Source organism: Sporomusa acidovorans, assembly GCF_900101845.1.
GTDB lineage: Bacteria > Bacillota > Negativicutes > Sporomusales > Sporomusaceae > Sporomusa > Sporomusa acidovorans.
In genome coordinates this window covers 115,344-169,961 of sequence record NZ_FNAM01000004.1, presented here as the reverse complement: position 1 = coordinate 169,961, position 54,618 = coordinate 115,344, and the positions used below count along the sequence as shown (strand labels likewise).

Here is a 54,618-nt window from a genome sequence, read left to right as displayed (position 1 = left end):
CGGGCCAGGAAAATTCAAAGATTCCTCAGCCAGCCGTTCTTCGTAGCCGAAGCCTTCACCGGCACCCCCGGCAAATACGTACCGCTCAAAGAAACCATCCGCGGCTTCAAAGAAATCCTGAGCGGCAAATACGACGAACTGCCGGAAACGGCTTTCTATATGGTAGGAACAATTGAGGAAGCAGTGGAAAAGGCCCAGCAGATGAAGGGGGAATAAACCATGGCCACTACAATTCGGCTGGATATTGTTACTCCTGACCGGATGGTCTATTCCGCCGACGTCAACATGGTCATAGCCAGAGCGACCGACGGCGACCTGGGCATCCTGCCAGGGCATGCCCCGCTCATCGCCGGACTTGACATCTGGCCCCTCAGGATTCAAACCGACGAGGGTGAGCAGCAGTTTGCCCTGTGCGGCGGCTTTATTGAAGTGCGGCCGCAAAAAATAACCATCCTGGCAAGCTGCGCTGAACTACCGGCAGAAATCGATATTGAACGCGCTGAGTCCGCCAAAGAACGGGCCGAGAATCGCTTGCGGAGTCCTTTGCCCGACACCGATGTCCGGCGGGCGGAAGTAGCTTTGAAACGGGCTATGATGCGCCTTAAGGTTGCTGAAAGAAAATAAGGGTAGCAACTAATTAAAATTGCTGCGGCCTTCGTTCGCAATGATAAGGATTAGAGAAACTAATTTCAGTCATTGCGGCGAGGCGTGGCAGTTTTTTATTTGGAGATTTATTTTTTGGTGACCATAATTTACATGGAATAACGTGCCTAAATACTGGCAAAACTGAAGATAAAGGCTTTATTTTATATTATTATTAGACTTAGGGCTCTTGCTTTAGCTACCACGGTAATGATAAACTAGTCTAGGGAATTTACCATTGTACTTACCGCTGTGGTGGGAGGAAATTTTGTGGAAAAATTAATTGTTCACGGGGGAAACCGGCTCTATGGCACAGTAAAAGTCAGCGGAGCTAAAAACGCCGTGCTGCCGGTTATTGCGGCAACATTATTGGGTACAACCCCCAGCACTTTAGAAGAAATACCAGATCTTGAAGATGTCCGCACAATTGCCGAGGTGTTGTCGCACCTGGGAGCGGCGGTTAAAATTGAACCAGGCACACTTTATGTTGATAGCAGCAAGATTGCGGCTTGTGAAGCGCCTTATGATCTTGTCCGCAAAATGCGAGCATCCTTTTTGGTTATGGGCCCGCTGTTGGCCAGGGAAGGCTGTGCCAAAATATCACTGCCCGGAGGCTGTGCAATTGGTACCAGACCAATTGATTTGCACCTTAAGGGGTTTGAAGCACTTGGTGCTGAAATCGTTATGGGCCACGGCTTTATTGAAGCCAGAGCTCCTCAAGGCTTAAAGGCAGCAAGAATTTATCTGGACTTTCCCAGTGTTGGTGCCACTGAAAATATTATGATGGCGGCAAGCATGGCCAAAGGTCAGACCATTATTGAGAATCCGGCGGAAGAACCGGAGATTGTGGATCTGGCCAATATGCTCAATCATATGGGAGCCAATATCCGTGGTGCCGGCACCAAAATGATTCGGATTGAAGGTGTTAGCGAGTTAAAAGGTGCCTGTCATTGTGTTATTCCCGACAGAATTGAGGCGGGAACCTATATGGTAGCGGCTGCTATGACCGGCGGCGACGTCTATGTAGAGAATGCGTTAACGGAACATTTAAAGCCGGTTATTGCCAAACTTAAAGAAGCAGGTATTTTCATTGAAGAAGATGTGAATGGAGTGAGAGTTCGCAGTGACGGCACGGTTCGCGCTGTTGATATTAAAACCTTGCCTTATCCTGGCTTCCCGACAGATATGCAAGCCCAGTTCATGGCACTGATGACCATGGCGCAAGGAACTAGTATTGTAACCGAAACTGTTTTTGAAAATCGCTTCATGCATGTTGATGAGTTAAAACGGATGGGTGCGTCGATAAAAATAGATGGCCGCAGCGCTGTGGTCGAAGGGGTAGCGAAACTTACCGGTTGTCCGGTGAAGGCCACCGATCTTAGAGCCGGGGCGGCACTTGTGCTGGCAGGCCTGGTTGCCGACGGCCAAACCGAAATCGGCTATATTCATCATATAGACCGGGGGTATGACCACCTAGTAGAAAAATTCCGCAGTATTGGTGCGGATATCAAGCGGGTTCAACAGTAGGGCTTTGTTAGAACTAATAATTATAATAGGATAATAAAGAGCGAGATTGCTTTACGGGGGACCGACAAGCAGTCTCGTTTTATGCTTTTTACCTAAGTTCATTTTCTGCATATTGGATGGCTTGTTTGCATAGTATGAATATAGGAGCCTTATCATGATGCGAGGGCTAAAGAAGGTGAGTAAGTGCGGCATATGGCCATCTATAGTATTCTTTTGGTAATAGGTGCAGTTATTGTTATTCCAGCAATAGTTGTCCTGGGGCTATCAGACCGGAACAGAGAATCGACCATAAATCAGCCTGCCGCTTACCGGGGTGAGGATATTACGATTAAAGTCTATAGGCATGAAATGAATCAGATTGTATCCATGAATTTAGAGGATTACGTAAAGGGCGTTGTCGCTGCAGAAATGCCGGCTGAGTTTGAACTGGAAGCTCTTAAGGCCCAGGCGGTTGCAGCAAGAACCTATGCAGTTAAGCATATGGCGGCTTTTGGTGGTGCCGGATCAGCCGAACATCCTGGCGCCGATGTATCTACCGATCACAAAGACAGTCAGGCCTGGTATGATGAAACCAAACTAAAAGAAAAATGGCAAGGTAATTACGGTAAATACTGGCGCAAAGTCAGCCAAGCCGTCGACCAGACGCGAGGGCTGATCATTACCTATAACGGGGAACCGATCAATGCGGTATTTCATTCCACCAGCGGGGAGCGTACCGCCAGTGCCCAGGAGGTTTGGGGCTTTGACTACCCTTATTTGCAAAGCGTCGCCTGCAGCTGGGATCAGGCTTCCCCCCGTTACCAGGATACTAAGGTACTATCGCTTGCCGAACTGGAAATGAGTTTAGGGCCGGATGCCGGTATTATGGCCGCTGCTCAGAGTAATGGCAGCGGCAATGTAGCCGGCATTATTGATCTTACAGCTTCAGGCCGGGTAAATAAAGTACGCATTGGCTCTAAAGTCCTGTCTGGGCAGGAGGTTCGCCAAAAGCTGGATTTGCGTTCGACAAAGTTTTCTGTCGAAGCAATGGGCGACAAATTTGTATTTCGCACAACCGGTTATGGCCATGGTGTTGGCTTATGCCAATATGGGGCCAACGGACAGGCAAAAGAGAATCGTAATTTTCGACAAATTTTGACATATTATTATACAGGTGTTGCTATTAAGAATATTTTCGGATCCTAAATCTATAGGGTTCGTTAGTGTTTCAACGGCTGGGTAACTGGGCATACTATCCGTGAGGTGATTTTATGCCTGGAAAAATTATTACGAAGGTGACACGTTTCAGCCAATTAGGACCTATCGTGACAGCCGCCATATTACTATCGCTGGCATCACTGCTATTGTTTATTATTTTGAGTACAATGAATCCTTCTATAAATCCGCCGGCAAGTAAAAGCTCGCCGGTAGCGGAAGAAGTTGTGCCGTCGCCTTTAGCGCCGGCGACCGATATACCGCCGGCAGCTTCAGGGGCCACCGCGGAAGTTTCGCCCGCAATCGATGATCAAATACAGCAAAAAGCAAATTCAGACGACAGTGGCTATGACGGCCAAACCATTAATGATCTTAAAGATGGTACCATACTCTATAATTTTGGCTGGCAATTTCAGCCGGTATATCAGGATTGGCGCTATCATAATGGTGTTGACATCGGGGGAGAGGAAGGGCAAATTGTACCGGTGCTGGCCAACGGCGAAGTGCTTAGCATTTATACAGATGCGCAATATGGGCTTACCGTAGTGGTAAAGAGCGGTCAATACGCCATTTACTACAGTTCTCTCGCCAGTGTTGCCATACAGGAAAAGACAGCGGTAAAGGTTGGCAGGCCGATAGGAGCGATGGGAATTAGTTTGGCTGAGCCTGAGCCGCATTTGCATTTGGCTGTTCAGCTTGAGGAAAGCCGGGAATATATTGATCCTCAGGAACTATTCCCCGCTATTCTTAAGGCCGAGTAAAAGCAAATCACAAAGAGGTTGTGGAGCGACTTAGCAATAAGTTTACCACAGCCTCTTTTTTCATGAAACCAACACACCACCCGCCTGCGAAATTCTTTAGCACGTTGTATGTAGCAGGTATTGTAAAAATATTTAAAAATCAGAGATTCTGCTTCACCCCGCTGGCGCATATACATGGTAGCAAAGAGCTAAAAGGACGGGCGCGAGGGGGAAGAGAATGAATGAAAGAATACATTCGCAAGCGGGTTCTGGATATATGCAATCACATCTTGGAAACCAAGCATACAGTACGCCAGACAGCTGCTGTTTTTGGTGTGAGCAAGAGCACGGTTCATAAAGATATGATTGAGCGTCTTCCGGAAATCAATAAGCGGTTAGCGGCCAAAGTTAAAAATATCCTGGAACTTAATAAGGCGGAACGTCATATTCGCGGCGGCGAAGCTACCAGAAAAAAATACAAAGAAGAAAAAGAGGATTAAGTCAAAAGTTAAACGATATATGTTAGAATCATAGCGAAAAATAGAGGACTTTTAAATTATTTGTAGAATTATTTATTCACTTATGATTAACTGATTGCTGCTTCTTTTTTTTTTCAACTGCTAAGAAATGGCAAGTTTGGCAACATGTACTGGCCGCCGAATAGAAAAATTTAAGGCTTTGCTGCTGTCTCCGAGGACTTGGCATAAGCCAAGTTTTTCTTACGTATAAGGTGGACAGGCTTGGAGGCATAAAATTATATTACGCATTAAAAGTGTTGCCGATACAGACGAGGACGCTTTGCAAGAATCTTTAGTGCGTAGTATATAAATTGAAGGGGGATTGGATTTTTACATGTTTGGAACAATGGATATTGGCGTCGATCTAGGAACAGCCAACGTTTTAGTATACATAAAGGGAAAAGGAATTGTATTGAGAGAACCATCGGTAGTTGCCATTGACCGCGACTCTAACCGCATTTTGGCCATAGGTGAAGAAGCACGACGGATGTTAGGGCGGACACCGGGCAATATTATTGCTATTCGTCCGCTGCGCGAGGGAGTTATTGCCGATTATGACACAACGGAAAGCATGCTCAGACATTTTATTCAAAAAGTGGCAGGCAAAAATATCTTTTTTAAGCCCAGAATTATGGTTTGTATTCCCTCAGGCGTGACAACTGTAGAAAAACGGGCTGTACTGGAAGCCGCTATGCAAGCCGGTGCTCGGAAAACTTATCTTATTGAAGAGCCGTTGGCGGCTGCTCTTGGCGCTGGTCTTGAAATTTCTGAACCGTGTGGGGCAATGGTTGTTGATATTGGCGGTGGGACTACTGATGTTGCCGTCCTCAGCCTTGGCGGCATCGTTGTGAGTGAATCCCTCAGAATTGGCGGCGATAAGTTTGATGAGGCGCTAATTCGCCATGTTAAAAAGGAATATAATATTCTTATTGGTGAGCGTACCGCCGAGGAAATAAAAGTTGCTATTGCGACGGCTTACCCGAATGGTCGTAATGAAACAATGGAGATTCGCGGCAGGGATTTAGTATCCGGCTTACCCAAAACCATTCGTATGAGCTCGAGCGAAACGCGCGAGGCCTTGTCAGAACCGGTATTGTTGATTGTGGAATGCGTTAAGTCGGTACTTGAAAAAACACCGCCGGAATTAGCCGCTGATATTGTCGATCGCGGGATTGTCATGACGGGCGGGGGTTCATTGATTCATGGTCTGGACAAGTTAATCAATCAGGAAACCGGTATACCTACCTATTTGGCGGAAGACCCCTTGTCCTGCGTAGCCCTGGGTACCGGTAAGGCACTCGATACGCTTGAAAGTTTGCAGGATACGCTGACAACCCTCAAAAAAGGGAATTTGGCTGGGTAATGGTAAGCCTTTTTATAGATACTATTGAGAATGACCAAATCTTGGTATTAAGAAAATGGACTAAAATTTCGATAATATTTAGAGAGGTGATACCATGATTCGGGGAATTTATACAGCGGCATCCGGTATGCTTGCTGAAACCACACGGGCTGATACGATTGCCAATAATTTGGCAAACGGCAGTACGACCGGTTATAAAAAGGATGTGGCTATATCCAAGGATTTTGCCAATATATTAATTCGGCGCATTAACGATGGTGGCGATGCACCGGTTATTGGCAGCATGGGAGTTGGTACCTTGATTGATGAGGTAGCTACCATACATACTACCGGCAGTGTGCGGACGACAGGCAACCCCCTCGACTTTGCCATTGAGGGCAGGGGCTTTTTTGCTATTCAGACACAAGCCGGCATACGTTATACCCGGAATGGCTCCTTTACCCGGAATTCCCGGGGACAGTTGGTAAACAGTGACGGTCAACTGGTACTTGGTCAAAACGGTGGCCCTATTCAACTGCCTGAAGGCACGGTTACAGTCAACGGCTCAGGTATAGTAACTGTCGATGGCACTAATGTCGGGCAGCTGCAAGTGGTTGAGTTTGACAATGAACGTCAATTAGTAAAAGAAGGCGCCAGCCTGTTCCGGGCAGCCAATAACGGCCGGCCGGCAACCGGAACAGTCGAGCAGGGGTGTCTGGAACAATCCAATGTAAACGTTGTTTCGGAAATGGTTAATTTAATTAGTGGGTACCGGGCCTATGAAGTAAATGCCAAGACCGTGCAAACCCATGACGAACTGCTTGATAAGGCCGTTAATGAAGTAGGCAAGGTTTAAACTGGCGAGATAGTAATTAATTTTTTGCGAAAATAACCGATAATTAGTATGATAGGGCTGGACCGGGACGGAGGCCCTCACACTGCTGATCGACAGAGGCAGGCTGGTAAAATAATATTTGGGGGTAATACTAATGATTCGAGCATTATGGACGGCTGCGACAGGCATGACTGCCCAACAGGCTAATCTTGATGTCATTTCCAACAATCTGGCTAACGTAAACACGACCGGCTTCAAAAAAACTCGCAATAACTTTCAGGATTTGATGTACCAGACTTTGCGCCAGGCCGGTGCTTCCACCGGTGCTGACACCGAAGTGCCGACAGGCATCCAGATTGGACACGGCGTGCGGCAAGTGGCCACTGAAAAAATCTATACTTCGGGTAACCCCCAGAGTACAGGCAAAGACCTAGATGTTGCCATTGAAGGGAATGGCTTTTTCCAAATTACCATGGCGGACGGGACGCTGGCTTATACCCGCGACGGTTCCTTTACAACGGACGGACAGGGAAGGATTGTAACGGCTGACGGTTATTTGCTGGAACCGGCAATGACAGTTCCTGATGGTACGACTCAAATCACTATTTCGGCAGAAGGAATTGTTACAGCTACTCTATCTGACACAACGGAAGAACTGGGGCAAATTACTCTGGCGCGGTTTATTAATCCTGCCGGCTTATCCAGTGTTGGCCATAATTTACTCAAGGAAACGGTTGCTTCCGGCGCACCGGTTGTCGGCAATCCGGGCGAAGACGGCGCCGGTAAACTGCTACAACAATACCTTGAATCGTCCAATGTGCAGGTAGTGGAAGAAATGGTTAACATGATTGTGGCACAGCGGGCTTATGAGATTAATTCCAAAGCGATTACCACCGCTGACGATATGCTCGAAAAAGCTGCTGCCCTTAAACGGTAGGATATAAAGCATGAACTATAACCTATGCCGGCTTACCATGGTCATCCTATGTATTGCCGGTATATTCTTTACCGGCCAGCAAGTAGAGGCGCAGGAACTGGCAGTGAGGCTTGACAGTGAGGTGCAGGTAGCCGGACCATATTTTACTCTGGGGGATATTGCCGGTATTTCCGGCGAAAACAGTAACCGTATCGTTGAAATGGGGCAGATTAAGCTGGGCCGTTCCCCCCAACCGGGTCAGAGTTTTGTACTTTCCCGTGAGATTATCATGGCGCGACTGAATAGGGCCAGGGTCGATTTGGCGGATATTGACTGGAGCATTCCGGCTACTGTCAAAGTAACGGCATTATCACAACCGGTGACTGGCAGTCAGTTTGTTAGTCAGGCTGAACAGTATCTGAAAGCCAATGTGGCCGGGGAGGCAACGATTACCGCAAGTGGTCAGCCACGGGATATTTTGGTGCCGCCGGGCAATATCAGCTTTGCCGTTAAGGCGCCCTATGGGATTCGTTATAATGCGCCAACCAGTGTCGGCGTTACTGTCCAAGTCGACGGTCAGCCGGTTTCAACGGTAACGCTTCGGTTTGACATTAAAAAATACGCTCCGGTTGCTGTTACCAGCCGCGTTCTGCCGGCTGGTGAGATAATAACGCCTGACAGCATCACGTTTGAACAGCGTGATATCGGCCGGCTGCCACCGGGATATTTTTCCGACAGTAGTAAAATACTAGGAAAGTCGGTCAAGCGTCAGCTGACTGCCGGACTGATTATAACGGAAAGCATGTTGGACAAGCCAGTGCTGATCACTACCGGCAAACCCGTCAACATTGTTGCTAAAACCGGCAACATTGAAGTAACAATGCCTGGTATCGCGTTGAAAAACGGTAGCGAGGGCGAGTATATCCAAGTGAAAAATTCTAGTTCTAGAAAAGTAATTACCGGTCAGGTAATGGATGAAACAACTGTCCGGATAATGCTATAAAAAAGTAAGGTGAGAAATTGTGCGCAAGATTGTAGGGTTTTTATTGGTACTTACGCTTGTTATGGGTTCCGTAGTGTATGCGGAAGCTAATTCCCTGTGGGTAGATAACGCACCGGCCGCCAATCTGTTTTTCGACCACCGGGCGCATGGTGTGGGCGATGTGATTACCATTGTGATCAATGAGTCTACCAGCGCCAATCGTACCGGCAACGCGGCCAACTCGAAAAGCGCGAGCGCGAACCTGGGCGCCGGCACAGGCCTGTTTACTTTTATTAACCCTGTAAGCGGCTCTGCTTCCGACAGCTTTAAATCCCAGGGCTCCATCTCCAACACGAATAAAGTGACCGGGCGTGTTACCGTTAAGGTAACAGAAGTCAAGCCAAACGGATTGTTGTTTGTGACTGGTACCCAGACAATCAAACAAAACGCCGATGAGCAGAAGATAACGATCACCGGACTCGTCAGACCGGAAGATGTTACTGTCGATAATACGGTATTATCAAGCAATGTCGCGGATGCGCAGCTTAAGATTGAAGGCAAAGGTCCGCTTGCCAGCAAGCAGCGGCAAGGGATACTGACTCAAATCTTCAATTTCCTGTTCTAAAAATTATAATCGGTATACTGGAGGACATATGCGTAGATTAACAGCAATCCTTCTGGCCGTGGCACTGGCTGTAAGTATGATCATTCCGGCAGTGGCTGCCGCCCAGGTCAGCACGCGGATTAAAGATGTGGCCAAGGTACAGGGTGTGAGGGATAACCAGTTAGTAGGGTATGGCCTGGTGGTAGGCTTAGCCGGTACCGGTGATTCGGATAAAGTTACCTATACCAATCAGTCGCTTGTTAATATGCTAAAATCATTTGGGGTTATGATCAGTGCGTCAAATCTCAAACCCAAAAATGTGGCTGCCGTTATGGTAACGGCGAATTTACCCCCGTTTGCCAAACCGGGAGACGCGATTGATATTACGGTATCCTCAATGGGCGATGCCAAAAATCTGCAGGGAGGTACGTTGCTGCAGACGCCGCTAAGGGCGGCAAATGGTCAGATATACGCTGTCGGCCAGGGGGCAGTGTCAACAGGGGGCTATGTGGCCGGCGGCAGTGGTGCCAGCCAGCGAAAAAATTTCCCGACGGTAGGCAGTGTTCCTAATGGCGCTTTCGTGGAAAAAGAAGTGCCGATGCCAATTACTGACCAGGAAAAGATTACGTTGTCGCTTAGCCAGCCTGATTTCACCACTGCCAGTCGGATCAGCGAAGCAATCGATCAGCGTTTTGGGCAGATAACAGATGCCCGGGATCCGGGAACAATCGATATTGTCATACCCCGGTATTATCGGCAAAATTTAGTTGGTTTTATCGCTGCCATTGAAGAATTGGCCATTATGCCTGACAATGCGGCGAAAGTAGTAATTAATGAGCGAACAGGCACCGTGGTGGTCGGCAGTAATGTTACGATCGATCAGGTCGCCGTCGCCCAAGGCGGTCTTACCGTAAAAATCGGCCAGACAATTGATGTTTCGCAGCCGCCGCCTTTTTCAGAGGGAAGCACGGTTATAACCGCCAATCCGACTGTGAATGCCAAGGAGCAGCAGGCCGGTCTTGTTGAATTGCCTGAATCAGCCAGTGTTGGTGATGTAGTTACAGCCCTGAATGCAGTAGGAGCGACACCGCGTGATATTATCGCTATTTTACAGGCTATCAAAGCAGCGGGAGCATTACATGCGGATCTCCAAATCATGTAGTGAATAACGATATGGAAGTTGCCTTATTGTGTTCAACGTTTATTGTTTCGTAGTGAACCCAGGTACTTTTCTCTAGGTGGTGATTGAGTGCGAATCGATGCAAATTCCTTTATGCCAACAACTACTGTTCCTGCAGGTAATAGTGAGATCATAGCCGGGCAGGGAACTGCTTTTGCCGATAGGCTGGAAAAAGCTATCCAGAATTCCGGACGGGCGAAGACCGCCGACGCGGCAAAAACTTCTGCCGAAGATGCTAAGCTTAGAACTGCTTGTCGGGATATGGAAGCTGTTTTTCTGAATTTAATGTTGACCCAAATGCGGGAAACGGTGCCAAAAGGCAATTTGCTGGGCAACAGCAGAGAAGAGCAGATGCTTACATCCATGCTGGATACCGAGTTGACCAAAAATATGGCACAAGCAGGTGGCATGGGGCTGGCCGATATGCTGTACCGCCAGTTAAGTAAAACTACCATTCAAGGCCAGGCTAAAAAATAGCCTGGCCTTCTTTTCCAATTCATTTTATGCCTCCTAAGGAGTGTTTTGTCATGGTTAAGCAGTTAAAACAGAAAATTTCATTACTTATAGCCGTAACAGCTATTGTTGTTTTTGCTTTGCAGAGCGTGGCCTGGGCCGCGACAGGTACTGTTTTGAATAAAATCCGCTCAAGTCAGACAGCAGATACGGTTCGCATTGTATTTGACGTAACCGCTTTGCCGGAGTACACAGTAACAACGCAGGAAAATCCGTTGCAGCTGGTTATTGATTTACCGGGCGTCGTTAATAAGGCTGCCGCCCAGTATGTTTTTAATGATTCTACCGTGGATAAACTGCGGCTAATGACGGGGGAAGCAGGTAAATTAAGTGCCGTCATTGATCTAAAAAACACGTACCAATACAAAGTATTTACCCTGAAAAATCCTAACCGTGTAGTCGTAGATATTATCAAAACTGACCAGAAGCTTGTCACCAATGTCGCTCCCGGGTTAACCTACACATCATGGCGGAAGACCACAGCCAACGGGCCGATATGGGCCCATATTCTTGATCTGGATTCCCAAGCGGGCTTTGCCTTGAAGCCGGTTCTTTCTAATGGCGCCATACAGGGGCTGGAAACACTTACACCGATGGTTGAACATGCTGCGGCACTCGCCGGTGTGAATGGTTCCTATTTCGGTCTTGATGGTACGATTATCGGTTTGTTGAAAATGGACGGGGAAATTATCAGCACGCCGGAACTTCCCCGGACGGCGCTGGGAATTATGCCTGACGGAAAATTATTTATTGATCAGGTTCAATATGAGGGAAAAGTGGAGCTGCCTGACGGAAGAACGGTGCCGATTAACGCTGTTAACCGGGAACGCGGTGAAAATGAGCTTATTTTATATAATGGAGCCTATGCTCCCTCGACCGGCAGTAATAATTACGGAACAGAATATGTTGCTGTCAACGGCAACATAACGGCCATTCGTGCCAGTAACTCGCCGATACCGTCTGACGGTGTGGTCTTGTCGGCTCACGGCGCGGCGGCTAACTTACTGTCTTGTCTCAAAGTAGGTGATATTGTTAAAATACAACAAACACTGGGGACGGAATGGGATAAGACCGAGCATGTACTCGGGGCCGGCCCGATGCTGGTAAAAGACGGCAGTGTGTTTTTATCAACTAAAGTCGAACAATTTGGCTCCGACGTGGCAGGTGGGCGCGCTCCGCGGACAGCCATTGGCCTGAAAGCGGACGGACACATTTTGATAGTTGTTGTCGATGGACGGCAGGATAACAGCATTGGCATGTCACTTTTGGAATTAGCCCTATTTATGCAGGAACTGGGAGCCCGGGATGCAATGAATCTTGATGGCGGCGGCTCGAGTGAAATGGTGGTAAAAGGTAAAATTGTCAACCATCCTTCCGATGGCCACGAAAGACGGGTTGGTGATGCGCTGGTAATTGTATCTTCCCGTGTTGCTAATTAAGAAAAATACGTTATAATAAAAGTAGGTAAGGCCTTTCAATCAAATTAAGGACAGGTGTTGTGTATGGCACATAAAAAAGGGATTATTGCTATTACCCTATTACTAACCATCGGTTTAATGACCTGGGTTTTAGCTGCCGGGCAAGCGGTTGAGCAGCGTGGCGTATTGAGCGGCAGCGTTTTGGCAAACGGCCTTGTTGCGCCTGGTGCCACAGCCAGGGAAGGCGACATTTTGGTTTATGTTCAAACCATTGCCGGGCCGGCGGCTGCAGTGCGGGCCAACGTGGATGGTGTTGTGCGTGACGTATTGGTTAGACCTGGTGATAAAGTTAAAACAGGTGACGTATTAGTTAAAATTGAACCATTCAAGAAGTAGTTTCGGGAAGGATGAATGTATTGTCTACACTTATAAGGCGCTGCTTGACAGCGCTACTGGCTGTGCTGTTAGTGTTGCCGATTACCTATGTGCAGGCAGCGCCGGAGTTTATGCCTGTTGACCAAATTTCCAAAGGAATGCATGGCATTGCCAAAACGGTTGTTGCAGGCAATAAGATCGAAGATTTCGACGTAGAAGTCCTGGATGTCATGAAACAAAAGGGGCCGTCAGGCGACCTCATTCTGGTTCGCACCTCTGGCGATGTGATCGAGCGGACCGGCGGAATTGCCCAGGGGATGAGTGGCAGTCCGGTTTACATTAACGGTAAACTAGTAGGGGCCATTGCCTACGGCTGGTCGTTAACTGACCACAAAATCGGTATGGTCACACCGATTGCCGATATGCTCAAATTATGGGAGCTTAATGGTGGACAGGCTGAATTGGCAACGCCGGGATTGGAAGCAAACAAGGTTTCAACGCCACTCATGGCGTCCGGTTTTGGGGAACAGGCTTTGCGTATGCTTGCTGATAAACTAAAACCGTATAATCTTATTCCTTATGACGTAGGCGCCAGTACATCTGATGATAATAACGGGATTGCTTACAAGACAGTAGAACCGGGCAGTACGATCGGTGTCCAGTTGGTTCGCGGCGACTTCAGCTTAGGGGCCTTAGGAACCGTTACTTATGTGGAAGGCGATAAAATTTTAGCCTTTGGCCATCCTTTCTTAAAACGCGGGCAGGCAAACTATTTCCTGACAGACGCGGATGTTTATACAACGGTGGCCGGACTGGAAAATTCCTTCAAAGTAGGGACAGCAACAGAAGCTATTGGCATGATTAATCAGGACAGAGGAGCCGGTGTTGCCGGTAAATTTGGCCAATTTCCCAGTATTGTTCCGCTTAGAATCACTGTTACGGACAAATCATTAGGACGTACCAATGATTACTGGGCTCAGGTGATCCAGGACGAAGAATTGGCACCGACTCTCTCAGCCGTCAGTGTTTTTAATTCTATTGAGAAAACGACGGACCGTGCGGGTTCCGGCACGGCGACAGTGAACTTTGAAATCAGTGCGAACGGAATTCCCGGCGGCTTGTTTAAACGTGAAAATATGTTTTATACCCAGGGAAATATTGGTGAACTGGCAATTGCTGAGCTGCATGAAGCCCTGGCGCTTTTGGCCGGCAACCAATTTGTTCCTGTCAATATTATGGATGTGAAAGTAAACGTTGTTATGGATACGGAGCGCCGGACAGCTACGATCGTTGAGGCTAAGGCCAATACCGATGCGGTTAAGTCCGGCGACACAGTGGATATTGCTGTAAAAATTAAGCCTTTCCGCAGTGAACCGGTGATTCGGCACATTGCTTATTCTGTCCCCAAAGACAGGCAGCCGGGGCCACTCAACCTGTCGGTACGCGGCGGCGGAGTGGTATCGGTAGCGCAGCTTATCGGTAAACGGGCAACTGGCGAAGACGATCTCAGCAAATTGTTTATTGCCAAGGCGCGTCCCAAATCGCTGGACGAGTCTGTCAACGAACTGGTTAACCGTGACCGCAATAATGATATTGTGGTAGAAGTTCTGGAAGCAAGCGGTCCGGACGCTGTACAGGCGGGCGAGGGAAAAGCGCCCAAGACAATCGATAAATTTGAAACCGCGCCCAGTCCGGCTTTGCCTAGTGCTGCAGTTCAAAAAGACGGAGATGCCCGGCATATCAGCGCTGCGTCCAATAAACCCGCGGCGGCAGCCAAAAAAGATGACAGTAAACGCAAAGTATGTATTACTACTGACTACATCATCGATGGTGATACGCAGCTTGTTCTTAATGTAAAAAAATAATCTTCTTAGAGCTTTTAAGACGAGAATTTTATCGTACCGAATTTTGGAAAGAACCGTTTTTCCTACATTTTTGTATGGACAAACGGTTCTTTCTCATTTCCCCAACAGGGGAATTTTATGGAATAGGAATTTAGACATTCCCCAGGAGGGAATTGCAAAGATTTATTGAATTATTAAACATAATCTTAACAATATTGTATGAGGGTTACATAGGACTATGCTTATTGAATTTTGTGCCAAAATTGGCAGAGTCGTCATTCATATTTTGGAAAGTATTGGGCAAATGCTGATCCTATTTGGACAAACCGTTTATTATGTCCGCCAGGTGAAGAGCAAGCTTTTGTTACGGCAAATGGCGCATTTAGGAGCAGATTCTCTGCCCATTGTCCTGCTGACTTTGTTATTTACCGGTATGGTGATGACCGTGCAGACAGCCCATGAATTTATAAAATACGGGGCGCAGTCATCTGTCGGCGGGGTGATGGCGATTGCGTTAGGGCGCGAGTTGTCACCGGTATTGACTGGCATTGTTTTTGCCGGGCGCGTCGGGGCGGCCATTACGGCCGAAATTGGTTCTATGAAGGTAACGGAACAGATTGATGCCCTGCGGGTTATGGCTGTTAATCCGGTTGCTTATCTGGTAGTCCCCCGGCTGCTGGCCTGCATGATCATGCTGCCCATCCTGGTCATATTTGCCGATGTGATTGGCACCATTGGCAGCTATCTGATTGCCACAGTTTATGCGGGCATCAGCGAATTTACCTTTTTAAATTCCATCAAAGTTTTCACAGTACCACACGATATTATCGGTGGTCTGGTTAAGTCTGTTGTATTTGGTGCCATTATTGCCATTATCGGCTGTCATAAAGGTCTAACTACCGCCCAAGGTGCTGAAGGTGTGGGGAAAGCAACAACCGGTTCCGTCGTATTGTCCATCATTCTGATTTTCGTCAGCAACTATTTTTTGTCGGTGGCGCTATACCGCTAACACTAAGGTCAACAAGTTATCCGGAAATGTGGGGTTAACCATGATTAAGCTAGTTAACGTGAATATGAATTTTCAGGGAAAACAAATCCTTAAAGACATCAACCTAACAATTGAACAAGGAGAAATCATGGTTATCATTGGCCCCAGCGGTTCGGGAAAAAGTACCTTGCTGAGACTGATCATTGGCTTATTGAGACCAACTTCCGGCGAGATCTGGGTAAATGGGCGGGAAATTACCCGGATGACGGAAGATGAGCTTAATCAAGTCAGATTAGAAATGGGGATGGTTTTTCAGTATTCCGCTTTATTTGATTCCATGTCAGTGGGGGAAAATGTGGCCTTCGGGTTACGGCAGCATACGGCTCTGCCTGAAGAAGAAATATGGCGGACCGTGCGTCGCAAATTGCGCATGGTAGGACTCAGAGGCCAGGAAAATGCAATGCCCAACGAACTGTCAGGCGGCATGAAAAAACGGGTGAGTCTGGCCCGGGCTATTGCCATTAATCCGCATATCGTCCTGTATGATGAGCCCACGGCCGGGCTTGACCCGATTATGTCCAACACGATTGACAGGCTGATTGTCAGTACAAGGCGTATGATTGACGCCACCTCGGTTGTTGTAACGCATGACATGTCAAGCGCTTTTCACATAGCCAGCCGGATTGCCATGATTTTTGAGGGCTGCATTATCGAAACCGGTACGCCGGAGATGATTAAAGAGTCCGACAATCCGATTATGGCCAAGTTTATCCGGGGAGGCTCTGCCTTTCCGGAAGGTAAAGGGAGGTCCAGAGTATGAATACGGAAGCAAAAGTAGGAGCCACAACGTTAGCTGGCCTGGCTTTACTTGCTGGCATGATCATTTATTTGAGCGGCATAAGCTTTGGGGATAAGGGATACCCCGTGCATGCACTTTTTGGTCAGGTAAGCGGCTTAAAACCTGGTAATATTGTGCGCTATGCCGGCGTGGATGTGGGCACTGTCGCCGCTGTACGGGTATTGCCTGACGGTGTAATGGCTGATATTATGTTAAAACCAGGCGTAAAAGTTCCGATAGGTTCCAGTTTTGTTATCGGCTCAGACGGTTTACTGGGGGAGAAATTTGTTAATATTCTGCCACCGCGGAATGTGACAGGCTTTTTAGCCCCGAATGACCAGGTATATGGCGAGAGCCCCCAGGGAATGGATGAACTTATCGCAGCGGCCAACCAGGTCCTGGCGGAAGTTAAACTGTTGGTGCAGTCGCTGAATGATGTGATCGGCGATGAAAAGGTCCGGGCAGCACTTAAGCAAATCACGTTTAATACCCGCGATATTACCGATAATCTCAATCGACTTGCCGCCACATTAGCGTTGATGGCTGATGAAAACCACAGTGATATTAATGCTATGGTCAGTAATTTGAAAGATATGTCGGTCAGTCTTAAGAGTACGGCCGTCCGGGTTGACAGTATGCTTGCCGCTGTGGATAATAATGGTCAGACAGCCCGGGAATTGCGGGAAACCATTACTGCGCTGCGGCAAACCAGTATCAGGGTCGAGAAGATGGCCGCCGCTCTGGAAGGAGTGGTAACCGATCCGGAAACAGCGAATAATCTTAAAGAGACACTGCGCAATGCCCGTTCTGCATCGACAAAGGCCAATCAAATGCTGGATAAGGTCGCTAACATTAAAACAGAAGCCAGCATAGAATCGCTGTATGATCCGGATGATCATACATACCAAAATAATGCAAACGTCACCATCAATACGTCTCCCGGCGATTTTGCCGTTATTGGCGTTAATGATATTGGCGAGGACAATAAAGTAAATCTTCAATTTGGTAAAAGTATGGCAAACATCAATCAGCGCCTGGGTATTATTGACGGTAAAATAGGCGTGGGGGTGGACGCGAAATTAAGTAAGGACCTGCAAATGTCGCTGGATGCCTATGATCCCAATGACGTGCGGGTCAAACTCCGCACACAGTACCAGTTGGCCCCGGATACCTTTCTTATTGGCCAGGCGTCCAGTCTTAACAGGCGTGAGGAAAGGGCGTCGTTCTTTGGCGTTCGCCGTTCATTTTAACAAAGCTTTCGATTGACACCAACAGGAGTTGAACCTATAATTATAAGTATTGACTATATAGTCAGTTAAGAAAAAGCGATATAACGTCAAGGAGGTTAATTAATTCCATGGCAAAATTTAGATTATCGGCAAGTTTGCCTAAAACCGCCACAACCTTGCTAATCGGTGGCATATTGGCTGCGGCAGCTATGCCAGGCTTTGCCGCCTCGGTAGAACTTACGCTGGATGATGCGATTGGCATGGCGCTCAAAAGTAACCCATCTATAAAAATCTCTGCATATGATGTGGAAAAAGCAAACTGGGATATAAAAGTTGCAAAAGCGGGCAAGTCACCTTCACTTACTTTAAATCATGATGCCAGTCGTTACAAGACTACAGGATCAGCTGCGTATGTTTATAATTACCAGCATTTAACAGATGCACCTATAGTACTGCTTAAACCTGACTATTTGACTACTGCTTATACCAATAGTATTAATCTTACATATCCCCTATATTCCGGCGGAAAATTAGAAGGCACTATTGAAAAAGCGCAGCTTAGCGAAAAATCGTCCAATTATGGCTTGGATAAAACCAAGCAGCAAGTCAAACTGGATGCAACTAGCGGTTATTATAAAATCTTACAAGCCCGTAATACGGTTAAACTTAGAGAAGAATCCCTAGACCAGCTTACTACTCATCTAAAAAATGTACGGGCCCAGTTTGAGGCCGGAACAGTGGCCAAATCCGACGTATTACGCTCGGAAACAGAGAAAGCCAGTGCAGAACAAAATTTGATTATCGCCAAAAATAATTATGAAATAGCCGTAGCAGATCTTAATAATATTATCGGTTTGCAGCAGGATACGGAACTTTCTATCAATGATGAACTCAAATATGAAAACTATGATAAAGCATTGGCGGAATGCATTACCTATGCTCTTGCTCACCGGCCGGATTTGGCACAGGCGGCAACCAGTGTTGATATCGCTAATGCCAGCATAAAAGTTGCGAAAAGTGGCAATAAGCTTTCCGTAAATGCCGTGGCATCCGAAAAATGGACTGATGATGATTTTCCCGGAATGGATAATAATACCTGGTCAATTGGAATTAGTGCCAGCTATAACCTGTTCGATGCCGGTTCTACCAAATCTGAGATCAAAGGTGCGGAATCTGACTTAGCCAAGGCAAAAGAGCAGCTGCGGCAGGCGAAGGACAATGCGGAATTTGCCGTTCGTGAAGCTTATCTTAACATGAAGGAAGCGGAAAAACGTATTAACACATCGAAAGTAGCCGTGGCAAGTGGTGAAGAGGACTTCAAAATTGCGCAAGTGCGTTATAGTGCCGGGGTAGGCACCAATATTGACGTTATCGATGCTCAGGTTTCCCTGACTTCCGCGAAGAACGATTATGTACAAGCTTTATATGATTACAATCTAAACCGGGCTAAACTCGAAAATGCGATGGGTATGCCGGTTCAATAAGGTCCTGTCTGTATATTCGTAAGGGGTTATTTTAACAAATAGGTTAAAATAACCCTTTTTAAATTATAAGAAAATGAAAGGAAGATCCGGCTGCGGTGTCGAACTATACAATACCGACAAGCCGAGGAGGCGAACTATGCGAGCCAAAGTCATAACGCTTATCCTGGTGATCATGGTTGGCATGGCAGCCTTTACCTGGTGGTCTGCGTATAGACAGACTATTTTTTCTGAGTTGGAAGGCAAGCTAGCCGCTGAATTAACTGAGACGCTGGGAACAAAGGTAACAATTGGCCGGCTGCAAACAGCCGGATTTACTTCAGCCGCAGTAGATGATGTTACAATATTTGATAAAGAGGGACGGGAAATGGCTGCCGTCAAGCAGGTCGTCATCCAGTATAACTTGCTTAGCCTGCTGCACGGTCAAACCGCAATTGATGCGCTGAACACAATAACACTGCGCCAGCCGGCCATTCATTTGATAGAAGAAGCAAATGGCGTATGGAATGCCGAATGCCTGCGACAGCAAACAAAGCCTGACAGTCCTGAATTTAAAGGAAAAGTAGTCCTTGAGCAGGCGGATATCCTGGTGCAGTCGCATCAAGGCGAATGGGATTTTCATGAAATTGACGGACATTTTATTGTTAATGGCAGCCAAACGGTAGACGCAAGTTTGACTGCCAGTCATAATGCCCTGCCGTTAGCCATCCAGGGATCACTTAACAATGTAAAAAACAGTCTGTGGCTTAGTGTTACAGCCGATACATTAAATCCTGCCGATTATCAGGCGCTGCTGCCTGCGGGTACCGAAGTGGAATTTAGCAACGGCCTGCTTAGACAGGTTGCGATTACACTGGTCAACAGTCCTGCCGGTTTGCGCTACGCAGGAAAATTCGAACTGGATAATCTCGCGGCCCAGACAGCAGGGATACCTGTTGAACAGGCCTATGGCAACGTTCAGTTTACCAATGAAAATGTTTACATAGCGAGCGGGCGTGCCCTTGTCGCCCAACAGCCGGTAACGGTATATGGAAAAATTGGCATTGCCGGTGATCAGCCGGTGTTTGACCTAAAAGTGGGCTCAAATGGTTTTGATCCCACTGCCTTCAGTGACCGCTTACCCTGTAAGGGAATAGTCAAGTTTGACGCGCAAGTCACCGGGACGCTGCATGCCCCGGTAGTGGCCGCCAAACTTACCGCCGACCAACTGGCAATAGACAATTACTCCCTTGAGGCTGCCAAGGCTAACCTTAAGTACGCCGGCAATACGCTTACCGTCGACAGTTTAACCGCCGGCACGTTGGGCGGACAGATCCAGGCCAAAGGTGAACTGGATACGGTTAGTAACCGCTTTCAATTGCAGCTAAGCGGCGATAACCTGGATGTGGCTGCCATTGAAAATCTGCCGGTTGAAATAACCGGCAAGGGACAAGTCCAGCTTGCCGTCAGCGGACAAGGCACTGACTGGCAGTCGCTGACCGGTGTCGCCGCTGTCACCTTGACAACCGGAGAACTGAACGGAGTACCGTATAATACTTTGTCAACATTTGTAGAACGCAACGGGAATCAAACAACCGTACAGTACTTAAATGCGGCGCTGCCTAATAACGGGTTTGCATCCGCCAGTGGTGTTATTCAGGGCGATCAACTGGCAATGAAGGTTAATGGTCAGGGCATTGCGCTGCAGGCTATGCCTGCAACGGCATTTGGCAATATTAAACTTGCCGGGAACGCTGCGTTTAACGGTGAGATTACCGGTACAACCACCGCCCCCGGCATAGCGCTGAATTTTGACATAACCGGTTTGCAGGCTAACGAGCAATTGCTGGGAAAAGCTGCCGGTGCGCTTACTATGCATTCGGGGCGGCTGGAACTGGCACAGGTTGTGGTTAGCGACGGCACAGCCAGCCATGAAGCTAACGGCTCGATCCTGCTTGCCGGGTCTGAGCCGGAACTTAATCTTACCGTAACCACTCATGCCGCCCGGGCAGAGACCTTTGCCCGGCTGGCTATGCCGGAATTTACGCTGACAGGCAATGTGGAGCATACCCTTATCCTGACAGGGCCATTGACAAACCCAACCTTACAGGGAAAAGTTAAACTGACGGAAGGCAGTTTGTTTGGGCAGCTTATTACCAAAGCGGAAGGTACTTATGAGCGTAAAGATGGCACTCTTATTGTTCACAATCTTGAAGTAGACTCCTTGGGGACTCATATAAAACTGGCGGGAGCTATGGCAGCCGACAGCAGTTTGAACTTTGCCGTAACAACCGAAAATATGAGACTAAGTCAATTGCGGGTTAATTACCCCTATCCGGTTGCCGGCAGGGTAAATATAAATGGACAGATAACAGGTACGCTGGCCAGTCCCAGACTGGACGGGCAGCTGGCAGCACCGAGAATTTTCCTCAACGGCCAGGAAATAAAGAATATATTTTCCCGCCTAAGCTATCAAGACGGACATGCGGATATCCGTGAATTGCATTTTAGTCAGGGCACGGGTGAGTATAGTTATGCCGGGGCGGCAGATTTAAATACCAAGGCGATTGACGGTATACTTAGGGTGGAAAACGGCGAATTGGCCGGTATTTTAGCCATAGCAAACCTGCCTGACCGTGGCGTGCGCGGCACGCTTAACGGGGAGATCGCCTTAAGCGGCACCACGACCAATCCCAATGTGCTATTGCGGGGGGCGATTACCGATGGCCGGATAAAAAATTATCGGCTTGACAGTATTGATATTGATGCCGAACTTGACAACCGGGTAATTACCATCAACAAATTTACCGGCAAACAGGGCGCTGACGGAGTATTGCTTGCCAGAGGACAGGCAGATTTGGACGGAACCATAGATATGGAAGTTGGCGGCCGTGATATTGAGACTGGTATTTTACCGGCTCTGTTTGATACCACGGTCGACACTACCGGCAAGTTTAGTTTTAGCGTTCAGGCTTCCGGCGCCACCGCCGACCCGAATGTTGCCATATCTTTGGGTATCCAAAACGGCAGTGTCGCCAATGCCGCCTTTGATAACCTCTATGGGTTATTCATCTATAATAAAGGCAGTATTCATGTTAATCAGCTCTATTTGGAACGTGGGCCGTATAAAGCGAGCGCTTATGGCACAATTCCGTTAAAAGCACTGAACAGCCAGGGACGCAGCCAGGCCGATATGACCGACAGAATGGATCTTAAACTACGCCTTGATAATGCTGATTTAAGCATCCTGCCGATGTTGTCCAAACATGTAGCGTGGGCTGCCGGCCCAACTGCCGGCGAGGTCACGATCGGCGGTACACTGGCTCAGCCTACGCTGGACGGACAGCTAACAGTAAACAATGGTACAATAAAATTTGCCGACCTCGGCGAACCTATCCAAAATGTAGGTATTGCGATTCAGTTCAAAAATGATACAATTGATATAAGCGATTTTGATGGCAGAATGGGTGGCGGGTCGTATGCCTTAAGTGGTACTGCCCGTCTGAGAGGCCTATCGCTGGATGATTATAATTTAGTGCTTACGCTCGAACATTTGGGAATAAAACATAAATACTTTGCCGGACCGCTTGACGGTGTGGTATCATTAACAAATGAAAAGGGTAAGCCGCAACTGTATGGCAAGTTAACGATTGACAATGCCACCGTTAATATTCCGGCTGTGCCGGAAGGCGGTGAAATTGACTGGGATGCCGGACTTGATGTGGAGGTTGCCCTGGGCAATAAAGTCAGGATGTATAATCCTTATCTCTATGATTTCCTGGCTGAAGGCAAAGTTAAATTTGCCGGAACTCTGCAAAAACCGCAGGCTTCCGGCCGGATTGAAGCGCGGCGCGGCACGGTAAGATATTTGACAAACCGCTTTAACATTGAACGCGGCAGTGCCGAATTTATCCAGCATCATTCGATTGTACCCATCATTAAGCTCAAGGCGAACGCCAGGCTTCAGCAAACACGTGTCGATCTGGAAATTAACGGTCCGGCCACAGCCATGAATCTTCTGCTGACTTCTGATCCGCCGATGAGTCAGCAGGAAATTATTACAATCTTAACTTTGCGCGGCGGTGATTTTTCCAAAGCCAATGGTCAGTCCAAACAGGATAGTATATTGGGGCGTGATCAGTTGGTCAGTCTGCTGGACGCGGGCTTGCAGATGCGTTTTGTCAGCGAAATTGAAAACGCGATGCAAAACGCCCTGAAAGTGGATGAGTTCCGTTTTGTAAAATCTTCGATATTTGATACCTACAGCAACAAGGCCAGCAAAGACAATTCCGATAGCAGCTTCCAGGGCTACAATCTGGAAATTGGTAAATATTTAACCGATAAATTACTCTTAAGCTATACGATGGATCTGGATCAGAAAACAAACAGTGTAAGTCTCAGGTATGATTTGACGAAACGCATCGCCGTCGGCGGTACCTTTGGCGGCGACCATAATGGGTTATTCATACTAGAGACAAAAGTTAATTTCTAAAGAGGACGGATAGAATGATTTTCAGTCAGTATTTGGCAGAACTAAAACATGTTCAAATATTATTGCCGGCAGAAGAGCACAGTCTGTGGCGAAGCTTTAAAGAAGAAGGCAACCTGGAAAGCCGCCGCCGCCTTATCGAAAGCTATCAGCCGCTGGTCTTTAAAACAGCCGCGCACTGGCGCCTGTCTGAGTCTGCCATGCTGGATATCATTCAGGAAGGAACAGTGGGGCTTATTGAAGCTGTAGAAAATTTTGACCACACCAGAGGGGTTGCCTTCAGTCTGTTTGCCGTACACCGCATCAAAGGCCGGATTGTTGATCATCTGAAACGCGAAGATAGTGGTCTGGTGCACATTGACAGTCCGCTTAATGATGCTGCCGGCCAGGCTACCATCGCCGATCTCCTGGTTGATGCTCAGGCGGAAGTGGCTGCGCAGGCCGAGCAGAATTATCTGGTTGAGCAGTTGAAAACTGCCATGCAGCGGCTGCCGGCAAAAGAACAGCAAGTACTTCACGGTGTTTTTCTTGACGATTTCGAACCCAAAGAGCTGGCTGACTCCATGAGTTTGAGCGTATCACACGTTTATCGCCTGCAGAAGCAGGGGATTCGCCGCTTGCGGGGTATGTTGTCCAAATTGATGGGCAACTGGTAAGCAGCTAACGATAATTCAAAAAATCAGCAAACATGTAGTAATGACTCGAAATAATTACTATATATCGGGGTAATCGCAATATTTGCCCGTTTTTGCGTATTTGTCGATGACCAGAATCTGGCCTCTTCACAGGAATATAATTAGTGTTTATAATAGGGGTGGTGAATGTGGCGGATTGCAAACAAAATGTTAACAGGCATTTAAACTCAGCGCAGCAATGGCTTTCCGAGGCTGAGCATGCTTTTAACAAAGACAAGGACATTCGCGGCGAGCTCAATTTGTTTTTAGCTCAGGCGGAACTCACTCACGCCCGGGAAGTTCACCGTTCCCGGCAGTGGCGCTTTAAGTACCCGATCTTGCGGCATGGTCTGGCTTTGGGATTGGCAGTAACCGTGGCTGTCTGCGGCGTAGGTGTTAGTTACTGGTGGGGGATTAACCGTCCTCATGTTCAGCCGGTATCCGGGGATCAGATGGCTCCGGCCGGGGAAACAAGTTCTGTGCCGGTTTCGCCTGCTCTTAAAAATATAACTACTCCCGATAGCCCCCCGCCGTCGCCACCGGCAACGGCGACTGTTCAGCCTTCACCGGTCCAGTCACAATCTGCCGGTTATAAGCAGACTGTGCAGGCTAGTGAGAGTTCAGAGTCGACAGAACAAAAAAAATCCGCTGCTACTTCTAGTGCCGACCATAGTAAGGAAGCTCCGCTGACAACGGATGAGATTAACAAGCTGATTCGTACAGCGGGACAGTCGTTACGAGGTCAACAGTAAGTCAATAAGGAGGTAATGAATGAAGACCGATCTACGCTGCAAGATTCTTGTTATTGCCGCATTGGTAGTAAGTATGGCCGTAACGTTAATCCTGCCGGCCTATGCCGCAGAGATTGAAGGCAAGACGGCTACTGCCATCACCGTTACCGGCATGAATAAAGTTGCCGAAAGCACGATTCGCGGTGTGATCAAAATCCAGCCCGGTGACACCTTGACCGCTGACAAAGTCAAGCAAGATATGCAGGCTATCTATGATTTAGGCTACTTTTTCGACGTTGTGGCCAACTTCACGGAAGTGCCGGAAGGCGTTAAGGTAGTATACACCGTTATGGAAAATCCCGCTTTAACCGACATTGTTGTCAAAGGCAATACCAAAGTGTCTGCAGATAAAATTAAAGAACTTGTGACAACAAGTAAAGATGGTATCCTGAACACCAGAACCCTTAATACCAACGTGCGGGCCATTGAACAATATTACCATGATCAGGGATATATCCTGGCAAAGGTAAGTGACGTGGCGATGAGCCCGGGAGGAGTACTCACATTAACCATTAATGAGGGTGTTCTCGAAGGCATTGTTATCAAAGGCAACGAAAAAACCAAGGAAAATGTAATTACCCGGGAAATGAAAGTAAAACCGGGAGAACCGTTTAATGCCAAGGATGCCCGCAGGAGTATGCAGAAAGTGTACAACCTTGGTTACTTTGAAGATGTCAATATGAAACTGAATCCAGGTAAAGAACCCAATGCGGTTGTCCTGGAAGCTGATGTTGTTGAACAAAAGACCGGCACCTTCTCCATCGGCGGCGGTTATAGTAAAGCCGATGGTATGGTGGGTATCATTGAAGTAGGTGACAACAACTTCAGAGGCAGCGGCGACAAAGTCAAGTTTCACTGGGAATTTGGCGGCGCCAGCGACCGGAACTATGAAGTTAGCTTCACCCGCCCCTGGCTTGACAGCAAGCAAACCTCGCTGAGCTTTAGCGTATACGACTTGACCAATGAGTATACCGATTACAAGGATGGCACCGACGATGAGAAGGCAACCTACGACAAAAATCGTAAAGGTGTTGATATTACTTTAGGTCGTCCATCAGGTGAATATATCCAGAATTATATCACCTTTAAAAACCGTAGAGACACATATGACGAATGGAAAAGTGGAGAAGATTATTCTAAAGACCCACAATATCTCAAAGATAACTTTGGTCTGACTCGCAGCATTACGTTAATGCGCGTGTTTGATTCCCGTGATAACGTATTTGCGCCAACCGAGGGAGCCCGTTATTCCCTGTCGGCTGAATTTGCCGGCAAGGCTTTGGGCGGTGACTTTAGTTTCAACAAATATACGGCCGAGGGGCGTAAATATTTTAAAATCGATGATAACCATGTTATTGCCACCCGGATGACGGTCGGTTATGCCAGTGGCCATATCTCGGATTCCAACCGGTTTGAAGTCGGTGGATCCGACACACTCCGCGGCTATGAGGACGACCAGTACAAAGGCGACAAAATGATTGCCGGTTCTGTTGAATACCGCTTCCCGGTTGTTAGCAAAATCCAGGGTGTGCTATTCACTGATTTCGGTAATGCCTGGAAGGACGAAGGGTACAAGCTTAATGACCTTAAAACCAGTGTTGGTGTCGGTATTCGTATGTCAACGCCAATTGGCCCAATCCGTATCGACTTTGCGAAAGGCAGCGAAGGCGGCCGTACGCACTTTAGCTTTGGTGGCCAGTTCTAACAAATTTTAGCTAATGAGTCAGGCCGATGGCCTGACTCATTTACTAAAGGGGGTGCTGTTATTAGCGCAAAATATCTGTCTCGGATAATGCTGACTCTTGGCATAACTACTTTACTGCTGGGCATCTGGCCGGGGACAGGCTTAGCCGCGGCCGATACGGTCGATAGCATTGAGGTAACTGTTTCAGCTGTTGAACCACCGCCTGCCAGGATTGCCAGGCGAATGAATACAAGTATTATGACTGTCGGCGAACAGATGCTGGTAGGACGCACCATTAGTGATGTGGAAACCAATCAGGCTAAATATGAAAACCTGATCGGGGATATCTTTAACAGAGTACTTGTCGGCTATACGGTTGAACAAGTTCATTTAACTCCGGGCGCCAGCACTGGTATCCTAGTGGTGGTGAAGCCCTGGGGCGATGTCGTCCGTGATGTTTCGCTGGAAGTCGATTGCGGCAGTTTGTCCCCGGAGGTTTTGAAGCTAATAAAAAATGACATGGGAAAACTGGAAGATCAGGTTGCTAATGTGTTGATTGGTTTGCCGGTGGATTCGGTAGAATGGGCCGGTGGCATCTCGAAAAATGTCATTCGTGAATTGCTTGCCGCCGAATTGCCGGAATTTCGCAGTAATCTTGAAATTACAGCCGGGCAGCAGACGATTGTGAAACTTTCACTAAGTCCCGCAGGACCGATCATTAACAATGTGCAGCTTTCCCTCAGGTCCCGGACCATTCCTAATATCCTGCTGGCCGATGCCAGACCGGCGATTGCCGAGGCAGCCAATATGCTGCGCGGGCTGCCGGTAGCTTTTGTTGAACGGCATAAGGATTATTTTATGGACAAGTTGCAAACGACAGCGGCTAAACATCCGCTGGTTAAAAGATATGGAATTACCCTTACTCCTGTCATCAACCCCGGAACGGACACCGATATCACTCTGAATGCCGAAACAACCAAGTACCGGCTTATGCTGGAGGGAAACCTTGATATGGGCCGACAGGAGGATAATACGTCAGCTAAACTGCATGTTGGCAAATTCACAGGCAAGCAGGACGAAGCATTCCTCGAAATTAAGTTTATTCCTAATAATCTGGATTGGGAGTTTGAACCCGGCTGGGGCCATAAATTTAACAACAATACGACGGGCGGTTTGCGCTACAATATCTCCGAACGGGAAAGCATCCTGTGGGTCAATCATTATTTTGGCACCAACTGGATGCTGCGGCTGGAGGATACGCCGAAAAACGATTACTATGAATTTGGGCTTCGGTATAAAATGCATGATTTTTTGAGTGCCGAGTATATTGTTACCGAAAAGGAAAATTGGCTCAGGCTGGTGGCCAATCTGTAACAAAGTTGGTGGACCATTACAATACTCTCACTTGCCCAATAGCAGACTGGCTGTTATAATTGGTAGATGGAGAGAGAAAATTTATTGCCGTTTGGCAGAAAGAAGGGTAAAGGTGTTTAAAGACAAAAAATTTGCTAAAATTACAGCAATAGCAGTAGCAGGAATATTCTTGCTGGGTGTCTTTGGTTTAGCGATTTCACAAAGCAGTATTGGTCATGCCGCTAACGCCGGGGCTTCATCAAATATTGGCAAAGTAAACAGAGAACTGCTGATTCAACAACATCCCGATTTGGCTAAAGCCGAAGAAACCATGAAGGCGGAAGTTAGTCAGGCCAAGGCTGATTTTGATTCCAAGTCGGCTAATATGGCGGATAAAGAAAAACAGGATTATTACCAACAAACCATGCAGCGTCTGGAACTGAAGCGTCAGGAGTTGTTTGCTCCCATTCAGGATAAAGTGGATGCTGCCATCAAGAGTGTAGCTGATGCCAAAGGCATTTCGGTTGTATTTGATACCAGCAATGTGGTTTATGGCGGTCAGGACTTGACTGATGAAGTACTGAAAAAATTAACCGGCAAATAAGATAAAATATCCGGTCTAATGGAGCCGAGCCGATTTAGTCTGTGCTCGGCTTCAACCTTACCATAAAGTTATCGGTAACCTAACACTAGAGAGGGTGATTTGGTGTTTATAACCGAAATGCGAATAACACCAACGCGGTTTCTGGTTATCCTGGCCCTTAGCACCATTCTTGTCACCGGTTGCTCCCGTTCTACGCCGCCTGAAACCAAACCCCCTGAAATGCCGCAGGTCGGGGTAATCAATATGGATAAGGCTATTAGCGCCCATCCGAAATTTCAAGAGTGGCAAAAACTCAAACAGCAAGCTGCCACCTTGCGGCAACAGTTAGCCGGGCAGGCGGTAGCGGCCGCTGATGCCCAGGAAACGTCGCCGGCCATGGATTTGCCTAATAAAGCGGCCGCCGGACTGCAGGCAACGGCCGAACAGGAATTCAATGCGAAAATGGTGGCAAAGCAGCGGGAACTGGCGGATCAGCTTGCCGAAAAGGCTGATAAAGCCCGGGCTACACTGAATGCCGAGTATCAGGCCTATGCCCAGGAAGTGGAAAAAGAATATCAGCCGCAGCTCTTTAGTTATCAACTAAAATTACAAACGATCAAACTGGATGAAAAGCAAACGGCTGACATAAAAAAAGCTATGGATGATTTGAAAGCAGAGCAAGCCGGCAAATTGGCGGCAAAAGAAAAAGAATTGGGTCAAAGCTTAGAAGCCGCCATGGCCCCTGAAAAAGCGGCTACGGAACAACAGCTTGCCGCCTATGCCAAGCAGCTAAATGCGGAACTAAAAGCGAAAACAGCGGCTCAGACTAATGCGATGTCGGCCCCAATACCCCCGACAATCAATTCCTCAACCGACAATGCGGCTGCTGTAGAACTAAAGCAGCAATTTGACAGGAAACAGCAGGAAATCAATGCGCTGGAAGAATATATCGTAAATGATATTCGTGATAAAGCCGCAAAGGTAGCCATAGAACATCGGCTTGATGTCGTATTGACAGGCTATCAGGTCAACGTTACGGCTGTTGATATTACGGCTGAGGTGATTGCTGCGTTTAATAAATAAATGGTTTGCATATACTATAAGTACGGTACGTGATACCCTTCGCTTGTAGCTTAGCGACACGGGATCAAAGGAGGATTTAGATGAATAGACAAGTGAGAATGTCCTTGGTTTTAGTACTCATTTTCATTGCCGGGCTGGCCCTTGCAGGCTGCAGCAGTCAGGCGACAATCGGTGTGTTGGATGTGAACAAAGTCATGTCTGACAGTCCCAAAATAAAGCAATTTCAGGATCAGTTAAACGCTAAAGGCAAAGAGTTAAGTGATCAGTTAGAAAAAGATAAGCCCAACATCAGCCAGGAAGAGTTTCAAAAGCGTCAGGAAGCCGCCTATGGCGATTTCTTAAAGACCAAACAGGATTTGGAGTCGCAAATTGACGCCAATATTAAACAAGCCATTGAAGAGGTAAGCAAAGAGAAAAAACTTGGGGTTGTACTGTATAAAAACAGCGTAGCAAGCGGCGGCACCGATGTAACAGATGCTGTAATTCAAAAAATGCAATAAGTGGAGGCAACCAGTGAAAAAGACATTAGCTGAAATTGCCGCCATCGTTAACGGTACAGTGATGGGGGATGCCGCTCAAGAAATTACCGGCATAACAAATATTGATGATGCCACTGCCGGCGATATTACCTTCGCTGTACCGCCGCATCTTGAAAAGGCCGCCAAATGTGCTGCCGCAGCGGTAATCATTCCTGATACAATTGAAGATTTTCCCAAAGCGGCTATCCGGGTCACTAATCCCCGGGTGGCCTTTACCACGTTGCTGACCTTATTTACGCCTAAATTAGCAATCAACCCGGGTGTTCATCCGGCTGCGGTTATCGGCAGTCAGGTAAAGCTGGGAACAAATGTAACCATTATGGCCCACGCGGTTATTGACGATCATGCGCAAATCGGCAATAATACCATTATTTATCCGCATACCTATATTGGTCAGAAAGCAACTGTCGGTGACGATGCCTTACTATATCCCAATGTTACGATCCGTGAGAACTGCCATCTGGGCAACCGGGTTATTGTCCACAGCGGTGCTGTTATCGGTAGTGACGGTTTTGGCTTTGTTACGATTGATGGCAGACACGAAAAAGTACCGCAGGTTGGCAATGTCATTGTCGAAGACGATGTCGAAATTGGTGCCAATTCCTGCCTGGACAGGGCTACAACCGGCAGTACGATCGTAAAGCGGGGCACTAAGATTGATAATTTGGTGCACCTGGCCCATAATGTAGTTGTTGGTGAAAACTGTTATTTTGTGGCCCAAACAGGCATTGCCGGCAGTGCCAAAATCGGCAATAATGTTACATTTGCAGGACAGTCCGGCAGTGCCGGGCATATTACCATTGGCGACAATTGTGTATTTGCCGCCAGGACCGCACCGATTAATAACGTTCCGGCAAATTCATTCTATGCCGGCTTTCCTGCCCGGCCGCACCTTGAATGGCTGCGCTCCGAAGCCGCGATTGGCCGTTTGCCCGAACTCATCAAAAAAATTCGCAGCCTGGAACGGCGGTTGTCGGAACTAGAGGGTAAATAAAAGGGAAGAGCACTACAATCAGGGGACGGTTACGCAACCGTCTCCTTTCTATTCCAAAAATTACGTGGCCTGCAAAGCAGGATTTTGTCGCCTTATAGCGGAATAGATATAAATTCGTACCACAAACTACATGAAAAATGAGGAGAATTCATCATGAAAAAAACAATTTTGGCAGCTATAACATTGTTGTTGATGGCGGCACCGGCCTATGCGGCACCTTCTGTGAATGGCTCAACAGGACTGATTAATACTCCTTCGGCTGATGTTCTGCAAGAAGGGCAATTCTCTTTGGGATACTATCATCTAAAAGATGGCGGTGTTGGCTCATTTACCATGAATGTAACCGGCAAACTGGAGGTTGGCGCTGCCGGCTTTCGCTATGATAGTGATTCCAGTCAGGAGAATCACACGTACGTTAACGCTAAATACGGCCTGCTGCCGGAAACGGTCTTAACTCCCGGCATTGCTGTTGGGGTTGAGGATATAGCCAACGTAGACAAGCGTACAGCCTATGTGGCTGCCAGCAAGGCGCTGCCTTTCGGCTTCCGTATTCATGCCGGTGTTGGTAACGGCCGGTATGACGGTGTATTTGCCACTTTGGAAAAAACGATTAATCCGGTCGGTATTCTTACCGGCAATAATGTTTTTCCGGCGACAACGCTCATTGCCGAATGGGATGGCCATACGATGAATTATGGTGCCCGCCTGGCGGTTGTACCCGGTCTCAAAATGGATGTAGGCCGTCGTGATCATCAAACTTATTTTGGAGCTAGCTTTACCTACTAAAGGGGGGAGAGCAAATGCTGTACTACTTAGTAAAAGCATTAAGTAGGTTAGTGTGCAGGCTGCCGCTAACAATACGGCATACTATCGGTATTGTCATCGGTAGAATTTGTTGGCCGCTGGTACCGGCAAAACGCCGGCAGATGGCTGTTGAGAACATTAGCTGTTCCCTCGGCGTTTCCTATGAACAGGCCGCGGCTATTGCCAAAGCCAGCGGGGTCCGTTTTGGTCCGATGTTTATGGAAGTTCTCCATATGCCCAGACTTAAGCGGGAAAACATTCATGAGTATGTTGCCCTTACCGGCGGCGAACACCTCGAAGCTGCCCTGCGCATGGGGCGGGGAGCCGTACTGGCTACGGCCCACAGCGGCAATTGGGAGCTATTGGGGGCGGCGCTGGCGATGCACGGATTTCCCTTGGTGGCGGTCGTTCAGCGTCAAACGAATGCCGCCATGGATGCCTTTATTAATGAATACCGCACAAAAGCCGGCATGCACGTCACCTACAAGCAGGGTGTACGGGAAATGGTCAAACTGCTTGCGGCAGGAAAAATTATCGGTCTGTTAATGGATCAGGACAACCATCGCGATGGTGTGTTTGTGGAGTTCTTTGGCCGGCTGGCTTCCACACCGCAAGGCGCTGCCGCGCTGGCCAGACTGAACAATGCACCCATTGTGCCGGCTTTTATCACCGAGAACCCGGATGGCACGCATACGGCCATCCTTCATCCGCCTGTTATGGTTACCAAAACAGCAGATCGTACGGAAGATATCCGGAAAACAACCCAGTATCTGACGCATATTATTGAACAGCATATCAGACAGCATCCCCGGGAGTGGTTCTGGCTGCATAACCGCTGGAAAACTCCCCCGCCTAAAACAAAAGACTGAACAAGGCTAAACCAAGCGAGATTGCCGCACGGTGCTCGCAATAATGGTAAGGCAGCAACCTGCCGGCATTATTGCGATATAGCGCTACGATGCGGCAATCTCTTTATCTTTTTAATCAAGCAGCAGCAAGTGGGGACGGTTCTCAGCTTGCCTGTTAAGGGGTTAAAAAACGCAGTGGAGAGGTTCCTTGTTTCATGGCAGATGTAGTGCTTTTGAAAAAACGTGCGTGTCCTCACGTTTTCCTTTAGTAGGTCTGCATTGTTCAGAACCGCATCATTAGTATGTTAATATAGTGAAAAAAATAGAACTTCTGCTAATTTTTTAGGAATTTAGCAAAAACTTTGTACATCTTTAAGAATAAATGTAGTAATGGATAAATTAAATTTTGAAGAATATGGTGAGTCAGAGAACCGTCCCCTGACTCGTTTAAAAATACATAAATATTTGATATACTTATGGACACGAAAGTGATATACATGATATAATGTACTCCGGAAATGAGGTGACAAATTAAGATGCTGCAAAGAATAAAAATAATGAAAACGATTAAAGGTATTATTAAAGATTCAATTCAAAGAGATATTGTAACGCTGCTTACAGTAAGTATTGTGGTTGGTTCCCTGCTGGCCAGCTCGGTCTCAATGGCCGCAAACTCCTACTTTTCGAAAACACTGGCCAATCTTGTCGGTGATTATGGAGAATATGACTTAGTAATTCAAGTCAGAGAAGAAATGAAAGAAGATACAGCCGTTCAGGTAAACAAGATCGTTACTGATGTATTTCCGGGCGGCAAAGTAAGCCAGGGACCGACAGTCACCGGCAAATCTTATTTCTATGTTACTCTGCCTGATCAATATAAAACAAAACAGGTATATGAGGATTTGCCGAAAACTTTTGGCAGTATTCCCGGTGGTGCCAGTGTCGGTATGATGACAGAGCCGCGCCTCAACATTCGCGGTGTGCCGGAAGGCGCTAAAAACATGCTGATTGACCGGATTATGCAAATGGATGGAGTACGCTTTGCTTTCCGCGACGGCAGCACTGTCGGCGTCATTCTTACCTCGCTGGACAAATCGCCGGCAGTCAGTACCAGCATTAAAAACATTTTAAAGGATTACCAGGTAATCGAAATTACTTTCCCGGTAGGCAGTGAACCGGCTAACCCGGTGCGTTTGGGCGAAAGCATTGCGGATGCCATGCACAAGAATTTGCGCCTTGACTATGCGCAGAATGTATCGGTCGACGGCAAGAATGACGATATGGCTTACATGGTCAGTACCATGATTGAGCTTAAGCGATTCTTAAGCGCCTATGCGTCCCAGATGACGTTAACCCCGGCAGCCGGTGTTCAATTGGCGAAAGGGGATATTGTTGTCTTTCAGGGGAGCAGCAGTCAGCCGTTGCAGGCCGGACAACCTGTTGGCAAAGACAATGTTACCGTTGAAATTACCAATGTTGCTGCCGGCGGTACGGCGGAGGGAAGGATTATGCAAGGGGATGCTTCCCAGTTGGCGAATACAAAGGGCTATAAACTGGAAAAGGATGTAGTTGGCAGCCCGGTTGCTGCGGCTACCTATAAAAATCCACGCCAGGAGCTGGGCAGCGCCCTAAGCGAGACCGGCAAATTAGTCGGACAAATTCCCGGTTTTGCACAAGATGCCAAAAGCATGAGCCAGATTGCGCTGGGGGCGCTGGATAACTATGGCAATAGTATTGATGCTCTGACAGCGACCCTGTCCGGTTTAAGTACGGCAGGCACTACTATCCAGTCGGCGACCAGCGCCCTTGCCGGCCTTGATACCAGCGGCATTCGTTCCCAGCTTGACAATTCGTCCCGTACGCTTGGCGGCATGGCAAATACCTTACAGGTATTGCGCTTGGTCAATGGGGATGTTAGTTCGACAATTGACTCCTTAACAAGCACGCAGCAGAATTTAAGCAACTTAAGCGCCGGGCTGGCGTCGCTGGACAATGTTGCCGGCAATGCCCGCCGCGCCAAATCGACTATTGACAACATTGTTGCCAATGGACAAACGACTCTTGGTGTACTGCGTGCATTTGATGTCCAGGGCACGAGGAACAGCCTGAATGATGTTAATGCCCGCCTGGACGGCTTGCAGGCCATTAATGTGCCGGCAATTACGGCGCAGGTGCAATATTTGGCGAGTGCCGTGCCCAACCTTAAGGATGAGGAGATCAACCATTCCATTAATCTTTTGGATAAATTTATTGCCGGACAGGTTATCCCCGGTGCCAGAATTCAAATTTTGACAACAAGCAATATCGCTGCTGATGCGGTGGCACCGATTGTGTATGCACAGGTAGGGCACAACAACGTATCGCTGTATTCGACGGCGCTCGGAGTTATTGAGCCGAATGCGCGCGGCGAACTGTATCAGGTGCTTAATGAAGTAAAAAGTATTTTGGCCGGTATGACAGCCATTATTGTCACTATTTTATTCTTGGTGCTTGATCATACGGCGATTATGACCGTAATCCGCCGCAAACGTTTAGCTAAAAAAGTGCCGGTCGCCGGCTGGCGCAAGCTGGTTGAGCGACTGACAATCGCCTTTACGGCGCCTGAGCGCCGCTATGGGGCGGGTGTGGGGGCCGTCATGCTGACAGCCATGTTTGTTTTGGCAGGCGGTGGTATTCCCTATTTACCCTGGATTGGCGTGCCGGTGATTGGGGCCCTGCTGGGACTCACCGTGGCCGCTTATACGGAAAAAATCAGTCCGATTGCCGGTGAGGAGGTATTAGCCGGCGAAGCATTAGGTTTGTCGGTGGACGAAATTATGCGGGAAATTGTGATCCCCAATGGGCGTCCGGGCCTTATGCAAAAATTGAATCAACGCAAAGTAAAGTTTAAATAACACACAAGTAATAACTAGATTGGTGGTGAGGCGTATGCTGAGCATCCGGAACCTGTATAAACATTTTGGCAATCTGATTGCCGTTAATAATCTAAGTCTGACGGTGGATCCGGGAGAAACCGTTGTGATTATGGGTCCGTCAGGCTGTGGCAAGTCAACAACGATCCGCACCATTAACCGGTTGATCGAACCTGATAGCGGCTCCGTTATTTTTGACGGCGTAGATATTACCAACCTGGGCGAGGATGAGCTTAGAAGCATGCGTAAGCGTATCGGTTATGTATTTCAGCATTTTAATCTGATTAACCGGTTAAGTGCGGTTGAAAACATTATGCTTGGCTTGGTTATGAGCGGGCAGTCGAAAGAAGAGGCCTATGATAAGGCCATGGCGGCGATGACAAAAGTGGGCCTAGAACACCTGCAAGACCAAAAACCGGGTGAGCTTTCCGGCGGTCAGCAGCAACGGGTGGGGATCGCCCGGGCGCTGGCCTTTGAACCGGAACTGATGCTGTGGGATGAACCCACGGCCTCGCTTGATCCCATGCTGGTCCGGGAAGTATTGGTTGTTATGGAAGAACTGGCAAAATACCGGGCAGCCACGATGGTAGTCGTGACGCATGAAATCGCCTTTGCCCTGCATGTGGCTGACCGCATTGTGCTGATGGAAAAGGGCACTATTGTTGAGTCAGGCATACCCAATCAGGTTTTTGTTAATCCTGCCTCGCACGTTGGCCGTCAATATAAGGAACTGATTGAATATCAGTTAAGTACCAGCGCCCGTACACTGGCAGGAAACCGCGTCGCGTAAAAAGATAGCGGTACAATTTTGCCTCTAAATTGAAATCCATACTTGCGTAAACTTGCAAATTCCTGTAGAATTAATTGGAATTAGACAACTCGGGAGGAACCTTAATGGATCGCCAAACTACAGTAGCTTCGCGTGTAACTTATACCGGTATCGGCCTGCACTCAGGGTGTGATGTGACAATTTCCCTGAACCCGGCGCCCGCCGACAGCGGTATTGTCTTTGCCCGGACGGACCTTGCCGGTACGCCCTGCGTAACGGCCAAAGCGGTTAATGTGACCAATACCCTGCGGGCTACTACACTAGAAGAAGGCGAAGCCAAAGTAGTCACTGTTGAACACTTACTGGCCGCTTTTTCTGCCATGGGAATTGATAATTGCCTGGTGGAAATTTCGTCAGTTGAACCGCCGGTGGCTGACGGTAGCTCGCTGCCTTTTCTTAAATTGCTGGAACAGGCCGGCAGTACCGCCCAGCAGGAAATGCGCCGCCCGCCGATTGTGATTAAAGAAACCATTGCCCTGCGGTATCCGGACAAATTCATTGCCATTCTGCCCTATAATGGATTTCGTATTACGTTTACGTCCATTAATCCTCATCCATTACTGGGGGTTCAGTTTGGGGACTATGAAATAACACCGGCAACTTTTGCGCAGGAACTGGCTCCGGCCCGGACCATTGGTTTCATGCATGAGGTTGAGGCTCTGCAAGCCCAGGGGCTGGCTTTGGGCGGAAGCTTGGATAATGTTGTTGTCTATGATAACCAGCATTGTTTAACGCCGCTTAGATTTCCTGACGAACTGGTCAGACATAAAATCTTGGACGTAATTGGTGATTTGGCTTTGGTTGGCCGTCTTGCCGGCCATGTGATCGCCGTAAAATCAAGCCATGCGCTGAATACCGCGCTGGCCAAAGAGATAGTAAAAGCAAGTATGTGATGTGATGATATGAGGAGGCGTTTCCCTGATGATTTTAACTGCAGCCCAAATTCAAGAGGTTATTCCACACCGTTTTCCCATGTTGCTTGTGGACCGTATTCTTGAATTGGAGCCCATGAAACGGGCGGTGGGTATAAAGAACGTAACCATGAACGAATATTTTTTCGCAGGACACTTTCCCAAAAAACCGATTATGCCGGGTGTGCTTATCCTGGAAGCCATGGCCCAGGTCGGCGGTGTTGCCATGCTGTATCCTGAAGAATACAGGGGCAAGCTTCCCGTTTTTGCCGGAATGGACAGAGTTAAGTTCCGGAAGCCGGTTATCCCGGGCGACCAGCTTTATATGGTGGCGGAAATTGTAAAACTTCGCAGCTCAATCGGGAAGGTGTGGGCGGAAGCCTCCGTTGATGATCAAATTGTAGCCGAAGCTGAATTTTTATTTGCGCTTACCGCGGAATAATAATCGTAAAACAAAAAAAACCACTGAAAAATGGTTGATAAATAGTAACAATGCATGTTTTCACTATTTTTTGCCTGAATTCGTTTAAATTCGGCGTGCCATTTTTAGACTGCTCAGTCGGAATATATATAACAATAAACGACACACGAGACCTGCTTATAAAGTTCTAATTTAGTGGGGAGATGATTTTGATAATGAAGCCGGAACCGGTTGTAATACCGTTACGTAAAATACATGAAACTGCAGTTGTTCATCCCAATGCCCGTATCGGCAAAGACGTGGAAATTGGTCCTTACGCCGTGATTGGTGAAAATGTGCTTATTGGCGATGGCACCCAAATAGGCGCGCATGTGGTGATTGACGGCTGGACCAGTATTGGCAAAAACTGCGTAATTTATCCGAGTGCCTCCATTGGTGCCGAGCCGCAGGATTTGAAATTCCGTGGCGAAAAAAGCTATGTATTTATTGGCGATAACACGAAAATCCGCGAATTTGCGACAGTTAACCGGGCTACCGGGGAAGGGGAAGAAACCCGGGTTGGCTCTAATTGCCTGCTGATGGCTTATACCCATGTTGCCCATAACTGTGTTGTGGGCAACAACGTGATTATGTCCAATGCGGCAACGCTCGCCGGTCATGTTGTGGTGGAAGACCGCGCTGTTATCGGCGGCTTGGCCGGAGTTCATCAATTTGTAAAGATTGGCCGTAATGCTATGATTGGCGGTGCAACCAAAGTTGTTCAGGATATCCCGCCATTTGTTATCGTTGACGGCAATCCGGCTAAAGTACGCGGCTTAAACAGCGTAGGCATTTCCCGGGCCGGTGTCAGCGAACCTGCCCGCCGCAATCTTAAAAAAGCCTTTAAAATACTCTACCGTTCCGGTCTCAGCCTGGCGCAGGCCATTGCGGTAATGGAGCAGGAACTGGATTCCTGTGAGGAAATTGAGCACATGCTTCGTTTCCTTCGCAACGCCGAGCGCGGTATCTGCCGTGGCCACAAGGATGCGGAGAATTAACGTATAGCAAATTAACGGATAGCAAAACCTATAGATAATTATTATATGATTGGATTTTTTCATAACAGCGTGATGCGGCATAGTACCGCATCGGGCTACATAAGGTGGGAGCTATTATGAATACAATTGGATTAATTGCCGGCGTTGGCCGGTTGCCGGTAGAATTTGCCCGTGCCGCTCGCGGCATGGGCTTTGACGTGATAGCCGTAGCCGTGGCGCCGGGTGTGGACGAAGAACTTGGGCAGACCGTGAAAAAATTTTATTCAGTTGGGTTAGGACAACTGGATAATTTGATCAGCATTTTAAAACAAGAAGCGGTTGGGCAGGTGACTATGCTGGGAAAAGTGACGAAAGAACATCTTTTTAGCGGTGCCGCCCGCCCCGATGCCCGCATGCAGCAACTATTAGCCGGTCTTACCGACTTAAACGATGATACCGTTATGCTGGCACTTGTCCGTGAATTTGCCGGCGAGGGCATCGGCGTGCTGGATCAGACGCAGCTCATTCGCCGGCTTATGCCGTTGCCGGGTGTGCTGACCAAGCGTCAGCCTACGCCGGACGAGCAGGCTGATATGGAATACGGTCTGGCCATGGCCCGGCAAATGGGCGGCCTCGATATCGGACAAACTGTTGTAGTAAAAAATAAAGCCGTTATGGCGGTGGAAGCAATTGAGGGCACCGATGCCTGCATTAAGCGGGGCGGCGAGCTGGGACGCGGCGGTGTTGTCGTGGCCAAAGCGTCCAAGCCCCGGCAAGATGCCCGTTTTGACGTTCCCAGCGTGGGTCCGGATACTTTACAAACCATGATCGCCGCCGGCGCGGCGGCGTTGGTGATCGAAGCCGGAAAAACACTCTTGGTCGATAAAAAACAGGTCATTGAATTGGCCGATCAGCATGGTATAGCCATTGTTGTTCAATAAGTGATGGTAGTATATGTATTGACTAAAATCCTGGAGGATACTCATGAAAATCATGCTTTCAGCCGGTGAGGCCTCAGGCGACATGCATGGTGCCAGTGTAGCGGGCGCACTTAAACTGTTGCAGCCGGATATCGAACTTTTTGGAATGGGCAGCAAAGCTATGCTGGCGGCAGGCGTAAGAGTGGATTATGACATTGCCGGCCAGGGCATTATGGGTTTGGTCGAAGTGATTAAAAATCTGGGTCACTTGTTTGCCTTGAGGGACAAACTGGCAGACCTTATGGACAAGGAATGCCCGGACGCGCTTGTTATTATCGATTATCCGGATTTTAATATGCGGCTGGCAAAAATAGCTAAGAAAAAAGGTATTCCTGTCATTTCCTATATTAGTCCCTCGGCCTGGGCGTGGCGGCGCGGCCGGGCCAAAGAAGTGGCGAAAATTGTAGATAAAATTGCCGCTATTTTTCCCTTTGAAGCGGAAGTATACCAGGCGGCAGGCGCCGATGTTACGTTTGTCGGTCATCCGTTAGTGGATATTGTTAAGCCGGCCTTGAGTGCGGCAGAAGCCTGCCGGCATTTTAATGCCGATCCGGATCGCCCGCTGGTGATGATAATGCCTGGCAGCCGCCAGCAGGAAATTGACAAACTCCTGCCGGTCATGCTGGCGGCTGCCAGGATAATTCTGGACAGGCTGCCGGCATGCCAATTCTTTCTGCCTGTTGCTTCGACAATTTCCCGGGAAATATTACAAAATATCATTGACGGTTATCATGTACCTGTAACCTTAACTAGCGATTATACGTATGACCTGATGGGTATTGCCGATGTCGCCATTGCGGCTTCCGGTACGGCAACCCTGGAGACTTCCCTCATGGGAGCACCTACGGTCATTATTTATAAAATGGCGCCGCTTACCTATTTTTTAGGCAAATTTTTGGTTAAAATACCGAATATCGGCTTGCCGAATATCGTTGCCGGGCGGCGCATTGTACCCGAATTACTGCAAGACGCGGCTAATCCTGAGAACATTGCCGCAGAAACGCTGAAGCTGCTTACCGATAGTCAAGTCTATAACCAAGTACAGGCAGATTTGGCCGCAGTAAAGGCAAAACTTGGCCAAGTCGGCGCAGTTAAGCGCGTAGCGGAAGTGATCTTAGCTGTGGCCCAAAAAAAAGAGGTAGTACGATGAAGCTCTACTTACGACTCATTAATTATATACGTCCTTATATGCCGCGCTTTTTACTTGCCATTGTGTGCATTTTAATTGCGTCCGGCGCCAACTTATACGTTCCCTGGATCATCAAGGACGTTATTGATGGTGTGCTGGCTTCCAAGGACATGGTTATGCTGAACACAATTGCCATTGGGATTGTGTTGGTATTTCTGCTGCGCGGTATTTTCTTTTATGGGCAGACCTATCTCATGTCGTTCATTGCCCAAAAAGTGATTATCGATATCCGTGAAGCCGTATACCGCCACCTGCAGCGCCTGTCTTTGTCTTATTATGAAAAGCGCCAGACAGGGGCGATCATGAGCCGCATTACCAACGATGTGGCCGCTTTGCAAAACGCTTTGGTTGACAGTGTCATCGAACTGTTTACCGAAGGCATGGTGCTGATCGGTTCGATGGCGACGATGTTTTACCTGCACTGGCGGCTGTCACTGTTGACTTTTATTGCTTTGCCGCTGGTGGCGCAGGCGATTAACATTTTTGGCAAACGCCTGCGAACGTCCAGCCGGATCATGCAGGAACGGGTAGCGGATATTACATCTGTCCTGCAGGAAACGATTTCGGCGGTACGGGTTATTAAGTCATTTGGACGCGAAGATTACGAAATAGCGCGTTTTAACCGTCAGAACCACTTAAATTTCCGGGCGCAGATGAAAAACGCGCAAATTATGGCAACCTTAACGCCGGTTATTGAATTTTTAGCTGCTATTGGCATTACTCTGATTATCTGGTATGGCGGCCGGGAAGTCATTAACGGCAGCCTAACCTCCGGCTCCTTAATTGCTTTCCTGATTTACGCGGTCAATATCAGCAACCCCGTTAAACGTCTCAGCCGGGTGTATGGGAATATTCAACGGGCCTTGGCGGCCGCCCAGCGGGTTTTTGACGTCCTTGACACCGAGCCTGAGATCCAGGATATTCCTGGCGCGGTTGATTTACCGCCCATTACCGGCCGGGTTGTTTTTGAAAATGTGAATTTTTCGTACAAGCCTGGTGAGCAGGCTCTGAAGAATGTGTCCTTAGTTGCCGAACCGGGGCAAATGATTGCCATTGTCGGACCCAGCGGCGCCGGTAAAACAACTATCGCCAATCTTGTTCCCCGCTTTTACGATCCAACAGATGGCCGGATACTGATTGATGGCTATGATATTAAACAGGTAACGCTAAAATCTTTACGTACGCAAATTGGGATCGTGCCGCAGGAGACAGTACTCTTTAACGGCACGGTTTATGAAAATATATTGTATGGCGATCTTGACGCCGGTAAAGAGCAAGTGATTGCGGCTGCGCAGGCGGCCAATGCCCACGACTTTATTATGGCTATGCCCGCCGGGTATGAAACCCAAATCGGCGAGCGGGGCTCGAAACTGTCCGGTGGCCAGCGCCAGCGGATTGCAATTGCCCGGGCTATTTTGAAAGATCCCCGGGTGCTCATTCTGGATGAAGCAACTTCCGCGCTGGATACCGAAAGTGAGAAGTTGGTGCAGGCAGCGCTGGATAAGCTCATGATTGACAGGACTTCCTTTGTTATCGCCCATCGCTTGTCGACAGTACAGCGTGCCCATGTTATTCTGGTAATTGATAGAGGGCAGATCATCGAATGCGGTTCCCATGCCGAGTTAGTAGCGGCAGGGGGGTTGTATAGCAAGCTGTATCAGGTGCAGTTTGCCGATAAGTAGGAAATAATGAGGTATTGATATGTATCTGATCTACAATATCCTGGCAATTATATTACTTATCCTGGCACTGCCGGTTTTTGTTGTACGGGTCGTCAGGGAAAAAGGATTTACAGAGCGGCTGCGGCAAAATTTTGGTGCTTTGCCGACCGAAACGCTGATCAAGGTAGCCGGTAAACAGGCTATCTGGGTTCATGCCGCATCAGTCGGTGAGATTGTAGCTGCGAGTCCGATCGTTAAAGAAATACGACGGGAATTGCCAGGCATCCCCATCGTGGTATCGGTTGTTACCGCCAGTGGCTATGATATGGCAAAACGTATTATTGCCGAAGCAGATGGAATTATCTTTTTTCCATTGGATTTGCCGTATCTGAGCTATGCTGTTGCCGCTAAAATCAGGCCGCAGGCGTTTCTTATGGTCGAAACCGAGTTGTGGCCTAATTTTCTCAAAGCGGCACGCGAGCTTGATATTCCGGTTATGATGGTGAATGGTAGAATCAGCGACAAGAGTGTCAATCGGTATGCTTATTTTCGCGGTGTCTTGGGCGATATGCTCAAGACTGTCATGAAATTTTGCATGCAATCCAACATTGATGCCGAATATATTATTCGTTTGGGAGCCGATCCGGCCCGGGTGGTAGTTACCGGCAATACGAAATTTGACCAAAGCTACACGGAATTAAGTCCGGAAGAAAAAAAACATATGGTAGATTTGCTGCGTTTACAGGAAACCAGTCAGATTATCGTGGCCGGCAGTACGCATCGCGGTGAAGAAAGTTTACTGTTTCCGGCTTTTGCCAAAGTACGTATTGAGTTCCCTGATACCCGGTTTATCGTTGCGCCGCGCGATACGCTAAGGGCCGATGAACTTGTTGAATTAGCTGATAAACATGGTTTTACGGCCGTAAGGCGTACCAGTTTGCCAGGCTGTTATAGCGGCCGGTATGATATGATTATTATTGATACGATTGGCGAACTGGGAAAAATTTATGGTCTTGGCGATATTGTTTACGTCGGCGGTAGTTTGATTCCGCATGGCGGCCATAATATTTTGGAGCCGGCTGCGCATGGCAAACCCATTTTGGTTGGCAGACATATGTTTAATTTTAAAGATACATACGCGCTATTTTCTGAGTGCGGGGTTTGCTTAACTGTAGCCGACAGCAAAGATTTGGCAAATACAATGATTACATTGCTGAAAAATCCTCAAAAGAGAGAAGAGATTGGCCGGGAGGCACTTAGGATTATTGCTGAAAATCGCGGCGCTTCCTATAAAAGCGCGTTATATTTAAAAGAAATATTGCAGCAGCGGCAGGCTTTTGCAATCAGTAAACAGTGAGAGTCCAAGGTAAAGGCGGAAACTATATGATTAATCAGCGGGAAGCGCTCCAAGTATATTTATATCGATTAGTCCATGGTGAGAAACATGGTTTATTAGCCGCTATGATTCTCGGTATGCTGCGCCTGATGTCCTTTATTTACGGCTTAGGCGTGCAATGTACGCTGGCCATGTATCGTTGGGGCCTATTACACCGGCATAAACTTCCCTGCAAAGTCATCAGCTTAGGCAATATTACGGTCGGCGGTACGGGTAAGACCCCAACCGCCCAGCGCTTGGCCGCGTTTATACGCGATATGGGCTACCGGGTTGTTATTCTTAACCGGGGCTACCGGGCTGCCTGGAAGGGACAAGTTGGCGTTGTGTCAGATGGCCGCAAAATCTACATGACCGTAACGGAAGCCGGTGACGAGGCTTACCTGCTTGCCAAAAGTTTGCCCGGGGTTCCGGTTGTCATTGGGCGTAACCGCTCTGTCACCGGCGATTATGCAGTGAGGCATCTTAACGCGGAAGTGATTATTCTGGATGATGCTTATCAACACTGGCAGCTTGAGCGCGACCTTGATATCGTACTAATTGATACGATTAATGTCTTTGGCAACAACTTTCTCCTGCCAAGAGGCACACTGCGCGAGCCGCTCACCAATCTGGACAGAGCCCATGCTTTCCTCTTAACGAAAGTGGATCAGTCAACCGATATAGCCAGAGATGCCATTCGGGAGACTGTCCGCAAATATAATGCGGCAGCCCTGGTAATCGAAAGTACCCATACGCCGCGCTGCTATATTGAAATTGAGGAATGGTACAAAGGAGTACGCCCGGAAACTGTACCGCTGGACAAGGTAAAAGGCCGCTCCGTATTGCCTTTTTCAGCAATTGGCAATCCATCCTCGTTTGAGCAAACAATTACCGATTTGGATGTTAACATCGCCGATGCCGTGCGGTATCCTGACCATCACGATTATACCATGGCCGAAATGCAATCCATTATGCAAAAGGCTGTTGATTGTGGTGCCGAGGCGCTGATCACCACCGATAAAGACGCTGTGAAAATTCCTTCTGAATTTATCCATTCTGAACGGCCGCTGCCAGTCTATGTGTTGTCGATTGAGGTTAGATTTCATGAAGGATATGAAGAATTAATGGACATGATAAAAAATATAGCCAAGCAGAAATAGGCGCTGGTGGTCTGTAGAGTACCAGGTCGCCTTAATTTCTTTTGGGAGGTAAATTATGAATATACTTTGTGTCATTCCCGCCAGGTACTCATCCACCCGTCTGCCGGGCAAGCCATTAGCCCTGATTGCCGGCAAACCCATGATCGAGCGGGTATATGAGCGGGCTTTGGCGGCTAAACGGCCGACTGCGGTACTGGTAGCCACTGACCACGAGTTAGTGTATCAAGCAGTTAGGGCCTTTGGCGGACAAGCCATGATGACTTCGCCTGGTCATGCTACCGGCACCGATCGCCTTGCCGAGGTGGCGGAAAAATATACAAATGCCGATATAATCATCAATGTTCAGGGCGATGAACCGCTGATTGCGCCGGCAGTGATTGACTTATTGGCCGGCGCTTTTGATCATGATCCGGGGCTAAACATGGCTACTTTAATGACGGAAATGGACAAAGAAGAATATAATTTGCCCAGTGTGGTCAAAGTAGTGACAAGCTTGGATGGCTATGCTTTATACTTTTCCCGGTCCCTGATCCCCTATCCCAGAAACAGCAAATTACCTGGCGGCCCCTTGCCGGTCTATAAGCATATCGGGATTTATGCCTATCGCCGTGACTTTTTACTCCAGTATGCCGCTATGGCCCCTACGCCGCTGGAGGCAACCGAATCATTGGAACAACTACGGGCGCTGGAACACGGTTATAAGATTAAAGTATTGAAGACCGACTTTACATCCATCGGCGTCGATACCCCTGAGGACCTGGAAAAAGTGAATGAATACTTTAGGAGGCAAAATCGATGAATACTGTACAGATTCAAAATATTACCGTTGGCGCGCAAAACCCGATTGCCCTGATTGCCGGTCCCTGTGTCATTGAAGATGCCGAGCGTACCCTGGCGATTGGCCGGGCAATCAAAGCGATTACCGACCGCCTTAATATTCCCTATATTTTTAAAGCTTCTTATGATAAAGCGAATCGTTCGTCCTACAGTTCTTTCCGCGGGCCCGGATTGCGGGAAGGCTTGCGCATTCTGGCTCATATCAAAAAAGAATTGGGTGTTCCTGTCTTAAGCGACATTCATTGCGTTACCCAGATTGAGCCGGCCGCCGAAGTGCTGGATATTTTGCAAATTCCCGCCTTTCTCTGCCGGCAGACAGATCTCGTTTACGAGGCGGCCCGCAGCGGCAAGGTAATTAATGTCAAGAAAGGGCAGTTTTTGGCGCCGCTGGATATGAAGAATGTGATTGCCAAAATAGAAGAAGCGGGCAATCAACAAATCCTGCTAACCGAGCGAGGGGCAACCTTTGGCTACAATAACCTGGTAGCCGATTTCCGGGCTTTGCCGATTATGCGCTCACTGGGTTATCCGGTCGTATTTGACGCTACCCATAGTGTGCAGCTTCCCGGCGGGGCCGGCACCACCTCCGGCGGTCAGCGTGAATTTGTTCCTTACCTGACGCGCGCGGCGGTTGCCACAGGAGTCGATGTGCTGTTTATGGAAGTACACGATAATCCGCCGGAAGCCAAATCGGACGGTTCCAATATGCTGTATGTTGATCAATTGGAAGCCGTACTTAACGATGTGTTAGCCATTGACCAGGTTGTAAGGAAACACAAATAGATCCTGTTAGCAAAGGGAGGTATTACTATGCCGCTTGAACATGCACGTGCCTGCCTCGAACTGGAAGCCGAGGCGATTCGCGCGTTGATTCCCCGTATTAATGACCAGTTTGCCGCCGCGATGAATATGATTTTGCGTTGCCATGACCGGGTGATTGTGACCGGCATGGGCAAATCGGGCATAATCGGGAAAAAGATAGCAGCAACTTTGGCCAGCACAGGTACGCCGGCCTTTTTTCTTCATCCGGCCGAAGGCATTCATGGCGACTTGGGTATGGTGACAGCCAAGGATATTGTGATTGCCATTTCCAATAGTGGTGAGACCAACGAAGTTATCGGCTTGCTGCCGGCTCTGAAACGGATTGGCGCGCCGATTATTGCTATGACCGGCCGCAAAGAATCCACCCTCGCGCAAAACGCCGATATATTTTTGGATGTTGCTGTGGAAAGAGAAGCTTGTCCCTTAGGGCTGGCCCCCACTGCCAGTACAACCGCTACCCTGGCCATGGGCGACGCTTTGGCTATTGCGCTGTTATCCTCACGCAATTTTACGCCTGAGGATTTTGCCTTATATCATCCGGGCGGAGCGTTGGGGCGCAAACTGTTGTTAACTGTAGAAAACGTTATGCATGGCGGCGAGGACTTGCCGGTTGTCACGCCGGATAAGACGGTGAAGGAAGCTTTGTTTGTCATAACGGCCAAAGGTCTTGGTGCCGTACTGGTGGTTGATTCGTTTGACACTATGCGGTTAGTAGGTCTGTTAACCGATGGTGACATTCGCCGCAGCCTGGAAAAGGGCCATGAATTCCTGGATAAATCGGTAGCCGGACTTATGACCCAAAAACCACGCACGATCACCAAAGACAAACTAGCCGCCCAGGCACTTAATATCATGGAGAAAAATAAACCACGGCCCATTACGCTGCTGCCAGTAGTTGACAGCGAATTTCGGGCCATTGGTATTATTCACCTTACTGACTTATTGCGTCAAGGAGTGGTATAATGGAGAGTGTCCGTTATGCTGAGCCCATCAGACTCATCATTTTTGATGTCGATGGCGTACTGACAGATGGGCATATCATCTTCGGCCAGGATGGCGAAGCGCTCAAGGCGTTTCACTGTCAGGACGGCATGGGCATTTCCCTGGCCCACAAGGCCGGTCTCAGGACAGCTATCATTACCGGCCGCGAAAGCCAGATTGTGTACAAACGGGCAACAGAACTAAAAATTGGGGATATCCATCAGGCGGCAGCCGACAAAGTTGCGGCGCTGCGCGCCCTTATGGAAAAATATTCGCTAACTTTGGAGCAGATTGCCTATATTGGCGATGATATTAACGACTTACCGGTTATGGTACAGGTGGGACTGCCCTGTGCCGTAGCCAATGCCGTACCGGAAGTTAAGGCCGCCGCTAAATTTATTTCCGCCCGGCCGGGTGGGAATGGGGCGGTACGGGATAGCATTGAATTTATCTTGAAAGCGCAAAAAATTTGGGAAAGGCTTGTTGCTGAATATACGATTTCCGACCGGTTTGCGATAACGCAATAGAAAGGGGGCGGGAGCATGTCCAATGAATGGCAATACCATAGTTGGAAGCTGGCCAGCCGTTTAGTCTGTCTGTTGCCGCATTCTGTGATACTGTCCCTCGGCAAAGTGCTGGGCCGCCTTTACTACCGTATTGCCGCCAAACAGCGCAAGCGTGCCCTAAAACAGATCAAAGAACGGCTCGGCTTACCGCCGGAACAGGCTGAGATTACAATAAAAAGCTCTTTTATCAAACTCTCCCAGACTTTTCTGGAAGTTCTCTCCATGCCGGCCTTAACCAAAGAAACGCTGTCACGCTATGTAAAAATTGAGAACCGGCATTACCTCGCCGACGCATTGGCCCAGCAAAAAGGAGTCGTCTTTTTAACGGCCCACCTTGGCAACTGGGAGTGGTTTGGCGCCGCGCTGGCTCTGGCTGGTTTTCCGGTTGCCGACATTGTTAAGCGCCAGCCCAACGATCAGCATACCCGCCTGTTGAATGAAAACCGGCAGCTATTTGGTATCGAACTTTTTGCCAGTGGCACCAGTGAACTCGTCGGTGCCGCCAGGGCGTTAAAAAAAGGCAAGATGCTCGCCTTTTTTGCCGACGGTGACGCCGGCAGGGATGGGATATTTATTAATTTTTTAGGTAAGCCGGCTTCCACCCATCTGGGACCGGCCGTGTTTGCCCGCAAGTTTAAGTCGCCGGTAGTGCCTGGTTTTATCACCCGTAATCCGGACGGCACACACTGCATCCGGCTGCAGCCACCCATTTACTATGAAGACACCGGCAACCCTGATGCCGATCTATATAATCTGACAGAACGCACAACGAGAATTATTGAAGAGGCTGTTAGGTCTTATCCGGACGAATGGCTTTGGTTTAAAAAGCGCTGGAAAACAGAGGTGAAGTCTTCTTGAACAAAACAGCATACCTGAGTCTTGTCTGCGCCGCACTGCTGATAGCCGGGGGACTCTATTATTTTCTCCGGGAAGAGCCGTCGCTGCCTGACAGCACCCCGATAGTAGAGCAAAACCCAGCGCAGCCTGCATCTAATTTAACTTTTGCCGGGTCATCGATTATCGAAGAGAAAAACGGCAAAAAGGTATGGGAAATAAACGCGGAAACCATAGAAGCCGATACCTCCGGCAAATTGGTTTATCTGACAAACCTCACAGGCATATTCTATCAGGAAAATGGCGGCAAGCTGGAGCTTGTTGCCCAAAAAGGCGTACTTGATACCAAAACGCATGATATTACCTTACAAGGGGATATTAAGGCGACATCCAGCGAGGGTGCCGTATTTACCGCCCCCGAAGGTCGTTATAGTGAACAAACCAAACATTTTACCGGTACCGGCGGGATAACCCTGACCCGGGGTGATACCGTCATTACCGGCGATACCATTGATGCCGATACCGAAACGGAAAGAGTAAAAGTGCAAGGCAATGCCAGGGTAGTAACAGGAGGCAAGAACCCATGAGAAAAAATGCGATTTTCTGGCGGCACACAGTAGTCGCAGCCATCACGCTGGTGGCCGTTAGTGCCGGCGGCCTGTATGCGATGGCTGCCAGTCAGCCGGCTGCCAAAGCACCTATCGAGCTGGTTGCCGACAGTATTGATTATGATTCCAAACAAGGCGTTATTAATGCCACCGGTACGGTGCGCATAACCCAGGGGCAGGCAGTGATTACGGGGGCTAAAGCCGAATACAACACCAACAGCCAGGAAGGGCGCATCACCGGCGGTGTCAAAGCGGTAAACCAGGATGCCACTCTGACTGCCGCGGAAGTGCAGACCTACAAAAATAACACCTACCTGGTCGCAATCGGCGATGCGGTACTGATTAAAGGGGAAAATCGTCTTACCGGGCCCAGAGTCGAATATTTTACAGAAAACCAGTATGCTTTGGTACCGCAAAATGGTAAAATGGAAATGCCGGACGGCACCATGACGGCTGATAAAATCGAAGCCTTCTTACCGGAAAACAGCGCTACCGGGACCGGTTCCGTCCATATCGTCAGTCCGCCCCGTAATCTGGACGCTACTGCTGATACAGCCACCTACTACGGTGATCCCCAAGGCCAGAGTAAAGTGATCTTGAATGGCAATGCCCACGCCGTTCAGGACGGCAATGTGCTGACAGGGCAAACCCTTACCCTGCGTCTTGATGAAAAGGCCATGGACTCCCAGGGCGGCCGGAGCAAACTGATTATTACACCGAAGTAACAGTCACTACAATCAAAACAGAGCAAGGATGTTGCGCATTATGTATATCGAAACCCGCGATTTAGTTAAAACCTATAAAAAACGTAATGTAGTCGACGGTGTCAGCCTGCGTGTGGACCAAGGCCAGATCGTCGGTCTGCTGGGGGCCAACGGTGCGGGCAAAACCACCACTTTCTACATGATTGTCGGGCTGGAACGCCCCAATAGCGGTAAAATATATATTAACGACCAGGATATTACCGATCTTCCCATGCACCGGCGTTCGCGCTTCGGCATCGGCTATCTGCCCCAGGAAGCGTCCATATTTCGCAAGATGACGGTCGAGGATAACCTTATGGCCATTTTGGAAACTACTTCGCTTACAGCGGCTGAGCGCCAGGAAAAAATGAACAGCCTGCTGGCAGAATTTAACGTGAACCATGTCCGCCAGCGGCAAGGCTCCGAACTGTCAGGCGGTGAGCGGCGCCGGGTCGAAATTGCCCGGGCGCTGGCAACCGATCCGCGGTTTATTTTGCTGGACGAGCCTTTTGCCGGTGTTGACCCCATCGCTGTCGCCGATATTCAGGCCATTATCGCCTATCTCAAGCAACGCGGCATCGGCGTACTCATCACCGACCATAATGTCCGCGAAACCCTGACCATTGTTGACCATGCCTATATCTTAAACGAAGGCAAAATTCTCATTGCCGGCGACAGTGATACCATTGCCAACAGCGACATTGCCAAGAAGTACTATTTGGGTCAGAACTTCACGCTATAGAAAAATGTCGACTGCTAACTTACCGGGTAGGAGAAGTTAATGCGTATACTTGACAAATATATTATCAAAGAGATGCTGGGACCGCTTGTTTTCGGCGTAGCCGCCTTTTCAAGCATTTTTATCGGTACCAATGTTTTGCTTAAATTAACTAAATATATTTCCCAATATGATGCCTCCATGGTAACCGTAATCAAACTATTTATCTATAACCTGCCTCTCATTCTTGTGCGAACCTTCCCGATGGCTATGCTGCTGGCTTCGCTCCTGGCCTTTAGCCGCCTGTCGGGGTCAAGCGAAATAACCGCCATGAAATCAGGTGGCTTAAGCTTTTTCCGGCTGACAGTGCCGGTGATTATTTTGGCGCTTTTCGTCAGTATCGTGGCGGTGGCTTTTAATGAAGCCTTAGTACCGGCGGCAAATAACGCCTATGATCATATTGTGCGTTATGAGGTTCAGAAAAATACCAGTCCGGTTACGCAGGAAGACGTCATTATTAAGGATATTCAGTTTGGTAAATTACAGCAGTTAACCTATGCGAAAAACTTTATCGAAGAAACCAGCACCATGAATAAAATAGCGGTACAAGAGTTTGCGGACGGCCGGCTGGTGCGGACCGAAAATGCCGAGAAGGCTGTATGGCAAGGGGATCGTTGGCTTATGGTTAATGGTACGACGACCGAATTTGCGGATGATACGCGTATTGCGCATATGCGCTCCTTTACGGAAAAAGAAATGCCTGTCAGGATGAGTCCGGCAAGTATAGCGCTTGCCCAAAAAGACCCGGAAGACATGACCATGAAAGAACTTAGCCAGCATATTGCCTTATTAAAACAAGAGTTTGTCGCCGCCAACTCGTATGAAGTAGAATACTATCAGCGGCTGGCGGTACCGTTAGCCAGCTTGGTTTTTGCGATGATCGGCACGCCGCTTGGTTTGTCCAATCATCGGTCCAACTCATCCATCGGCCTGGGCCTGAGCATCATTATTATCCTGATCTACTATTCGTTGTTGACAATTTCGACGGCTCTGGGCAAAGGCGGTGTCGTTCATCCGTTTGTAGCCGCTTGGATACCCAATTTGATAGGTATCCTGGCAGGTTTCTATTTAGTAGCCAAATCCTCACGCTAGAAGGAGGGGAGCAGCATGTACGGTTTGGTGCTAATTGCCACTCTCGCCGTTATGGGAGGAGCTATTGCCTATATCGGCGATAAACTGGGTACCAAGGTAGGCAAGAAAAAACTCAGTATGTTTGGGCTCAGGCCTAAACATACCTCGATAATTGTTACCATTATTACCGGCATTTTGATTTCCGCCACTACCCTCGGCATAATGACCGCAGTGTCCAGGGACGTACGTACCGCTCTGTTTGGTATGAAAGAACTCAAAGCCGAACTCTTGTCCCTAACCAAAGAAGTTGCTTCCAAAACAGCCGAACTGGAAGCCAGCCGTACAGCCCTTGATACCAAAAATGCCGAATATGCCGCCATCAGCGCCAAAGTAAAACAAACAGCCGAACAACTCTCCCAGCTTACAGCCGAGCTTACGGAAGTAACCGCCGAACGTGACCGTACGGTGGCGGCCTTAAACGCACTGCAGGCGGATTATGCGCTGGCGCAGAGAGATTTAGCGAGTTATCAGGAAAATATCAAAAGCCTGCAGGCCACGAAAATGGAACTGGATAACAGAATTGCCGGTTTGAATAGTCAAATTGGCGAATTAAATACTGCCAAGAATACATTGCAGAGTGATGTTGACCGCCTTAATGAACTGACAACCAATCTGAAACAAGGTCTGCAAAATGTCCGGGAAGGCACGGTTGTATTTCGCACCGGTGAAGTACTGTCCACGACGATTGTCCATGGCGGACAGTCACTGGACGATACCGCCAAAGAACTAACCGGTGTAATCTATAATACCAATCAGTATATTCTTGATAAGCTGAATGTGTCTGACAAAAAACTGGATGTATTGTGGATTACCCGTTCGGATTTTGACCAGGCAGCCAAAGTGATTGCCGACAACAACCAGCAAGTGATTGTCCGGATTTCCGCTGTTAGCAACACGGTTTACGGTGAACCGGTTATTGGCCGGATTGAACTCTTTCCTAACTATCTTATTTACCAGCAGGGAGATGCTATTTACAGCGAAACTGTTGATATAGCCGGCGATAGTTCGGCGGAAGAAACAGTCCTCGCCTTTTTGCAAAATGTTAATACCGCTTCTGTAAATAAAGGGATATTGCCGGACCCGCTTCAAGGCACAGTCGGTCATATGACCGGTGTGCAATTATTTGATATTGTCAACAAAGTCAAGCGCCAGTCAGGAAAAGTAGAGATTACGGCTGTTGCCGCCAAAGATATCTTTACCGCCGGGCCGCTGCAAATTGAAGTAAGAGTTAGAAACTTGTATAATTAACAGAATATACCGGGAGAGAATCCTGCTTAGTAAGCAGGATTCTCTTTTTTTTACGCGAATATATAGCGGTGTAAAAGATTAGTTATGTTAACATCATAATTAATCTTGCACAGTTGTACCATTATTGGAAAACCTTGATAAATCAAGAAAATTACCAAATAATACATCTGCTGAGTTAGCAGGAATCATTACAACTGTGTCGAAATTATGTTAACATAAACCTGCGAAATGCGGCAGGTGCATATCGAGTTAGCCCTGCAGAGAGGAAGGCTCAATTGAGGAAACGTGGATACTCACTTCAAAGCATTCCCCCTGACGCGGGTAGACCTCAGGTATGCCGGTGGCGACACCCGCGAAATTAAAATCATAATATTCAAGGGGGATTTTTTCGTGAACAAGAGACTTCTTAAAGTTGCAGTTACTACTGCGCTTACTGTAGCATTTGCCGTTCCTGCTTTCGCTAATCCATTCACCGATGTGCCGGCAAAACACTGGGCTTATGACGCTGTCAACAAACTGGCTCAAGCCGGTGTGGTAACAGGCTACGGCGACGGCACCTTCAAAGGTGACAAAACTGTTTCCCGTTATGAAATGGCTTCCATTATCGCCACGGCCATGCAAAAAAACCT

51 protein-coding genes and 1 pseudogene (1 of these 52 cut by a window edge) are annotated in these 54,618 nt (G+C 48.3%); all 52 read left to right on the top strand.

What is annotated here, in order from left to right:
* Window positions 1–216 (top strand): annotated as a pseudogene (locus tag BLR65_RS05405) (F0F1 ATP synthase subunit beta); the annotation flags it as partial.
* Window positions 217–219: 3 nt separating this feature from the next.
* On the top strand, window positions 220–624 hold the full coding sequence (locus BLR65_RS05400; RefSeq protein ID WP_093793165.1) for a F0F1 ATP synthase subunit epsilon: 405 nt from the start codon (window positions 220–222) through the stop codon (window positions 622–624).
* A gap of 288 nt (window positions 625–912) precedes the next feature.
* Window positions 913–2,169: a UDP-N-acetylglucosamine 1-carboxyvinyltransferase gene (murA, locus tag BLR65_RS05395; RefSeq protein WP_093793164.1), complete on the top strand. Its 1,257-nt coding sequence runs from the start codon at window positions 913–915 to the stop codon at window positions 2,167–2,169.
* 192 nt (window positions 2,170–2,361) lie between these two features.
* Window positions 2,362–3,354: a stage II sporulation protein D gene (gene spoIID / locus BLR65_RS05390; RefSeq protein ID WP_245692469.1), complete on the top strand. Its 993-nt coding sequence runs from the start codon at window positions 2,362–2,364 to the stop codon at window positions 3,352–3,354.
* A gap of 65 nt (window positions 3,355–3,419) precedes the next feature.
* On the top strand, window positions 3,420–4,124 hold the full coding sequence (locus tag BLR65_RS05385) for a M23 family metallopeptidase (RefSeq protein ID WP_093793162.1): 705 nt from the start codon (window positions 3,420–3,422) through the stop codon (window positions 4,122–4,124).
* Window positions 4,125–4,345: 221 nt separating this feature from the next.
* Window positions 4,346–4,603: a sporulation transcriptional regulator SpoIIID gene (gene spoIIID / locus BLR65_RS05380; protein ID WP_093793161.1), complete on the top strand. Its 258-nt coding sequence runs from the start codon at window positions 4,346–4,348 to the stop codon at window positions 4,601–4,603.
* Between the two features lie 352 nt (window positions 4,604–4,955).
* Window positions 4,956–5,984, top strand: a complete 1,029-nt coding sequence (gene mreB, locus BLR65_RS05375) for a rod shape-determining protein (RefSeq protein WP_093793160.1) — start codon at window positions 4,956–4,958, stop codon at window positions 5,982–5,984.
* Between the two features lie 94 nt (window positions 5,985–6,078).
* The gene (gene flgF, locus BLR65_RS05370; protein WP_093793159.1) at window positions 6,079–6,819 is read left to right on the top strand and encodes a flagellar basal-body rod protein FlgF; all 741 of its coding nucleotides are present in this window, start codon (window positions 6,079–6,081) and stop codon (window positions 6,817–6,819) included.
* A 133-nt stretch (window positions 6,820–6,952) separates the two neighbouring features.
* Window positions 6,953–7,735, top strand: coding sequence for a flagellar basal-body rod protein FlgG (gene flgG / locus BLR65_RS05365; RefSeq protein ID WP_093793158.1), 783 nt, complete (start codon window positions 6,953–6,955; stop codon window positions 7,733–7,735).
* A 10-nt stretch (window positions 7,736–7,745) separates the two neighbouring features.
* Window positions 7,746–8,717: a flagellar basal body P-ring formation chaperone FlgA gene (gene flgA / locus BLR65_RS05360; RefSeq protein ID WP_093793157.1), complete on the top strand. Its 972-nt coding sequence runs from the start codon at window positions 7,746–7,748 to the stop codon at window positions 8,715–8,717.
* Window positions 8,718–8,778: 61 nt separating this feature from the next.
* A complete protein-coding gene (locus tag BLR65_RS05355) occupies window positions 8,779–9,321 on the top strand; it encodes a flagellar basal body L-ring protein FlgH (RefSeq protein WP_093793176.1) in 543 nt (180 codons plus the stop codon).
* Between the two features lie 28 nt (window positions 9,322–9,349).
* The gene (locus BLR65_RS05350) at window positions 9,350–10,462 is read left to right on the top strand and encodes a flagellar basal body P-ring protein FlgI (RefSeq protein ID WP_093793156.1); all 1,113 of its coding nucleotides are present in this window, start codon (window positions 9,350–9,352) and stop codon (window positions 10,460–10,462) included.
* A gap of 87 nt (window positions 10,463–10,549) precedes the next feature.
* Complete coding sequence (locus BLR65_RS05345; RefSeq protein ID WP_245692453.1) at window positions 10,550–10,957, top strand: rod-binding protein; 408 nt, start codon at window positions 10,550–10,552, stop codon at window positions 10,955–10,957.
* A 50-nt stretch (window positions 10,958–11,007) separates the two neighbouring features.
* A complete protein-coding gene (locus BLR65_RS05340) occupies window positions 11,008–12,432 on the top strand; it encodes a phosphodiester glycosidase family protein (protein WP_093793155.1) in 1,425 nt (474 codons plus the stop codon).
* A 63-nt stretch (window positions 12,433–12,495) separates the two neighbouring features.
* Window positions 12,496–12,807 carry a biotin/lipoyl-containing protein gene (locus BLR65_RS05335; RefSeq protein WP_093793154.1) on the top strand — a complete coding sequence of 104 codons (312 nt, stop codon included), beginning with the start codon at window positions 12,496–12,498 and terminating at the stop codon, window positions 12,805–12,807.
* Window positions 12,808–12,818: 11 nt separating this feature from the next.
* Window positions 12,819–14,651 (top strand): SpoIVB peptidase S55 domain-containing protein, encoded by a 1,833-nt coding sequence (locus BLR65_RS05330; protein WP_245692451.1) that lies wholly within the window; start codon window positions 12,819–12,821, stop codon window positions 14,649–14,651.
* 217 nt (window positions 14,652–14,868) lie between these two features.
* The gene (locus tag BLR65_RS05325) at window positions 14,869–15,639 is read left to right on the top strand and encodes an MlaE family ABC transporter permease (protein WP_093793152.1); all 771 of its coding nucleotides are present in this window, start codon (window positions 14,869–14,871) and stop codon (window positions 15,637–15,639) included.
* A 40-nt stretch (window positions 15,640–15,679) separates the two neighbouring features.
* Window positions 15,680–16,438, top strand: a complete 759-nt coding sequence (locus tag BLR65_RS05320) for an ABC transporter ATP-binding protein (RefSeq protein ID WP_093793151.1) — start codon at window positions 15,680–15,682, stop codon at window positions 16,436–16,438.
* The gene (locus BLR65_RS05315) at window positions 16,435–17,706 is read left to right on the top strand and encodes an MlaD family protein (RefSeq protein ID WP_093793150.1); all 1,272 of its coding nucleotides are present in this window, start codon (window positions 16,435–16,437) and stop codon (window positions 17,704–17,706) included. Before BLR65_RS05320 ends, BLR65_RS05315 begins: the two co-directional genes overlap by 4 nt.
* Window positions 17,707–17,813: 107 nt before the next feature.
* Complete coding sequence (locus BLR65_RS05310; protein ID WP_093793149.1) at window positions 17,814–19,169, top strand: TolC family protein; 1,356 nt, start codon at window positions 17,814–17,816, stop codon at window positions 19,167–19,169.
* A gap of 136 nt (window positions 19,170–19,305) precedes the next feature.
* On the top strand, window positions 19,306–23,637 hold the full coding sequence (locus BLR65_RS05305) for a translocation/assembly module TamB domain-containing protein (protein ID WP_169716873.1): 4,332 nt from the start codon (window positions 19,306–19,308) through the stop codon (window positions 23,635–23,637).
* Between the two features lie 14 nt (window positions 23,638–23,651).
* Complete coding sequence (locus BLR65_RS05300; RefSeq protein ID WP_093793147.1) at window positions 23,652–24,290, top strand: sigma-70 family RNA polymerase sigma factor; 639 nt, start codon at window positions 23,652–23,654, stop codon at window positions 24,288–24,290.
* A gap of 167 nt (window positions 24,291–24,457) precedes the next feature.
* Entirely contained in the window at window positions 24,458–25,060 is a 603-nt protein-coding gene (locus tag BLR65_RS05295) for an FUSC family protein (protein WP_093793146.1), read from the top strand.
* 19 nt (window positions 25,061–25,079) lie between these two features.
* Window positions 25,080–26,804 carry a BamA/OMP85 family outer membrane protein gene (locus tag BLR65_RS05290; protein WP_093793145.1) on the top strand — a complete coding sequence of 575 codons (1,725 nt, stop codon included), beginning with the start codon at window positions 25,080–25,082 and terminating at the stop codon, window positions 26,802–26,804.
* 87 nt (window positions 26,805–26,891) lie between these two features.
* Window positions 26,892–28,157 (top strand): hypothetical protein, encoded by a 1,266-nt coding sequence (locus BLR65_RS05285; RefSeq protein ID WP_093793144.1) that lies wholly within the window; start codon window positions 26,892–26,894, stop codon window positions 28,155–28,157.
* Window positions 28,158–28,269: 112 nt separating this feature from the next.
* Window positions 28,270–28,740: an OmpH/Skp family outer membrane protein gene (locus tag BLR65_RS05280; protein WP_093793143.1), complete on the top strand. Its 471-nt coding sequence runs from the start codon at window positions 28,270–28,272 to the stop codon at window positions 28,738–28,740.
* A gap of 102 nt (window positions 28,741–28,842) precedes the next feature.
* On the top strand, window positions 28,843–29,802 hold the full coding sequence (locus tag BLR65_RS05275) for a hypothetical protein (RefSeq protein WP_093793142.1): 960 nt from the start codon (window positions 28,843–28,845) through the stop codon (window positions 29,800–29,802).
* A gap of 80 nt (window positions 29,803–29,882) precedes the next feature.
* Window positions 29,883–30,302, top strand: coding sequence for an OmpH/Skp family outer membrane protein (locus tag BLR65_RS05270; protein WP_093793141.1), 420 nt, complete (start codon window positions 29,883–29,885; stop codon window positions 30,300–30,302).
* Between the two features lie 13 nt (window positions 30,303–30,315).
* Window positions 30,316–31,335, top strand: a complete 1,020-nt coding sequence (gene lpxD, locus BLR65_RS05265; RefSeq protein ID WP_093793140.1) for a UDP-3-O-(3-hydroxymyristoyl)glucosamine N-acyltransferase — start codon at window positions 30,316–30,318, stop codon at window positions 31,333–31,335.
* 153 nt (window positions 31,336–31,488) lie between these two features.
* Window positions 31,489–32,121: a YjbH domain-containing protein gene (locus BLR65_RS05260; RefSeq protein ID WP_093793139.1), complete on the top strand. Its 633-nt coding sequence runs from the start codon at window positions 31,489–31,491 to the stop codon at window positions 32,119–32,121.
* A 14-nt stretch (window positions 32,122–32,135) separates the two neighbouring features.
* Window positions 32,136–33,008, top strand: a complete 873-nt coding sequence (locus tag BLR65_RS05255; protein WP_093793138.1) for a lysophospholipid acyltransferase family protein — start codon at window positions 32,136–32,138, stop codon at window positions 33,006–33,008.
* Window positions 33,009–33,523: 515 nt separating this feature from the next.
* Window positions 33,524–35,881, top strand: a complete 2,358-nt coding sequence (locus BLR65_RS05250) for a hypothetical protein (protein WP_245692449.1) — start codon at window positions 33,524–33,526, stop codon at window positions 35,879–35,881.
* A 34-nt stretch (window positions 35,882–35,915) separates the two neighbouring features.
* Window positions 35,916–36,689 carry an amino acid ABC transporter ATP-binding protein gene (locus BLR65_RS05245; RefSeq protein ID WP_093793137.1) on the top strand — a complete coding sequence of 258 codons (774 nt, stop codon included), beginning with the start codon at window positions 35,916–35,918 and terminating at the stop codon, window positions 36,687–36,689.
* A 104-nt stretch (window positions 36,690–36,793) separates the two neighbouring features.
* Complete coding sequence (gene lpxC / locus BLR65_RS05240) at window positions 36,794–37,621, top strand: UDP-3-O-acyl-N-acetylglucosamine deacetylase (RefSeq protein ID WP_093793136.1); 828 nt, start codon at window positions 36,794–36,796, stop codon at window positions 37,619–37,621.
* A 28-nt stretch (window positions 37,622–37,649) separates the two neighbouring features.
* Window positions 37,650–38,081: a 3-hydroxyacyl-ACP dehydratase FabZ gene (fabZ, locus tag BLR65_RS05235; protein ID WP_211285145.1), complete on the top strand. Its 432-nt coding sequence runs from the start codon at window positions 37,650–37,652 to the stop codon at window positions 38,079–38,081.
* A 194-nt stretch (window positions 38,082–38,275) separates the two neighbouring features.
* Window positions 38,276–39,097, top strand: coding sequence for an acyl-ACP--UDP-N-acetylglucosamine O-acyltransferase (gene lpxA, locus BLR65_RS05230; RefSeq protein ID WP_093793135.1), 822 nt, complete (start codon window positions 38,276–38,278; stop codon window positions 39,095–39,097).
* 116 nt (window positions 39,098–39,213) lie between these two features.
* A complete protein-coding gene (locus tag BLR65_RS05225) occupies window positions 39,214–40,017 on the top strand; it encodes an LpxI family protein (protein ID WP_093793134.1) in 804 nt (267 codons plus the stop codon).
* Window positions 40,018–40,060: 43 nt separating this feature from the next.
* The gene (gene lpxB, locus BLR65_RS05220) at window positions 40,061–41,206 is read left to right on the top strand and encodes a lipid-A-disaccharide synthase (protein ID WP_093793133.1); all 1,146 of its coding nucleotides are present in this window, start codon (window positions 40,061–40,063) and stop codon (window positions 41,204–41,206) included.
* Entirely contained in the window at window positions 41,203–42,927 is a 1,725-nt protein-coding gene (msbA, locus tag BLR65_RS05215; RefSeq protein WP_093793132.1) for a lipid A export permease/ATP-binding protein MsbA, read from the top strand. The genes lpxB and msbA overlap by 4 nt, the downstream gene beginning before the upstream one ends.
* A gap of 19 nt (window positions 42,928–42,946) precedes the next feature.
* The gene (locus BLR65_RS05210; RefSeq protein ID WP_093793131.1) at window positions 42,947–44,263 is read left to right on the top strand and encodes a 3-deoxy-D-manno-octulosonic acid transferase; all 1,317 of its coding nucleotides are present in this window, start codon (window positions 42,947–42,949) and stop codon (window positions 44,261–44,263) included.
* A 26-nt stretch (window positions 44,264–44,289) separates the two neighbouring features.
* The gene (lpxK, locus tag BLR65_RS05205; RefSeq protein WP_245692447.1) at window positions 44,290–45,441 is read left to right on the top strand and encodes a tetraacyldisaccharide 4'-kinase; all 1,152 of its coding nucleotides are present in this window, start codon (window positions 44,290–44,292) and stop codon (window positions 45,439–45,441) included.
* Between the two features lie 55 nt (window positions 45,442–45,496).
* Entirely contained in the window at window positions 45,497–46,240 is a 744-nt protein-coding gene (kdsB, locus tag BLR65_RS05200) for a 3-deoxy-manno-octulosonate cytidylyltransferase (protein WP_093793130.1), read from the top strand.
* Window positions 46,237–47,061 carry a 3-deoxy-8-phosphooctulonate synthase gene (gene kdsA / locus BLR65_RS05195; RefSeq protein WP_093793129.1) on the top strand — a complete coding sequence of 275 codons (825 nt, stop codon included), beginning with the start codon at window positions 46,237–46,239 and terminating at the stop codon, window positions 47,059–47,061. The genes kdsB and kdsA overlap by 4 nt, the downstream gene beginning before the upstream one ends.
* A 27-nt stretch (window positions 47,062–47,088) precedes the next feature.
* Window positions 47,089–48,063, top strand: a complete 975-nt coding sequence (locus BLR65_RS05190) for a KpsF/GutQ family sugar-phosphate isomerase (protein WP_093793128.1) — start codon at window positions 47,089–47,091, stop codon at window positions 48,061–48,063.
* On the top strand, window positions 48,063–48,608 hold the full coding sequence (locus tag BLR65_RS05185; RefSeq protein WP_093793127.1) for a KdsC family phosphatase: 546 nt from the start codon (window positions 48,063–48,065) through the stop codon (window positions 48,606–48,608). The genes BLR65_RS05190 and BLR65_RS05185 overlap by 1 nt, the downstream gene beginning before the upstream one ends.
* A 15-nt stretch (window positions 48,609–48,623) precedes the next feature.
* Window positions 48,624–49,505, top strand: coding sequence for a lysophospholipid acyltransferase family protein (locus tag BLR65_RS05180; protein WP_093793126.1), 882 nt, complete (start codon window positions 48,624–48,626; stop codon window positions 49,503–49,505).
* Entirely contained in the window at window positions 49,502–50,068 is a 567-nt protein-coding gene (lptC, locus tag BLR65_RS05175; protein WP_093793125.1) for an LPS export ABC transporter periplasmic protein LptC, read from the top strand. Before BLR65_RS05180 ends, lptC begins: the two co-directional genes overlap by 4 nt.
* A complete protein-coding gene (locus BLR65_RS05170) occupies window positions 50,065–50,814 on the top strand; it encodes an LptA/OstA family protein (protein WP_093793124.1) in 750 nt (249 codons plus the stop codon). The genes lptC and BLR65_RS05170 overlap by 4 nt, the downstream gene beginning before the upstream one ends.
* A 40-nt stretch (window positions 50,815–50,854) precedes the next feature.
* Complete coding sequence (gene lptB, locus BLR65_RS05165; protein WP_093793123.1) at window positions 50,855–51,574, top strand: LPS export ABC transporter ATP-binding protein; 720 nt, start codon at window positions 50,855–50,857, stop codon at window positions 51,572–51,574.
* Between the two features lie 39 nt (window positions 51,575–51,613).
* Window positions 51,614–52,702, top strand: a complete 1,089-nt coding sequence (locus BLR65_RS05160) for an LptF/LptG family permease (protein ID WP_093793122.1) — start codon at window positions 51,614–51,616, stop codon at window positions 52,700–52,702.
* Between the two features lie 15 nt (window positions 52,703–52,717).
* Window positions 52,718–53,989: a DUF3084 domain-containing protein gene (locus tag BLR65_RS05155; RefSeq protein ID WP_093793121.1), complete on the top strand. Its 1,272-nt coding sequence runs from the start codon at window positions 52,718–52,720 to the stop codon at window positions 53,987–53,989.
* A 390-nt stretch (window positions 53,990–54,379) separates the two neighbouring features.
* A protein-coding gene (locus BLR65_RS05150) for an S-layer homology domain-containing protein (RefSeq protein ID WP_093793120.1) crosses the window boundary here: on the top strand, window positions 54,380–54,618 show its start. It continues 988 nt past the right edge of the window; only the first 239 of its 1,227 coding nucleotides appear in the window; it begins with the start codon at window positions 54,380–54,382; the stop codon falls past the right edge of the window.

Bases quoted from the DNA above. Each gene is read 5' to 3' on its own strand.
- BLR65_RS05335 (WP_093793154.1), top strand. From the start codon at position 12,496: ATGGCACATAAAAAAGGGATTATTGCTATTACCCTATTACTAACCATC.
- BLR65_RS05260 (WP_093793139.1), top strand. From the start codon at position 31,489: ATGAAAAAAACAATTTTGGCAGCTATAACATTGTTGTTGATGGCGGCA.
- BLR65_RS05210 (WP_093793131.1), top strand. From the start codon at position 42,947: ATGTATCTGATCTACAATATCCTGGCAATTATATTACTTATCCTGGCA.
- lpxK (WP_245692447.1), top strand. From the start codon at position 44,290: ATGATTAATCAGCGGGAAGCGCTCCAAGTATATTTATATCGATTAGTC.
- BLR65_RS05325 (WP_093793152.1), top strand. From the start codon at position 14,869: ATGCTTATTGAATTTTGTGCCAAAATTGGCAGAGTCGTCATTCATATT.
- flgF (WP_093793159.1), top strand. From the start codon at position 6,079: ATGATTCGGGGAATTTATACAGCGGCATCCGGTATGCTTGCTGAAACC.
- BLR65_RS05185 (WP_093793127.1), top strand. From the start codon at position 48,063: ATGGAGAGTGTCCGTTATGCTGAGCCCATCAGACTCATCATTTTTGAT.
- BLR65_RS05400 (WP_093793165.1), top strand. From the start codon at position 220: ATGGCCACTACAATTCGGCTGGATATTGTTACTCCTGACCGGATGGTC.
- BLR65_RS05350 (WP_093793156.1), top strand. From the start codon at position 9,350: ATGCGTAGATTAACAGCAATCCTTCTGGCCGTGGCACTGGCTGTAAGT.
- BLR65_RS05385 (WP_093793162.1), top strand. From the start codon at position 3,420: ATGCCTGGAAAAATTATTACGAAGGTGACACGTTTCAGCCAATTAGGA.
- BLR65_RS05170 (WP_093793124.1), top strand. From the start codon at position 50,065: ATGAGAAAAAATGCGATTTTCTGGCGGCACACAGTAGTCGCAGCCATC.
- flgA (WP_093793157.1), top strand. From the start codon at position 7,746: ATGAACTATAACCTATGCCGGCTTACCATGGTCATCCTATGTATTGCC.
- BLR65_RS05355 (WP_093793176.1), top strand. From the start codon at position 8,779: ATGGGTTCCGTAGTGTATGCGGAAGCTAATTCCCTGTGGGTAGATAAC.
- BLR65_RS05285 (WP_093793144.1), top strand. From the start codon at position 26,892: ATGCTGACTCTTGGCATAACTACTTTACTGCTGGGCATCTGGCCGGGG.
- BLR65_RS05160 (WP_093793122.1), top strand. From the start codon at position 51,614: ATGCGTATACTTGACAAATATATTATCAAAGAGATGCTGGGACCGCTT.
- msbA (WP_093793132.1), top strand. From the start codon at position 41,203: ATGAAGCTCTACTTACGACTCATTAATTATATACGTCCTTATATGCCG.
- BLR65_RS05270 (WP_093793141.1), top strand. From the start codon at position 29,883: ATGAATAGACAAGTGAGAATGTCCTTGGTTTTAGTACTCATTTTCATT.
- BLR65_RS05320 (WP_093793151.1), top strand. From the start codon at position 15,680: ATGATTAAGCTAGTTAACGTGAATATGAATTTTCAGGGAAAACAAATC.
- kdsA (WP_093793129.1), top strand. From the start codon at position 46,237: ATGAATACTGTACAGATTCAAAATATTACCGTTGGCGCGCAAAACCCG.
- kdsB (WP_093793130.1), top strand. From the start codon at position 45,497: ATGAATATACTTTGTGTCATTCCCGCCAGGTACTCATCCACCCGTCTG.
- BLR65_RS05180 (WP_093793126.1), top strand. From the start codon at position 48,624: ATGTCCAATGAATGGCAATACCATAGTTGGAAGCTGGCCAGCCGTTTA.
- BLR65_RS05340 (WP_093793155.1), top strand. From the start codon at position 11,008: ATGGTTAAGCAGTTAAAACAGAAAATTTCATTACTTATAGCCGTAACA.
- lptB (WP_093793123.1), top strand. From the start codon at position 50,855: ATGTATATCGAAACCCGCGATTTAGTTAAAACCTATAAAAAACGTAAT.
- lpxA (WP_093793135.1), top strand. From the start codon at position 38,276: ATGAAGCCGGAACCGGTTGTAATACCGTTACGTAAAATACATGAAACT.
- BLR65_RS05315 (WP_093793150.1), top strand. From the start codon at position 16,435: ATGAATACGGAAGCAAAAGTAGGAGCCACAACGTTAGCTGGCCTGGCT.
- BLR65_RS05155 (WP_093793121.1), top strand. From the start codon at position 52,718: ATGTACGGTTTGGTGCTAATTGCCACTCTCGCCGTTATGGGAGGAGCT.
- lpxC (WP_093793136.1), top strand. From the start codon at position 36,794: ATGGATCGCCAAACTACAGTAGCTTCGCGTGTAACTTATACCGGTATC.
- flgG (WP_093793158.1), top strand. From the start codon at position 6,953: ATGATTCGAGCATTATGGACGGCTGCGACAGGCATGACTGCCCAACAG.
- lpxB (WP_093793133.1), top strand. From the start codon at position 40,061: ATGAAAATCATGCTTTCAGCCGGTGAGGCCTCAGGCGACATGCATGGT.
- BLR65_RS05245 (WP_093793137.1), top strand. From the start codon at position 35,916: ATGCTGAGCATCCGGAACCTGTATAAACATTTTGGCAATCTGATTGCC.
- BLR65_RS05305 (WP_169716873.1), top strand. From the start codon at position 19,306: ATGCGAGCCAAAGTCATAACGCTTATCCTGGTGATCATGGTTGGCATG.
- mreB (WP_093793160.1), top strand. From the start codon at position 4,956: ATGTTTGGAACAATGGATATTGGCGTCGATCTAGGAACAGCCAACGTT.
- fabZ (WP_211285145.1), top strand. From the start codon at position 37,650: ATGATTTTAACTGCAGCCCAAATTCAAGAGGTTATTCCACACCGTTTT.
- BLR65_RS05225 (WP_093793134.1), top strand. From the start codon at position 39,214: ATGAATACAATTGGATTAATTGCCGGCGTTGGCCGGTTGCCGGTAGAA.
- BLR65_RS05255 (WP_093793138.1), top strand. From the start codon at position 32,136: ATGCTGTACTACTTAGTAAAAGCATTAAGTAGGTTAGTGTGCAGGCTG.
- BLR65_RS05310 (WP_093793149.1), top strand. From the start codon at position 17,814: ATGGCAAAATTTAGATTATCGGCAAGTTTGCCTAAAACCGCCACAACC.
- spoIID (WP_245692469.1), top strand. From the start codon at position 2,362: ATGGCCATCTATAGTATTCTTTTGGTAATAGGTGCAGTTATTGTTATT.
- BLR65_RS05330 (WP_245692451.1), top strand. From the start codon at position 12,819: ATGAATGTATTGTCTACACTTATAAGGCGCTGCTTGACAGCGCTACTG.
- BLR65_RS05250 (WP_245692449.1), top strand. From the start codon at position 33,524: ATGCTGCAAAGAATAAAAATAATGAAAACGATTAAAGGTATTATTAAA.
- spoIIID (WP_093793161.1), top strand. From the start codon at position 4,346: ATGAAAGAATACATTCGCAAGCGGGTTCTGGATATATGCAATCACATC.
- BLR65_RS05300 (WP_093793147.1), top strand. From the start codon at position 23,652: ATGATTTTCAGTCAGTATTTGGCAGAACTAAAACATGTTCAAATATTA.
- BLR65_RS05190 (WP_093793128.1), top strand. From the start codon at position 47,089: ATGCCGCTTGAACATGCACGTGCCTGCCTCGAACTGGAAGCCGAGGCG.
- BLR65_RS05290 (WP_093793145.1), top strand. From the start codon at position 25,080: ATGAAGACCGATCTACGCTGCAAGATTCTTGTTATTGCCGCATTGGTA.